Source organism: Rhizobium leguminosarum bv. viciae USDA 2370 (genome assembly GCF_002008365.1).
GTDB lineage: Bacteria > Pseudomonadota > Alphaproteobacteria > Rhizobiales > Rhizobiaceae > Rhizobium > Rhizobium leguminosarum.
This window is the reverse complement of sequence record NZ_MRDL01000009.1, coordinates 1-57,497: the sequence shown is the minus strand read 5'-3', so window position 1 is coordinate 57,497 and position 57,497 is coordinate 1. Positions and strand designations below refer to the sequence as shown.

Genomic DNA, 57,497 nt, shown 5'->3' with positions numbered 1-57,497 from the left:
CCGCTTCTCGCGGCGGCGCTGGACCGAAGAGGCGATGTTCATCTCTTGCCGGTATTTCGCAACCGTGCGGCGGGCGAGATCGACGCCGCCCTTCTTCAGCATGTCGACGATATCGTCGTCGGAAAGTATCGCCTCCGGGCTCTCCTGCAGGGTCAGTTCACGGATCTTGTGACGCACGGCCTCGGCCGAATGGCTTTCGGCGCCCGCGACGGCTTTGATCGGGACGGTGAAGAAATATTTGAGTTCGAAGTGGCCGCGCGGCGTCAGCATATATTTGTTCGACGTGACGCGGCTGACGGTGGATTCAACCATCTCGATCGCCTCGGCGACCGTCTTCTGGTTCAGCGGCCGCAGGTGATCGACGCCGTGCAACAAGAAGGCGGCCTGCTGGCGGACGATTTCGCTTGCCACCTTCATGATGGTTTTTGCCCGCTGGTCGAGGCTGCGCATCAGCCAACTGACCTTCTCCTGGTAACCGGCAAGGAAGGCCCGAGCTTCGTCGTTCTTTTTCACCAGGGAAGAATAGGACTTGTTGACCAGCGGGCGCGGCAGCGTATCCGGATTGAGCTCGACCAGCCAGCCGCCATCCGAGGAGGCTCTGACGACCACATCGGGTATGATCGCTTCGGAAACAGCTGCCTCGAAATCGCTGCCGGGCTTGGGATTGAGCTGACGGATCTCGCCGAGCATGTCGAGAAGATCTTCCTCGTCGACGCCGCAGAGCCGCTTCAGCGTGGCAAAGTCGCGCCGGGCCAGCAGTTCGAGATTTTCGACCAGAGCCTGCATGGCCGGGTCGTACCGGTCCTTCTGTCTGAGCTGGATCGCCAGACATTCGGCCAGGCTACGGGCGAAAACACCCGGCGGATCAAGGCTCTGGAGGGTGGCGAGCACGCGCTCGGCCTGTGCGAGGCTCGTGCCCAGCCTCTCGCCCGCCTCGACGATATCGGCCTGCAGATAACCGCAGTCGTTGAGCTGGTCGACGAAATTCTGCGCGATCAGCCGGTCGGCCATGTCAGGCAGGGCGAAGGGGATCTGCTGGGCGAGATGATCGCGCAGCGATACCTGGCCGGCGCCGAAATCGTCGATATCGTAGTCGGCGCCCTCGCCGCTGCCCGGCATCGACTTCCACTGGCTGACGAGCTCCGGCGCGTCGAGGCGCTGCGGGGCCGCGTCGTCAGGAAAGACATCGGTGTAGTTGGCGTCGAGCTCGTCGTTCAGCCGGCTGGTGCTGGCGCTGCCGCCATTGTCGTACCAGTCGCTGGAGGGCGCCTCGGCGCGGTTGTCATAACCATCGTCCCCACCGGCATCCGGCTGATGAGCATACTCTCCATCTTCGGTTTCGCAGCAATCGCCACCCGCCTCGTCGTCGTCCTGAAATTCGAGCAGCGGATTCTGTTCCACTTCTTGAGCGATAAACTGGCTGAGTTCGAAATGATTCATTTGCAGCAACTGGATGGATTGCATCTGTTGCGGTGACATCACTAGGGACTGGGTCTGGCGCAGGAAATGATTGGCGGAAGGTTTCATGATAAAGTTCCACTTAATTCTCGGGTCCATGCCTGATCATGACCTCAGAGCACGGAGATCGATGCCTTAACGTGAAATTGGCACGCTTGGCATCATGAACCACTTGGGGCAACTTTGGCGCCTCGGCGCGCAATAGCCTTCAACAAACGTGCCAAACCATCGACTGGATTCCCAAAAAGAATATGCTTAAGTTTCAGTGATTTATGGCGAACAGTGAACTTGGTTACGAAAGGGCATTTGTCGCGAAGCCGACAAACGACGGTGCAGATTGTCGCGACTGTCCATATTCCTTTCGTGTTGGACCCAGTGTGTGGTTAGGGTTTTCGTTGATCGGTTTCGTCCTCGGCGAGGATTCGCCAGGCGGCGCCTTGAAGGTCGTCATACTGGCCGCTCTTCAGCGACCAAAGGAATGCCAGGAGTCCCATTCCTCCCATCAGCAGCGCGATCGGTATGAGATAGATCAGCATGTTCATGCGGCTTCGACCTCCGCACTCCTGCCGATCCCTCCTCGAGTGTGCATATCCGGACGCTTGCTGAGGGCGTTCAGCCGCAGTGCGTTGGTCACGACGATGATCGAAGATGTCGACATTGCCACCGCCGCTATCAGCGGCGTCGCCAATCCGGCGATGGCGATCGGCACCGCCAGAACGTTGTAACCAATGGCGAGAGCGAAGTTCTGCCGGATGAGGCTGGCGGATCGTCGCGCAACGGCGATCGCTTCCGGAACAGCGTCAAGGCGATCGTTGAAGAAGACGAGGTCGGCCGCCTGTCTGCCGATATCGGAGGCCGTGGCGGGCGCCATCGAGACATGCGCGGCAGCAAGCGCCGGGGCGTCGTTGATCCCGTCGCCAACCATCAGTACGCGACGACCTTCGCCATTCAGCCTCTGGCATTCCTCGACCTTCTGTTTCGGCGTCAGAGAGCCCAAAGCCCTGTCGATACCCAGGGCATGCGCCGTATTGTCGACGACGGCCTGCCTGTCGCCCGACACGATCAGCGTTTCAAGACCGGCTGCACCGAGCCGATCGATGGCCTCGCACGCACCCGAACGAAGCGTGTCGTCGAAGAAGAAGCGGGCGAGATCGACGCCATTCTTCGACAAGACCACTTCCGAGTACGGACCATCGGCAGTCCGGGGTACGAAGCTGGTTCCGCCGGCAAACGCTGTGTTGCCCAATCGATAGATATCCGCTCCGTTCCTGGCCTTCAGTCCGCCACCGGGGATTTCCGTGACGCTGTCGAAGGATATGGGGGCGGTTTCGGCGTCCCGCACCAGAGCCTGAGAAAGAGGATGCCGTGAATGCTCGGCCAATCCGCAGGCGATTGCAGTGGCGCTCTCGTCCATGGTGTCCACTCCGGCAAGCCGCGGACTGCCCATCGTCAAGGTGCCTGTTTTGTCAAAGGCCACGGTGTCGGCCTCGGCCAGTCTTTCGAGTGCTGAACCGTCCTTCACCATGATGCCCTTCCGGAAAAGCTCCCCCGCAGCGACAACCTGGACCACGGGCACGGCAAGACCCAATGCACACGGGCAGGTGATGATCAGCACCGCTACGGCGACCAGCATGGCCTGTTTCCAGTCTCCGCCCAGGACGCCCCAGGCAAGGAAAGAGACCAGTGCCAGCAGATGCACGATCGGGGAATAGAGTGCGGCAGCGCGATCGGCGATCCTGCGATAGCGAGCCCTTCCGCCCTCAGCGGCTTCCATCAGGCCGATGATCTCGGAGAGAAGCGAATTCTTGGCAATTCTCGTTGCCCGCAACACCAGCGAGCCGGTCAGATTCATTGCCCCGGAACTCACTTCGCTGTTGATGGCAACGGCGACGGGGCTACTTTCGCCGGTGACGATGGAGAGATCCACGTCGCTTTCTCCGCTGACGACTATGCCATCGACGGGAACCCGTTCGCCTGCGGCTATCGAGATTTCATCCCCCGCCGCGATCTCTTCTACCGCAATGTAATGTCGCGACCCGTCCGGATTGATCAGCAATGCTCCGCGCGGGGCCAGTCTTGCGACTCCGTTGATCGCCGCCCGAGCCTTTTCCCGCATGACATGATCGAGAGTTCTGCCGATCAGCAGGAAGAAGAGCAGCGAGACCGAAGCGTCGAACCATGCATGCTCGCCGTGATGGACGGTCTCCCACAATGAAACGGCATAGGAGAGCGTCACGGCGAGCGAGATCGGAACGTCCATGTTGGTGCGCCCGTGCCGCATCGCATTCCAGGCCGATTTGAAGAAGAAGCGCCCCGCATAAACCAGCGCGGGCGCTGCAATCATCGCCGAGATCCAATGAAACATGTCGCGCGTCGCGGCATCTGCGCCCGACCAGACCGATACCGAGAGCAACATGATGTTGGCGGCCGCAAAACCGGAAACGCCGATCGCGAGGAGAAGCTGATTTCTGGTCTTGTCGTTCTCGGGAGCTGAGGGCGTGAAGAGATGCGCGCGGTATCCGGCCGAGTTGATCGCTGCGAGGATCTTGGAAGGATCGGTTGCACGCGTCTCGATCTCCTCCTGGTAAACGCAGGTCACCCTTCGAGCCGTGAGATTGACTCGCGCTGTCTTGACAAAGGGAAGCGTCAACAACGCCCTTTCGATGGTCGAAATGCAGCCGCCGCAGTGAACGTCGGGAACACTCAGGTCCAGCTGACGCAATCCCTCGCCGAGCGGCTGGCTGGAAAGGCGAACCTCTTCGGCACTGGATGATGTCGTGCTGAGGGCAAGCACGCTTTCTGCGTCCATGGTACAGCAGGTCATTGGCCTAACTCCGCAGTATCGAGGCGTTTTGCCTCATGCATGACGACCACGCCGCCGTTTCGCGAGATGGCCTCGACGATCCAGTCACCTTCGGCTAGATCATGCTCCGCTTCGAACCGCCCCGCGGCTGTCCTCCTGAGCGTAAGGTGGAAGTCCTCGTGGTCTCCGACGGGCCGTTTGAAATTCAGAACGACGTCGTCGACGATCGCAGGCGATCCGCTCTTGTCGTGAATGTCGTAGCGGATCTCGTGCCCCTTTATGGAAAGGGTGCCCTCAATGCCGGAAGTGGCCATTGCCTTCATCGCCGCCGCTTTGCGGTTGAACTCCTGACTGGCGACATAGGTGTTTTCCACGACCAGACCGCTCCAGCTGGAAGAGGCATAGAAGGCCATGGTGACGTTTACCGCGATCACCACGCAAAAGAATGCCGAGGTCGAAAGCAGCATGTGCAGGCCTGTAAAACCTTGAGCGGAGGTCTTCATTTGATGTCTCCCGGTGCATTGAACGCCGCGCGGTAGGTTGCGCGATCGGCATGATCGGTATCTTCGATAACGAACAGAAATTCATTGGTCGCGGCTCCCGTAGGCTTGCGCGTAACGAAGACCTTGAGCGTCGTGGCCGCGTCGGGTTCGGCATGGACTGTAAAGCTGCGAGCGTCTTCCTTGCCGAACTCAGGAATGCGCATCGTCGCCCCCTCCAGCCCGACCAGGCTTATGTTCACATCCCTCGGCGTCGGCACCATGTTCAGGACACGAAGCGTGTAGCCATTCCGTAGAGAGCCGTCGCTTTCCAGAACATATTGGGGGTTTCGGTCGTGAACGACGTTGAGTTCAAGGCGCTCCCGAAAGGCGAGATGGACGAGCATGGCCATGCCGACCGACGCCCAGGCGACTGCGTAAAAGACGGTTCTCGGACGAAAGATGATACGCCAGTTGAAGTACCGGATCGCCGGAACGAAAGTTCCATTATCGTTTCGAACCCTGGACGGCTGGACGGCCGTTCGTCCTTCGTCCGTGGCAAGCGACATGTTGCTCGAATATTCGCTCAGCGTGGCGTAGGCGATCAGGCCGCGAGGCTTCCCGCGCTTGTCCATGACGCCGTCGCAGGCGTCGATGCAGAGCGCGCATGTGATGCACTCCATCCGCTGCCCGTCGCGAATATCGATCCCCATCGGACACACCGCCACGCAGGCATTGCAATCGACGCAATCCCCGACAAGCAGGCCCTTGGCTCGAGCTTTCTTCGGGTAACGCGACCGCTGCTCGCCCCGCCAGTCATTGTAGGTGACGACGAGAGAATTTTCGTCGAGCATCGCACCCTGGATACGTGGCCACGGGCACATGTAGGTGCACACCTGCTCTCGCATCAGACCGCCGAGCACATAGGTCGTTGCAGTAAGGATGGCGACGGTGGTGTAGGCGGCTGCAGGCGCGCGGCCGGTGAACAGGGAAACAAGCAGGCTCGGCGCGTCGGCAAAATAAAAGATCCACGCTCCACCCGTGACGACGCCGATCAACAGCCAGGTCGAATGTTTGACCACACGCTTCCTGAGCTTGGCAACGCTCATGGGACCAGCGTCAAGCTTCATTCGCGCGTTTCGATCGCCTTCGATCGCACGTTCGACGACGAGAAAGAGATCAACCCAGACGGTCTGCGGACAAGCGTAACCGCACCATGCGCGGCCAACCGCGGAAGTGACGAGAAACAGGCCGAACCCCGCCATGACGAGGAGACCCGCCACATAATAAAATTCCTGGGGCCAGATTTCGATGAAGAAAAAGAAAAAGCGCCGTGAAGACAGGTCGATGAGGATTGCCTGGTCAGGCGCGTAAGGACCGCGATCCCAGCGAATCCATGGCGCGAGATAGTAGATGCCGAGGGTGATCAGCATCACGATCCACTTGAACCGACGGAAACGTCCCTCTGTACGCCTGGGAAAAACCTTCTTTCGAGGTGCGTAGAGAGGCTGTCGATTGCGACGGGCATTGACCGGCTTGACACTGAGCCTTTTGATGTTTTCGGGATGTGATGCAGTGTTGAGGTTCATAGGACCTATCCGATTTCACCTGCCGTTGTCCCATCTGCCGCGCATCCGTCCTTGATGCAGATCAAGAGCGAGGGCCTTCCCGCGAAGCGAAACGCCACGCCTCTGGAGAGGCGTGGCCCTGAGCTGCGGGGAACAACCACAGCTGGGACGTCCTCGACAAAATTGCGGTTAACGGCTTGTCTGCTGGTGGTTTTTGAGGCGGGTCAAACTGACGATCGAACTGCCGATCTTTGCCGGATCGTCGTGATCGTATAATGGGGGCATCGTCCCAGCGCGCTCCGATATACGCGATCGGATGTCGGCGCGCGGCGTGCCGTAGAGGCCGAGGATTGGATTGTGGTCATGATCTGACATGGCATACTCCTTAGGTTCCGCCGCCGAGCGAATGGACGAAGATCGTCAGTTCCTTGACCGTCGTGTCGCCGAGACGCCCTGCCCAAGCAGGCATGACGCCGTGTTTGGGAGCGGCTACCTGGCGGATGATCGCATCCTCGCCGTGTGCCTTCAGCCAGATCGCATCGGCGAGATCCGGCGCGCCCATGTCGGCCTTTCCTTTGGCGTCGTCGCCGTGACATGCGGCACAGTTATCGAGGAAGACCTGTTTTCCGGCCTCTGCGAGACCGGGGTCCGACGGTGTATTGGTCAGTCCCCAGACGTAAGCCGCGACCTGTCTTGTCTGGAGGGGATCCAGAACATCGGTAAAGGGCGGCATCTCGGAAGCATGAGTGTCCGTATCCCCGTCGAAGCGAATCCCATGTGCGATCGTCGCCTGGATGGCATCCAGGTCTCCGCCCCACAGCCAATCGTCGTCGTTGAGGTTCGGAAATCCCGGCCCGCCGGTTGCTCCCGAGCCATGGCATGGCGCGCAGTTCACCTTGAATGCTGATGCGCCGCCGGCGATCGCGAATTCGCGAAGGGCAGAATCGGAATCGATCTCGTCCACCGTCTTGGCGGCGATCAGATCATGAAGCGCCGTCTGCGATGCTTTGGCCTGATCCAGGTTCTGCCGCAGCTCGGCGCGGCTGGAAAAGCCCAGCATACCCTTCGTGGCGTCGGTCATCATCGGGATCGCGGGATATGCGATCGCATAGCCCAACGCCCAGACAATGGTGGCGTAGAAGGTCCACACCCACCAGCGGGGCATCGGATTGTTGAGTTCGCGGATGCCGTCCCATTCATGTCCGGTCGTTTCGACGCCGCTAAATTCATCGATGTGTTTTTCCGACATCTCAATCATCCTTCAAGGGAATATCGGCGGCCTCTTTCGCCGTCTGCTTGCTGCCTGGGCGAAGGGTGAACACAACCGCGCCGACGAAGAATGCCGTCATTGCCAGGAGGCCCCAGCTGTCGGCGAAGTGTCTCATTGCAGTGTAGGTTTCCATGGATCACCTCATCGGTAGCCGGTCGCATCGTCGTAGGTCGAGAAATCGACCAACGTTCCGAGCATCTGCAGGTAGGACACCAAGGCATCCATTTCGGTTAGCGCAGCAGGATCGCCGTCGAAATCGCCGGTCTTCGCCTTCGGATAGCGGGCAAGCAGGGCCGTGGTATCTGCGTTCGGATCGGCTTGGGCCTTCATGTCGGCCTCCGCGTTCGCCAGCATGTCGTCGTCATAAGGCACGCCCACGTCCTCGTTGGCCTTCAGGTCCATTCCTACGTCCTTGACCGTCACCCTCTGCTCTTTGAGGAAGGCGTAACTCGGCATGATCGACTCCGGCACGACTGCCCGTGGATCGGCGAGATGCTGGACATGCCATTCATTGGAGTAGCGTGCGCCGACACGGGCCAGATCCGGCCCGGTTCGCTTGGATCCCCACTGGAAAGGATGATCGTACATCGACTCGGCGGCGAGCGAGTAATGGCCGTAGCGTTCGACCTCGTCGCGGAACGGCCTGATCATCTGGCTGTGGCAGAGGTAGCAGCCTTCGCGGATGTAGATGTTTCGTCCGGCCAGCTCGAGCGGCGTATACGGCCGCATGCCTTCCACTTTTTCAATCGTGTTCTGCAGGTAGAACAGCGGTGCGATTTCGACGATGCCGCCGATGCTCACGACGAGCAGCGAGCCAACGAGAAGAAGCGTCGCGTTCTTCTCGAGGATCTGATGTTTATCTAGTATCGATGCCATGTCTCACCTCATTCGGCAGGCTGTGCTTGGGGCACGAAAGTGGTTGGGATCGCAGCTTCGTCGCGCAGATGGCCGCGGATCGTCATGAACACGTTCCAGGCCATGACGAGACCACCCGCCAGGTAAAGCGTTCCGCCCACGGCGCGAAGCACGTAGTAGGGGAACATCGCCGCGACCGTCTCTGCGAAGGAATAGACGAGGAAGCCTTGGGAATTGTACTCGCGCCACATCAGTCCCTGCTGGATGCCGGCAACCCAAAGCACGGCGGCGTAGACGACGATCCCGAGGGTTGCGAGCCAGAAGTGCCAGTTGACCATCCGCAGGCTGTAGAGACGCTCGCGTCCCCAGAGCTTCGGCGTCAGATAGTAGATCGCACCGAAGGTGATCATTCCCACCCAGCCGAGAGCGCCGGAATGCACGTGCCCGATCGTCCATTCGGTATAGTGGCTGAGCGAATTGACGGTTTTCACCGACATCATCGGGCCTTCGAAGGTCGACATCCCGTAAAAGGCGATGGCGACGATCATCATACGGATGATCGGATCCGTGCGAATTTTGTCCCAGGCGCCCGAAAGGGTCATGAGACCGTTGATCATGCCGCCCCAGGAGGGCATCCAGAGCATGATCGAGAAAACCATGCCGAGCGTCTGGGCCCAGTCGGGCAGCGCCGTGTAATGCAGATGATGCGGACCGGCCCAGATGTACATGAAGATCAGCGCCCAGAAGTGGATGATCGAAAGCCGGTATGAATAGACGGGTCGGTTGGCCTGCTTCGGCACGAAATAGTACATCATGCCCAGGAAGCCGGCGGTGAGGAAGAAGCCGACGGCGTTGTGGCCGTACCACCATTGGGTCAGCGCGTCCTGGACGCCCGAGAAGACAGAATAGCTCTTGGAGCCCAGGAACGACGCGGGAACCGCCAGGTTGTTGACCACGTGCAGCATGGCGATGGTGACGATGAAGGCAAGATAGAACCAGTTTGCCACGTAGATGTGCGGCTCTTTGCGCTTCAGGATCGTTCCAAGATACACTGCGAGATAGGCGACCCAAACGATCGTCAGCCAGAGGTCGACGTACCACTCGGGTTCGGCATATTCACGGGCCTGGGTGATTCCAAGAACGTATCCGGTCGCAGCCAGCACGATAAAAAGCTGGTAGCCCCAGAATACGAACCAAGCCAGGTTGCCGCCGAAAAGACGCGCGCGACAGGTGCGTTGCACCACGTAGAACGACGTCATGATTAGCGCGTTGCCGCCGAAGGCGAAGATGACCGCCGACGTGTGAACGGGCCGCAGCCTCCCGAAATTGAGATAAGGGGCGATGTTGAGGTCAGGAAAGGCCAGTTGCAGCGCGATGATCACGCCAACCAGAAAACCAACCACGCCCCAAAACACCGTGGCGATCAAGCCATACCGTATCACCTCGTCGAAATAGCCGGACTTATCGACTTTGCGCTGTTGGCCTGCCGGCGAAAAGTCAACCTTCCTGACCATCAGCACAGCCCCCATAACGAGGCAGAGGCAAAGTATGCCCATATGGACCGCAAAGAGATGATCACGCGCGAATGCGGCTACTAGCAGCGCTAGAAACGCCGCGACCGCGATCACCATCGTTTCCGTTGTGTAATTCATGATGTCGTCCTCAATGCGCCGACGACCGCGTCGCGGCCGTCTTTCTCGCCAGGACTGTCACGAAGCCGCAAATTGCTCCTTGATCCACATCAACGAGAGGACAGAAAGACGGCCGCGGCTATAAAGTAAGGCCGTATGTCCGTCTTCGCGCCTGAGGTGGCTCGCCCTACACTGGTTTTCCGAAGGTTGCTCGGACAGGCCGAGCCGATCCTCATCACAGGAGGACGAGCCGTGGCAGATTATAGAGAAGCTTTTGTCGGAATCGATGTCGCCAAGCTGAAGAATGCGATTGCTGTTGCCGAATCTGGCCGGGAAGGAGAGGTCCGCTATTTCGGCGAGGTTGATGCATCCTATGCCAGCATGCGCCGCATTATCCAGCGAATAGCCGCGAAGTTTGATCGTGTACATTTCTGCTACGAAGCTGGCCCAACCGGTTACGGCCTGCATCGGCTGATCCAATCCCTTGGCCATGAATGCATGGTTGTCGCTTCGTCATTGAATCCAAGGAAGCCAGGCGACAGGGTGAAGACAAACCGTCGAGATGCACTCGCGCTCGCCCGGCTATTGAGGGCCGGCGAGCTCACAGCGGTGTGGGTTCCCGATGAGGGTCATGAGGCGATGCGAGACCTCGTTCGCGCCCGGGCTGCTGCAGTCGAGACGTTGCGGGTTCACCGACAACAGATCAGCGCCTTCATGCTCAAGCATGGTCGCATCTATCCACGCATGAAGGGCTGGACGATGCGATATCTGTGCTGGCTGCAGGAGCAACAGTTCGATCACCCCGCTCATCAGATCACTTTGCAGGAAATGGTCGAGGCGGTGCGCGTCTCGAAGGAGCGCGTCGAACGACTGGAGAAGGTCATCGAGGAATTCGTACCGAACTGGTCTCTTGCGCCGGTCGTCCGAGCTCTACAGACGCTAAGAGGGGTCGATCTGATCGTGGCCGTCACCTTTGCCACGGAGGTCGGCGACGTGAGCCGATTTGAAAGCCCGCGCCAACTGATGGGCTATCTCGGCCTGGTACCTGGCGAGCGATCAACGGGTGAAACGGTTCGACGAGGTGCGATTACCAAGGCTGGCAACGGCCGGGTTCGACACATGTTGGTCGAGAGCGCCTGGACTTATCGCCATCCGCCGAAGGTCGGCGCGAGGAAGCTGGAGATAGCATGGAAGGCTCAGACCCGGTTGACGGCTCGTTATCGAATGTTGACCGGACGCGGAAAGCGAACGACGGTGGTTTGTACCGCCATTGCCCGTGAGTTGACCGGCTTCATGTGGGCTGTTGCAAGGGAGGCGCAGGCGATCAGATCATAGATCGCCACATCGAACTTGCACCTCGCGCATGGGCGGGGGCGGAACACGGCAGGGGAACACCCGTCAGACGCTTTGTGGCCGGCATTTGACCGACGCCCGCAGTAAGATCGGAGCAGCCCCGGACGCACTATCGGGAATGCGGTAGCCAATCCGCGCATCAGAGCTTGATCACCGACGTCCTTGAGTTCCGCCTCCACCCATACGCGATCATCATCATGAACAGCCGTTCGTTTGGGCGATCGGTTCCTCGCGCCTAAAGCATTGACAACGGACATCAGAGCGCTGTTCTGGGGCCAGGGCAAAGGGAGGTTGAGCTTAGTGCTACGTTGCGAGCTGGCGAGCAGTTAGAGCCTCTGCCTGTGCCATCGCCGCAGCCTTGGTTTTGAAGGGGCCGACATCGTTTTCTTCGGTGTCAGGTAACCACTTCGGAAGGAACCACCTCCAGCTGTGGCGTTCTGGTGCTGGCCGAGGTGGAAAAACGACTGCGGGTGGCCGGATCTCCTCGCCGGCGCTTCTATCGCCGTTGGCCGATCGCATCCTGCGCAGAGATTCAAGAATGGGCGCCGGCACGATTTCTTGAACTCACCGCGCCCTACCGTCTTATGCTTGCCGCTCCAAATGAGGAGCGGACATACAACGGAAAACTTCCATGCAAGTGTTCAGTACGGCAATTTCAAAGGCACGGCGCAGGCCGATGGCCACGACCGAGTTGATTTCCGAGCGCACCTTGAGCAAGAGGGACTGATTAAGCAGAACGGGCTTCTCGTCGGCGTCGAGGCTTGGTCGGGGGAAATCACCGCACAGCCCAGTGACAAGCTTCTCCAAATCACAGCGCTGCTGGCCGAAACACGCAGCCACGACGGTGTCAACATCGCCATGAAGCCCGGCTCGGCCTCGTCGCCCTGGCTGGGCGGGTACAGCGGCTCGGTCTTGAAGGCGCGCTGGGCCCAGTGCGTTGTGCGCGTAGCGCGTGGCCGGGCTGGTGCCTTCGGGCAAGGTGCTGGTGCTGGTGCTGAACCTGCTGCGCTGGCGCGACGAGGTCAAGACGCTGGAAGGCCTTGATCTGCCGGCCGCGGGCGTCAAGGGCGCCAAGGTGACTGCGACGGAAATGAAGATCGCCGAGCAGCTGGTCGGCGACATGTCCAGCACTGCGGCGACAAAGAAGCGCAGTGCCAAGACCGCTGCCAAATCCGGCGGCGCCGGCCGAAAGGCAGCCTTGGAAAAGACGGCCGCCAAGACCAGGAAGGCGGCTTAACGGCCTGCCATCCGAGATTCAGCGCGCCGGAAGCTGTCCGATTTCCTCGCGCTCCGGTGCGGCGATCACTCTGTCAGGGCGCCTCTTGACGGTCGGCAGGCAACACCTCGGCCGTTGGTGCAATTTCATCCGACTGGTAAATGCAATAGACCGCCAAAGCTGTAAGCGATACGAGAAGGACGCGCAGCAATTTCTTTTTGCCTGTTGACTTTGAGTAGTAGATCGGCATTTTTTTCCTCAGAGTGTGACGCTTGCCCACTGCTTTCAACGGGCCGGCCGAAGATTCGAACGGGCCAATTCAATTCAAGATTTCACGTCGTGACCCAGTTCCTTGACGTTGGCGGACATCGTGTTGCCGTCATCGTTGAAGGCAAGCAGTTTCTGCTCAGCCTCGGCTTGCGCATTGGCCCAGCGACGATAGAGGTCGGCGCAGAGTGTGGACTGCGTGCGGGGCGTGCAGCCGTTTCTGCGGTATTGGCTCATCAGATCCGCCGCCTTGTTCAAGGCGAGCGCGGTATCGCGGTAATTCTTCTCGATGCCCAGAAATGCGTTATTTACTTTTGTCTTGTCGTCGACAATTTCCTTGTAATTCGGCACATTGTTTCTTTGCGCGTTGTCGATCGCTCTTTGCGCAGCAGGAATTTCGGAATCGATCTTGCTAAGAATTGCCTGCGTCGCCCATCCGCAGGCGCTGGCGGCGGCGGTCACGGTCCCGGCCTTGACGATTGCCTTGATGTGCGTCGCAGCTCCGGGCCTGGTGGCCGGCTTCCACGCGGCTACAAACCCGGCGGCGGTAGAGCCGCAAAGATTGGTGAACAGAGCCCGGGTAAAGGCGCCATTGCTTTCTCCGGTTGCCACGGTAATGACCACATTGGTCAGGCCAATCGTGCCCCAGCCAGCCCAGCCGCGCCAATCGAAATATTCCTTGACCAGATTCGCGGTGGTCCAAAAGCCGCTCAAGATCTGGCCATTGTCCGGCGTGACAGCATACCCCGACCCTGCCAGCAAGCTGCCCGACAACAGGCAGGCACAGGCGATTTTTGAAAGCTTCCTCGGTGATTTTTGCTTATTCATGTTTTATGTTGCGCTTGATTTTTGAGCCGATGACTTAGTTAGCATTTCGCCGGTGGTGAGCGCCGCATCGAGATTCGATGGTGATGTTTCCCCGTTGACGCCAAGCATGGCTGCTTTCCGCTTGTCGGTCATTCCAGACATTGCGCTAACCACGGCGATAATCTTACTTCCTCCTGCAGTCCGCAGCTCAGCTAAATGCCGAGCAACTTGAGCGTAGTGACAAGGATCTCGAAAACTCGAGCTCTCAAAATTGACAATGGTCGTTTTCATGTTTCACCGATCAAGTTATTGGCGATCGCAAGCTGTGCGATGAGGAGTGCGTTGAGTGCGGCCCCAACCTGAAGGTTGTCGGCTACCACCCACATCCACAGCCCGCGCGGATTCTCGGGATTTACTCGGACCTGTCCGACGTGAACATCTGCGGGATCTCCCAGAAAGCGCGGCGTTGGATATCCGTCGCGAATTTCATCAGTATAAAGTCGAACACCTGGTTCATTTGCCAGGAGCTCACGGACCTGTTCTAGTCGAACATGATCGTCGAACTCGACGTATACCGCCTCGGAATGACCCGTCTTTACCGGCACTCTAACGCAGGTGGCGGTTAACTGCAGGTGAGGCATACCGAAGATCTTCCGTGACTCTTGAACCAGCTTGCGTTCCTCAATAGCCACGCCTTCGCGGGAAATCTCTCCGATCTGCGGTATGACATTGAACGCGAGAGGGACAGGAAACCTCTCCGCAGGGGGGCCGGCGCTCCCCTCGATCACGGCTTGGGCACCGTTTAGTAGCTCTTTACACCCGAGCAGGCCCATTCCAGACGCTGCCTGATAGGTGGTCAAAATGATCTGGTGAATGTCGAACGTCGCTATCAGCGGTTTCAGTGCCCGAACCAGCTGTATCGTGGAGCAATCTGGGTTTGCTACTATTCGAGACGGTGGGCGAACGGTAAGTGAACAGGCGTTAACTTGTGGTACGATGAGTGGTACGTCAGGGTTCATTCGAAAGGAGTTCGAGTTGTCAATCACCAAGGTGCCTTGGGATGCGAACGGAGCCCCCCATTTGGCGCTTACGTCATCGCCTGCGCAGAAGAATGCGATATCGGTTTTTGTATCGGCGATATCGCCGATGTCGCGGAGTGCCTCAACTAAATATGTTTGGTCTCGAAACTTGAATTGGCGCGCACCCGAACCGGAGGAGAACAGCTGCAGTCGATTGATCGCAATCTCGCTTTTTTCCAATAACTTGATCAGGGCCGTTCCGACCGCCCCGGTTGCTCCAACGACAGAAATATCTAATGCTCTCATGAGTATCCTCATTTAGAAGCTCATGGTTGGATCTTGCTTTCAAATTTCGAAGCTCGCGTCGGCCGCCCAAGGATGTAACCGGAAGGCTGTCGAACTCGTCGGCGGGTTTAAATGCTCCGAGGTCGACCACATCAAGTCCGGACGGGTTGGGTGACCATGGTTTCACTCGCGACAGTCGCTTCGGCGACGCAAAGAATAATCACAGAGAGGTAGGTCGCGGCTTGATGCACAGTGCAATGCCTCTTCTCTTCAGATCGTTCGACTTTCGACCTGGTGTTTCCTGTGATGATTGCCTCCGAATGGCAGATCGAACTGATGCGATTGTCTCGCACTGTGGATGGCGCCGGCGGCTTCTACCGCTCGGAACGGAATTCAAGATTCGTGCACCGCACGATGATCAACGGCGATATGAGTCTGGCAGTTCTTGGGACAGACGCGGGCGCACGCTCCGCAGCCGATACAGCGGCCGGGATAATCAATGACCATGATCACGCGACTGAGCTCACCATTAAAGTCGTCCTCGCCATCGCAGACACCCAGCATTTCGCCTGCTTCATCGATACCGTAGGGATGCATGACCTCACGTGAGCAGACCTTGAAGCAGCGGCCGCAGCCGATGCACGTGGCAGGGTTGATCGAATTCAGATATTCCGGCATCCATCGGGATCCGTCGCGAGTCACGGATGAGCTTGTCATAGATTCCTCCGATTTAGCGAGTTCTGCCTATGACAAATGTGACCGCCGAAGGCGCGCCCATTGCGAGACAAAATGCGAGCCGGCAGCTGTCTAACGCCGCTATCTTTGTCCCGGTGCAATCCTCACCTTCCCTTCGGTGTCTTCCGATCTCGTCGGAGATGTCTTCTAACCCAGCGGCTTCCACGAAGGTCCACGCGTCGCGTATCGCGTCGTAGTTGGTCAATCGTTTGGCCGATTCAAACTGCGCTTTCAGTCCTTTCATAGCTTGCGTGGCGATCGCGGTTCGCAAAGCGCCCAACTGCCGTTTCGGCCGCTGGTGATGGAATCTGCCATTGAACTGCGAGAGGCGACGAACTGATCTCATTTTTGCGATTCCCGCCTGTCGGTTGAGTCAAGTGGGCCAGGGGTTCGGGGGGTGGTTAGTCTGAAGGATGTTCGCGAAGTCGAAGATCACGTCGCGGGTCCCTCGGTACAAGATTGTAAGCTTGTGCTGGCTGCCGAGGCGGTCGAACATGGGGAACCCCACCCGCATCAGCGGGACGCCGAGACGTCTGGCAGCTTCTCGGCCGTGCGAGTGTGTGACGATAAGATCGGCCGTTGCGGCGAGACTTTCCAGATCACTGAGATCGCCGACTTTGACGGTCTTCGCCGGTACCATCTCGAGCGCCTTCGAGGTGCCGGTCGTGGTGACCGCGGCCGCAATTTCCGCACCCATGGCAGTAAAAAAGTCGGAGAGCTGGAAGAGTTGATCGGGCTCGGAGGCGATTGCGATCTTCTTGCCAGCCATATGGGAATGTCCGTCGAGCATGGCATCCTGCAACTGCATTCGGTTGCGGCGGACATTGAGCGGTGTCTGTTTGCGTGACATAGCGGCAAGCACGCGAATAAAGCGATCGACGTTTTCTAGGCCCGTCAGCGATCTAAACAGCACGTACGGCACGCCGGTCAGTCTCTGCAGCGCTTCAGCCGGTCGGCGCATATGCTCACCGATTGCGATACACTGCATCGTCGCACCGAGATCGCGGATCTCCTTCAATTTGGTGCCGCCATACGTTGTCGGCATCCATTCTTCGGGGATGGAGCCGTCGAGCGCTCCGGATACGTCGGGCAGAATAACCGGGTCGAGCCCGAAGCTTACGGCCGTCTCGCGCAGATGTTCTATGTCAGCAACTGTTAAGTTCCAGCCAGGCAAGATCGCGATCTTCCTCGGATTGCGATACTGCTTGTCAGGTCGCGCTATTGCCTCGATCACGGCGGTAACAGCTTTGGACCACCCTTCCTCTATCGCGCCGTCAAAGTCCGGCGTGTTGGCGAGTACCACTTCGGTGCCCGCAAGTTCCATCGCCCGCTTGCGTTTGATGTTTTCGACGTCACCGGCGACATCCTCGTCGCGGGCCTCTACCGATGCGGTCGTGCATATCCCGATCAGTCGTGGCCGTGTGCGGGTTTTGAGGTTGAGAATTGCCTCTTCGAGACGATCCGCGCCGCCGACGATTATCGCGGCTTCGTTCATCGCCGTCGTTTGCAGCGGGATCGCTTCATTGAAATGCCTCACGAGCAGTGCGAGCGCGAAGCTCGTACATCCCTGGCTGCCATGGAGCAGCGGTATTGCGCCGTCGACGCCCAGAAAGGCGAAGGCAGCACCAAGCGGCTGAGACGACTTCAGGGGGTTGATCGCCGCCGACTTCGTTTGAGATACGACGCGTGCCATAGTACGACCTCAACATTTTTTGCGAGTGATCTCGCGGTTTTGGTTGCGCTTACACTTCTCTTTTCGCTCGTTTTTAAACGACCAAGGCCGGCTCCCATGGCGCCGGCTCGCGCACCTGCGGCCACATCGGATTGTGGATTGCCAGGTCAATTTGTCGAGCAAGTTGCACCATTCCCTCATAGCCAGCGTAAGCGTGATGACGCTCCTGGTTAATGTCGAGCCAGGGCAGTTTTGCCTTTAGCGCTATATACTGGGTGCGTCCGCCCGACAGCATGATGTCAGCCTTTCTCTCGAGCAGAAGCGAGAAAAGCTCGCGCGGCGACATCGACTCGAACAGGAGGTTCTCCTCCTTCAGGGTCTGTTTCACTCGCTCCCTATCTTCGAGCGTCGATTTCTTGACTGATGTGCCGACGATCTCCATGCCGATCTCCATCAAGGCATGGACGACGGACCAGGATTTCACGCCGCCTGTATTTAGAAGCACGCGCTTGCCCTCAAGGCGAGGTCGGTAGGCTTCCAGCCTCTTCCACACCTTTTCCTCTTCTTCCGCTACAAGGATTTCCGTGCGATGCAAAAGCGAGGGGTCAGCACCCTTCTTTACAAGCAGATCGGCGATCCGCCGGAGGGCCTCCGAGGTGCCCGAGATGCCATAGAAGGAGCCTTCGAAAAATGGAATGTCCCAGCGTTCCTGCATCTTACGTGCCAACGCAACGAACGCTGTCGAACACACCGTCATCGCTGCGCGCGAGCGGTGGGCGGAGGCGACTTGCAGATATCGCGCGTCTCCGGGAATACAGGCGCGGACGCGGATGCCGAGCTTAATCAAGAGCGGCTTCACCTGCCAGAACTCACCCGAGAGGTTAAATTCGCCGAGTATGTTGATGTCGCAAAGGCCTGGTTCATCGGGCTCCACGGTACCTATGACATGCTTGAGCAGCGCCTCGCCCGCTAGCTTGTTGCCGAGGTTTTTAGACCCGACAAAGCCTGGCGCATTGACCGGCACCACCGGTAAGGCAAATTCGTCCGTCGCTCGCTTGCAAACAACGTCGATGTCGTCACCGATCATCGCCGTAACGCAGGTTGAATAGACGAAGATTGCTGCGGGCGCATACCCATCCTTGATTTCCCGGATCGCTTTAAAGAGCTTCCGTTCACTGTGTCCCATGACGATGTCGATTTCCGTAAGATCAGTCGTGAAGCTCGTGCGCCAAAGTGTTGGGCCTGACGAGGCAGCGCCACGGTTGTCCCAGGAATTTCCCTCGCAGGCGAGCGGCGCGTGAATAAGATGTGCGACATCCGTGATCGGCTGCAGTGCGACCTTGGCGCCGTCGAAAGCGCAACCGCCGACGGCCGTTCCCGGGGCCATTGGCCTCGCGCAATTCCTGAGGCGCGCCTTGGGACCCTTGCTGCCGCTCTTTTCACTCGCTAGCTCGTGGAAGGCATCTTTGTTTTTGGCGTTGAGCGAGGACATTCGTCTGCCTTCATATCTGGTTGAGAGATAGGCCGCCTGGCCGGCCGCCGCTTTTAGCGAGTGAGGTCGTACGAATAATCTGTCACACCCGCGTGCATTGTTTCGCGATCGAGGTTGTCGAAGATCTTGTCGAGGATCGCCGTTAAAAGACGCAGTCCGCCTTGGTAACCCATGAGGGGGAATCGATGATGATGGTGCCGGTCGAAAATTGGAAACATCAGCCGAACCAGTGGGGTACCGGTGTCCCGTTCGAGATACTTCCCATAAGAATTTCCGATCAGGAGATCCACCGGCTCGGTGAACAGTAGCGAGCGCAGTGCCCAGAGATCTTTGCCTGGCCAAACCTGTGCATTCTTCCCGAAGGGCGAGGATGCGAGGAGTTCCTTCATCTCGTCCTCCCAAGCTGAGGTGCCATTTGTGGCGAGGCAGTGGGTTGGCTCGCCGCCGGTCTCCATGATGAAGCGCGCCATCGCATAAACGAAATCTGGATCGCCGTAGATCGCGTATTTTTTTCCATACAGCCAAGCTTGGCTGTCCGCCATCGCATCGATGAGTCGGCCGCGCTCCAGACGGATCGCCTCGGGAATTTCTCTGCTGGAAATCTCCGATATCACCATCAGAAGTTCGTCGGTAGCTTCGACGCCGAGAGGGTAGTGGAAGGAGGTCGCCGCTTGTCCAACGTCTCTGCAGTAATCCAGCGTCTTGCGAGTGTTGTAATATTGCAGGGACAATGTCCACTCCGCGTTCAACGCCGCCTTCACGTCATTGATTTTGGTCCCGCCGTCATACATCCGAAATTTGCCATCGGAAGGCGTATCGAACTGATCTGATGCGTCCTGGATGAACATGTAAGTCACTTGCATCAAGTCGAGCAGGCGTTTTAATTCGCGATTGTTCCCAACGCAGAAGCCATCAAATCCAGGAATGATGTTGATAGTAGCGGTGGCTTCATTTCGCGCGGTGCCCTTCCAGAAATTCTCCAGCACACCTTTTACCATGCTGTCATAGCCATCGACATGGCTGCCGACAAAGGCAGGTGTGTGGGCGAAGGGGACATCGAAATCGCGCGGGACCGAACCTTCACTTTTGGCGTTTTCGATAAAACCATGCAGGTCATCTCCGATGACCTCGGCCATACATGTGGTCGACACCGCGATCATCTTCGGGTTATAGAGCTTGTACGTGTTGGCGAGACCGTCGACCATATTCTTCAGGCCACCAAATACAGCGGCGTCTTCTGTCATCGATGACGAGACCACCGATGACGGCTCCTTGAAATGGCGCGATAGGTGCGATCTGTAGTAGGCAACGCAACCTTGGCTGCCATGGACGAACGACATCGTTCGCTCGAATCCCGCCGCTGCGAAAACCGCGCCGAGTGGCTGGCAGGCTTTGGCTGGATTGACGACAAGGGCTTGGCGGGCCAAGTTTTGCTCGCGGTATTCCCAGGTCTTCGTGAATTCGCGTTGGTCTGACACGACCTGATCAGGGTGTGGGCATTCGAAGTTCAACTTTTTCTCGGCTAACATCTGCCTGTATTCCGGCTCGCAGAATAGGGGCGCGTGGTCGAGAGTTTTCTCAGCTGATTGCGGCATAGAGTCACCTCTTTCGATCTGGCCGCGGCTCAAGGGCGGTCCAGAAACATGCGTCGCTTAAGCCGTTGCGCGTTTTTTACGCGCGAACGCTATGTTCTCACCCAGCAACCGCCGCCAAAGCGCGGTCATTTTTCCAGGGCGCGTCGTAGAGACGCCAAACTGGATTGTTGATCGCCATGTCCATATCCCGAGCGAAAATCGCGAAGCCGTCATAACCGTGATACGGACCAGAATAGTCCCAGGAGTGCATCTGACGGAATGGAATGCCCATTTTCTGCACCGGGTATTTTTCTTTAACGCCGGACCCGACGAGATCGGGCCGAATTCCCTCGATGAATTTCTCTAGTTCGTAGCTAGTCACGTCATCGTAGATCAACGTGCCTTCTTTTACGTAGTGGCCGGTGCGCTGATAGTCGTCGCCATGACCGAATTCGTAGCCGGTTCCTACGATTTCCATTCCGAGGTCCTCATAGGCGGTGATGACGTGACGAGGGCGCAATCCGCCGATGTAGAGCATCACCCGTTTGCCAGAAAGGCGCGGCCAATATTTGTCGACCACAGCCGAAACGAAGGGTCGGTATTTGGCGATGACTGTTTCCGTTCTATCTTCGATCTCCGGCCCGAAATGCTTGGCTATGTTGCGCAGCGAGGCTTCGATCTGGAATGGGCCAAAGAAATTATACTCCATCCAAGGAATGGCATATTTTTCCTCCATGTGTCTGGAGATGTAATTCATCGACCGATAGCAGTGAATGAGGTTGAGCGTAGCTCTCGGAGCGCGCTCCACTTCGGCGAGAGTTGCATCTCCCGACCAGTTGCCGACCACGCGCAATCCGATCTCTTCGAGCAGGATGCGCGACGCCCATGCATCGCCGCCAATGTTATAGTCGCCTATGACATTGACGTCGTAAGGACCCGGCTCGAATTTTAAGTCTTTCTTGTCGAAGACCCAATCTCGAATTGCGTCGTTGGCGATGTGGTGGCCAAGCGATTGCGACACACCACGGAAGCCTTCGCAGCGCACCGGCACGACGGTCGTCGTATGTTCTTTGGCCTTTTTTCGCGCTACGGCCTCAATGTCATCGCCAATCAGACCGATCGGACATTCGGACTGCAGGCTGATGCCATTGCTTAGCGGGAAAAGCTCAGCAATCTCGTCGATGACCTTTTCCAGTTTCTTGTCACCGCCGAAAACGATGTCCTTCTCCTGGAAATCGGAGGTAAATTGCATCGTCACGAAAGTGTCGATGCCTGTCAGACCGACGTAATAGTTGCGACGTTGCGACCAGGAGTATTGACCGCAGCCGACCGGCCCGTGTGAAATGTGAACCATATCCTTGATGGGTCCCCAGACGACGCCCTTTGAACCGGCATACGCGCATCCGCGGATCGTCATCACGCCAGGAACAGACTTGATGTTCGACTTTACCTCGCATTCGCTAATCGTGTTTGGGTCCTCGCCGGCGTCCTTTTCGCTCGTTGCCACGCTAAGGTGTTTACTGCGGCGCTTCGCTGCTTTGCCCGGATATTGCGACAGCACGTCTGCTATAAGCTTCGCGTGGAAGCCACTGTCATTGTCGTATTTGAGGCTCATTGACCCTACCCCTTAGAAAATCCGGATGAAGCCTCATTGGCGAAACCTCCCTCACGGGATGGCGAGCGCTTTGCGTGTCGCTGCACGCTCGTATCAGTGTGATCACTGGGCAGCTATCACTTCGCATCCCTGGCTTGAAGTTCGGCAAGCATCTGCTCATCGGTTTTCATGATCCCGAAATCGAGAAGCATGTCCTCAAGTTCTTCCATGGTGATGGGGGTCGGGATGGTGCCTTTGCCAGAATTGTCATGTATTCTTTGGGCAAGTGTCCGGTACTCGGCCGCTTGCTGAGAGTCCGGCGCATATTGGATTACCGTCATCTTTCTAAGCTCGGCATGTTGGACAATGTTGTCGCGTGGCACGAAATGGATGAGCTTAGAATTGAGTTTGGCAGCCAGCGCTTCGGCGAGGTCGATTTCGCGGTCGGTCTGACGCTCGTTGCAAATGAGCCCACCCAGGCGGACGCTGCCGCCTGCGGCATATTTTAGAATGCCCCTGGCGATATTGTTGGCGGCATAGAGGGCCATCATTTCGCCGGACATGACGATGTAGATTTCCTGAGCTTTGTTTTCACGGATCGGCATCGCGAAGCCGCCGCACACAACGTCACCGAGCACGTCATAAGACACGTAGTCGACATCGTTGTAGGCACCGTTCTCTTCGAGAAAGTTGATCGACGTGATAACGCCGCGTCCCGCGCAGCCGACGCCCGGCTCCGGGCCGCCAGACTCCACGCATTTGATACCTTTATAGCCGACCTTGAGCACGTCTTCGAGTTCAAGATCTTCAACCGAACCTCTCGTTGCTGCGAGATCAAGAACCGTATCCTGAGCCTTCGAGTTCAAGATCAGGCGCGTAGAATCAGCCTTAGGATCACAGCCGACGATGAGGATCTTCTGCCCATGGTCCACAAGGGCGGCTAACGTGTTTTGGGACGTAGTGGACTTGCCAATTCCGCCCTTTCCATAGAATGCGATCTGACGCAGAGCTGCCATGCTTGGCGTTCCTTCATGTGTTCGAAGCAAATGCGGTTATCCCGCAACGCGGATGCGGAGGCCGTTCCGCTGCCTCGCAATAGCTCTCAAGATTCGTGCCAGGCAGGCCGATTGAGCTGACCAACAATAATTAACTGCTGTTTCAGCTACCTGGACGGAAAATACGCGATTGGGCGAGGAAGAATGCTTGTCGCAAAGCCGACAAAAGTGACGACGATCGTAAATGGATGTCGAGAATTTCGGTTAATCGGGCCATCTGGAACTGCGACTTACGACCCATGCAGGAAGAAATTAAGGAGATCGCATTGTCCTCAATTTTGGTAGAGGGGGAGTCCCGATCGCCGATGTCTGTCGGCGGCAACATGCCGGCATACTTCTTCCTCCAATTGAAGTAGGTCGCCTGACTGATGCGTTGCGGCAGATCGCAGCAACAGACACCTTCATCACTTTGCTTCAGAATGAACGCCGTCTGCGCGTCCGAAAATTGCGATGCCTTCATCGTTGTTCCTTTCCCAGCCAGAAAATGCACCGGAAAACTTTAGCTAAAACTGGTCCAGTTTGAAGGGTTCAGATCGGCTGACGAACGCCCTGCTCCGATGGAGCCGGTAAGTTTGTTGGCGCGGCAAAGTGCTTGCTGGCTGCTGAGTGTTGACCAGCTCAGGCAACTGGGGTAAACGAAGACAGAATATATACGCCAATGAGAAGATAAACCGTCACGATGATATCTATGCTGCATATAGCCACTTTCCGGACATGACCTTGCATCGGGCAGCTATCGGCGTCAGTCGTCCATTGATGGGCTGGGGCCAACACCGGAGCCAGGGGCCGCAGGAAGATGCTCCTATTCGCTTCGACAGATCAACGAACTCCGTGCTTATCTCGCTTCGGCCCATCCGAAAGAGGCTTTGAAGTTTTGCCCGCAGAGCCTCGAGGGTGAATCGAGCCCGATACGGGAAGCGCGGCTCAAGAACCGATCGTTGTATGAGCTGTCAGGGGTAGCGGTAGGCCGATAAGCGATCGAATCGCTGACTTCCACCAATGCGGAGGTAATGGACATCGTATCCAAGGTTTTGGGCCGTCCCCCGATCTATATGTCACAGGCTTCGTGCTCCAGGACTGCAGGTAAGGCGAACTCCTAATCCAGGGGACTTAGCAGATGAGCTCACGCACGCAGCGCATACGCTTCATGCTCGCGGCCGCGAAGACCGATATCTGCAGAGTAACGTTTGGAGAGAAACCTGATGCGAATGCTGCTTAGAGACCCTTGCCTTCCACTCAACTCCACTTTCAAAGGAACATCGTCTTGACTGAATCCGATCGCTTTGTGTGGCAGAAACTTGGTTGCCATTTCAAGACCAATGATTTGGCAGTTCTCGTGAGCTCACGCCGACAGTTTACCGCACATCTCCTGGCAGATCTTCAAACCATTATCGAGGACCTAGTCGCACCTTGGTCCCCTGAGCTCTTGGGCTTCAGGCCCGCTCGTCTCACGCGAGGATGTTGAGGTGGTCTTTTCTCTCGCTGAAGCAGAGCGCAGCCCTTCGAGAGGCATGAGGAAACGGTAAGAAGACACATCGTAGAGCAAGACGATGAAGACGATTGCGGTTCCTGCTGACGCTTGCAAGACGTCCAGCGCGTCATGCCGGTACTTCCCCGCTGTTCGTGCGGTGGAATATCTGGCGCCGACAATCGCCGCGTAGGACGTCTTCTACATGCCGCTTTAAGTCATTGGCTGTCGGCAGCGCTTGCCGGTCACCTTCCGCCCTTTCATCGCATAGAGAGTGAAGTGCCATCAGGTCCGGACAACCCTTGCCGACGCTGCCGATGTGGCGCGTCAATCACATCGAGCCCTCGCCCGAGATGTTGGCGTTACGCGCCAACGGTCCGATCCACCGCGTGCGCTTCCCGTCCGGGCACGAAGGTTGGTGGGTAACAGGCTAAGAGGAAGCTAAGGCGGTACTGTCCGACTCGGCGTTCCGGCCCTCGGGAATGCCCCCGGCGGCATTCACCCCGGCTACGGTGATTCTCGGTTCGCCGGGGTGGCTGGGCTCGCACGAGGGCAGCGAGCATGCCCGGTTACGCACGATCGTGGCGCCGGCCTTTAGCAACCGCAGGGTGAAGCTGCTCGCGCAGCGAATCGAGGCGATCGCCGCGCAGTTGTTCGAGACGCTGGCGGCCCAGCCCCAGCCCGCCGACCTGCGGCACTACCTCTCCTTTCCGCTTCCGGCCATGGTCATCAGCGCGCTGATGGGCGTGCCCTACGAGGATCACGCCTTTTTCGCCGAGCTGTCCGATGAGGTGATGACGCACCAGCATGAAAGCGGCCCGCGTAGCGCGGCGCTCCTGGCCTGGGAAGAATTGCGCACCTACATTCGCGGCAAGATGCGAGGCAAGCGCCAGGATCCGGGCGACAACCTGCTGACGGATCTGCTCGCGGCGGTCGACCAGGGCAAGGCGACCGAGGAAGAGGCGATCGGCTTGGCCGCGGGCATACTAGTGGCGGGGCACGAGAGCACCGTCGCACAGATCGAATTAGGCCTGCTGGCCATGTTCCGCCATCCGCAACAGCGCGAACGCCTGGTCGGCGATCCATCCCTCGTGGACAAGGCAGTGGAGGAAATCCTGCGCATGTACCCGCCGGGCGCGGGCTGGGACGGCATCATGCGCTATCCGACGACCGACGTGACCATCGCGGGCGTGCATATTCCCGCGGAGAGCAAGGTGCTGGTCGGCCTGCCGGCGACGTCGTTCGATCCACGCCATTTCGACGACCCGGAAATCTTCGACATCGGACGCGCCGAAAAACCGCACCTGGCGTTCTCCTACGGGCCGCACTACTGCATCGGCGAGGCGCTTGCCAGGCTGGAACTCAATGTGGTGTTCGGTTCGATCTTCCAGCGCTTCCCCACGCTGCGCTTGGCCGTGGCGTCTGGAGAACTGAAGTTGCGCAAGGAGATCATTACTGGCGGGTTCGAGGAGTTGCCGGTGCTCTGGTGATGCGCGGACACCACCGGGAATCGCGATCTTTCCGCAATTTGCCGGCGCACCTATATGGAGGCGTGCGGCCAAGCTGCTTTCGCGTTCTCCCGTTGCGGGGAGGGGTGGCCCGACCATCCCGACACCCGCGTCCCTTGGCCCACATGCCATGTGAAGGCGGGAACATGGTGCAAGCGTCCGTCCGGTCATCGCGCCGCCGAGCTTCATATCGAGCACGCCGCCATTGCGGCCGGCGCGGCGCAGCTATTCCCTCGATCTGCAGGACATTCAACATGGGTGATAAGAGCGTAGAGGACTCCCATCGGCGGCACGGAACCGAAAACGAGCCTGACCGCCCCGCCTTGAGCGCGGACGGTCAATGCGTGCCGACTATCGGAAGGCGCAACATCAACGACGGCTTGCCGGGATACAGCCCGGCCTATTCGGCGGTCCTGCGATCGAGCATCGCTATCGGAACGCGCCGCACCCTTTGCAAGACGGCTGGATGCCTGACTACGAGATCGAGCGGTTTCAAGACCTGACGCCTGAGCAGCAGGCGCAGCGTCCTGCCGCCGATCCGCAAACGCCGTGGACGCACCACCATCAACGGCTGCGAAACATGGCGGGAACGGGATGGCTCGATGTTCACGACCACCCGCGACCGCCTCACGCGCAAGCGCATCATGCCGCTCTTTCGAAGCGCTCATAGGAGGATCGCCCAAGCCGACATTGCGAAACGTGCGCATCGATCTTGACCCCGTGGACTAGGCCACCATTACCGCCGCGTTGGTCTTCTGGCGCGATGCGAAAACCCGCCCGGACGAGTTGGAACATCTGTCATGCGGGTTGGCGAATTCGCCGCCCTCGATGCGCAGGGTATCGACAAGCTCGCCGCCGCGATCAACCAACGGCGACCTTCCCGGTGATGACGCGTGGAATTGACGGGGATGATCGAGGATCAGGAGAGGAGGGCGAGTGCGTCATGCGTTATGACAATGAGCGCGGCAAGGGCGATCATCGCCATCTGTGATATCGAGGAACCGATGGAATTCACAACGCTGGAAGCATTGTTCGATGCATTTCAGGCGGACATGGAAAGGATACTCGCATGAGGACGCTCGTCATCAGACTAAGCTCGATTGCCGATGCCAAGGCCCGCTTCGTGAATGCGGGGCAAAAGGCATTGGAAGGCGTCGTCGTTCCTGCTACGCCGTCGGTGAATTTTCCAAGCTACGACGACATGCACAGGGTGCTTGCGCCGCCGCGGCTTGCGATCGTGAAGGCGATGGCAGGGCAGGGGCCGCTGGCGATACGGGAAGTCGCCCGACGTGTCGGCCGGGACGTGCAGGCCGTCCATAAGGATGTGACGACGCTTGTCAACGCGGGTGTCCTGGACCGGACCGACGCCGGCGTCGAATTCCCCTATGACCAGCTTCATTTCGAGTTCGATGTGAACGCGGCCGCCTGATCCGGTAGCCAATCAGGCCATCGTTTTCTGGCCGCACTGGGTTTCGGTTTGTATCCGTGCGACCGCCTCTTCCTCCCGAGGGAAATGGTAGACTTCCCTCTTGGCACCAGAGCCGATGCGCCCCCAGCGCCGCGTCAAGCAGACCTCCCCAAATAACGTCGGCTCGATTGACATAGCGTAAAATCGGGCCATGTTTTTCGAAGCGTCGAAGGTATGCATCCGGTGAAGGCCGCAGGTTAGGCTGCTTGAGCGTTCAGTCCTTGTGGCTGCCAATTCAGCAAACAAATGAAAAACTGCTGTGCAAGCTCCGGCCTGCGGGCGGAGGATGCGATGAAACAGCAGAAGCGCATCCTGGTCAACAATCCGCGCAAGCTCGACTACGACCAGGCCTGGGCGATCTATGCCAGCGCGCTTGCGGGCCGCGGCCCGGCCGCAGGCGAGTGAGCCGGCCATCCCCCGAGCTCGGACGACCAACCGGAATTCTCGCAGATGCTGCTGCGCATGTCGGAAATGTGGCGCAGCAACATGGAGCAGTCAGGGGAGGTTGGAAAATTGTGGTTCAACTCGATGATGCCCTTTTTCACCACGCGCGCGGCTGACAGCAGCTTGTTTGCCGCCGCGCAGGGCAGCGAGATCTCAAAAACCATCAAGCACATGGTGGAAAGCCCGCGCCTTGCCGACATGTGGAACCTCGACCGACAGGTCTACGCGCTGATGGCGGCCTGGATGGACGTGGGCCAACGCATGGCGACCTATCACGCCATCGCCACCGTGCCGTGGAGCAAGGCCTATGAACGCTACAGCGCGACGCTCGCCGACACGAAGGAAGGAGACGCCAAGGATTTCGGCTGGCGCAAGGCCTTCGACAAATGGAGGGACATTGCCAACGAGGAACTGATCAGCAACCTGCGCTCTAAGGATTTCCTCGCCGCGCAGCGCGAATTGCTGCTCGCCGCGCTGGACCTGCGCACCTGCCAGCAGCAAATGACCGACAGCGTCGCCAAGCTGTTGGGCGTTCCGAGCCAGCACGACTTCGACGAGCTGACGCGGCAGTTCACGGAACTCAGGCGGGAGCTGCGCGCCAGCCTCAGGGCACAGCGCGATGCGGCCGAAGGTGCACGCGGTGTCGCCACACAACCAGGAAAGGGATGAGCCATGACCGAACCCCGCGAAACCGCACATGCAAGCAACGATAGTCTTACCGCACACTCGTCTCGCAGATCGCACGAATACGACGTCCGGACCGGCCTGATCGGCCTGGAGAGAGGTGTAGTGGTAGGTGGTCCGATCGAAGTTCAACGGCCCACAGGCACGCCGGATCGAGACCATCTAATCCCGGCACATGTCCTTCACCCCTCCCGCTTCCGAGCAGGCCCTGGGCGTTTCGGCGAATGGACCTCCCGCAACATATTGAGCTCCAGCGTCTGCTCTGCGACAATCCGTTTCAACCGGGCGATTTCGTCTTCGAGCTGCTTCCGCTTCTTCACCTCCGGAATGGCATCACTCGCGTCCCGAGGCGTGCCCGCTTCTGGCGAAGACTTCCTGAGATCTTCGCGGATCCCCGCGATGGTGAGTCGTCTGTCTTTTCTAAGCGATGCGATACGCTTTAACCGCGTAACGTGGTCAGCGTCGTACCGCCGGTGGCCCTTTTCCGAGCGATCCGGTACGATGAGACCCTCCTTCTCCCAAAGCCGAAGTGTCGATGCAGAAACTCCCGCTAGACGTGCAGCTTCCGCAACGCGATAGATTTTCTTTTTGTGGTCCATCTCGGCACTTTCGTTCAGCCGCAATTTTGCCGGTTAGAAATACGCTCGATCCAAGGAAGCGTCTTGAACGCTGCATTGTTTGCAAAACGCGTTCGCACAGGGAAAGACACGGGCACATTTGGAGAAAAATACCCGTGGCAGATCGAAATCAGTGTGGGATTTCATAGCCATGTGTTCGATCACTCGCAACAGCGACGCTGGCGAATTTATCAGACAGGTCAGCGAGAAGGCGCCTTTCAAGGGCTGATCCTGCTCACCTGCGGCGTTGGGCCACATCATCCGCTTCCTCGCACCGATCACTACCGAGGAAAAATGCTTTCGGCACATCGCTCGCATTGCTTGCAGAGCGCGCAGGCCTGTCGACTGGTATCTTCATGTTCGTGCTCTCCGAGGATTCCCATTTATCGGCACGAAATTCACGGAGAACGAGAAGGTGCGCAAGCTCACCTTCACCGGCGCGAGCAATGTCGGCAAGATCCTGATGCTCCAGGGCGCCAACGAGATCATGAAACGCGGCGCCGAGCTTGGTGGCAACGCCGCTTATCGTTTTCGATGACGCCTCGCGGCGAGTAGGAGCATAGCGGACCGCCTCGGCTGTCTTGGACTTGCCGGAGGCCACTAGTTTCTGTTTATGGACTCCGAGCACGTGTGTGTGGCCAAACACCGCCAGTCCCTGCTGGCTCGCCTTAAGCAAAAGGGAGGGCCAGCCCGCTCCTATTTGGCCTCAAGGAATGCTCGAATTCGCTCTCCCGCCTGAGCAATGCTCAACACGCCATCCATGTGCCCTCGCGTGCCTTCCAGTTCGACGAATTCGACCGGCGTACCGTCGGATTTAATAATCGTTCCTGTCTCCCGCACTGCATTTCCAGGAAAAATCAGGTCTTCGTCGGTATAGATCAGCATCACGGGCACATCGATATTCAGAAGCCCTTTGTAGAGGCAGTCTTTGGGCTGTCCAGCGACGAACAGCTGATTGGCGCGCGCGAGATAAAGGAAATGGTTCGCATCTGACTGGGCTACTCGTGCTGCGCCCGCCTCGTTCAGCTTCGTGACAACCTTATAATCATTCGCCCAACTCTGCCCGGGATCCGCACCTTCGCTGGCCCAGTCACGCCCAAATGTACCGTCGGTCCATTCTGCCGAATTTGCCTGCAGTGTTAAAGTCTTCATCGCTTGAGCCAGCCCTGCATTCGGCGCCTGGCCTGTGTAATAATCTCCACCGTTCCAGTTTGGATCCAGTTTGATCGGCGACGCCCAGACGTCCAGCCACGCGATAAGGTTCGCGTCTGCCCAACCAGAGGAAATGACCGGAATCACCCGCTCCAACTTGTCGGGATAGCGTGCTGCCCATTCATAGCTTTGCAGCCCTCCCATGGAGGCGCCCATGACAGCATGCCATTTCCCGATCCCCAGTTGCTCCATCAGCCCTTTCTGCGTATCAACGAAATCGCCGATTGTCATGATCGGGAAATCCATACCCCAAGGCTTTCCTGTTTTGGGATTGATCGTCGCCGGTCCGGTGGTGATGACGTTCGGATCGTTGGCACCGAGATTGACCGGTGTGTCGACCGACACGACAAAGTATTTTTCCGTATCGATGGGCTTGCCGGACCCGATGATCGCATCCCAATAGCCGGCGCTTACATCCGCCTCCTTATATTTTCCCGCTGCGTGACTGCTTCCACTGAAATAATGCGGAATCAGGATGGCATTATCTTTGGCGTCGTTCAGCGTGCCATAGGTTTCATACCCCAGCCGCATTTCGGGAACCGTCCTGCCTCCACGTGTCACGAAGTTCTTCAGGGTAAATTCCCGCTTCTCAACTAAAGGCTCGTACGCCAATGCCGGGCCGGCCATCATGGCGACAGTGATAAGTATTTTCAGGCGCATTTACTTCTCCTTGGTCGGTTACCAACGAAACAAAGTGGTGGCCTCAGCCTTCCAAAGCCGTATCCTAGTCACTGGATTTCACATTGATCCAGGTCAAAACTTCTGAGCTTATAAGGGGCTTATTCGCCCCTGTAGGATCATGTCGCGGCCAGACCGCGGCGACTTCTCAAGAGTAATACTCTGGTGCCTTCTTGAAGGTCGACCACGCATCCGGGTCGTGACCGGTGACGACGTTTGCCCCCGTCCTCTCCGCGATTGTGCGCAGCTTCTGTACAGAGCGAACAGTATCCACCGTCGATGCGAGGAAGCCGGGCAGCGCCTTTTCTTCCCAATGGTCGAGTGTGTAGGCGGCATCGATCGTCAGAAGCAGCGGCTCGCTGCTGGGAAGGCGGACGAGAAAGGATTGATGGCCCATCGCATGGCCAGGACTGAAGATCGTCGTCAGCGTTCCGTCGCCATAAACATCATAAAAATCGTCTTGAGTGCCGTTCAAAAACTGCCATTTCAGACCCGGGCGATCGAAATCCTTGCGGATATAGCCGCCATCGGCAAACCAGTCGGGCGTGAAGGCGTATTCATATTCGGCCCTCTGCACGATATGCGTGGCATTCGGAAAGCGGCCGATCGCGCCGGTATGGTCGAGATGCAGGTGGGACTGCACGACATATTTAACATCCGCCGGATCAAAGCCGAGAGCTTTGACCTGATCGACGCATCCTTTGTCCTTGTCAAGCACCGGCCAGTACACGTCGCAAATACCGCCCCAGTGGCCGCGCGGGTCCGTCGCGACTTCAATGGCGACTCCACCGTCGATGATTGTGTGACCGTCGGGATGGGTGATCAGGTAAAAAGGAACCGGGATTTCGTAATCCGCACCATTTCCCTGATTCATTTTGATGTTGTGCACTTTGCATTTCAGGGTGCCGGACTGAAGCATGTAAAGTCGGATATCCGTCACGTTGGACCTCCCGTGTTGATATGAACGGCGAATTTCTGCGGAAATCTTCAGAAGGCTTCCCGATACAGCGCCAGCGCATCCTCTTCCCGAACCTCGACCGGATTGTTGACGAGCAGGCGCCCCTGGTTTTTTATCGCATCCGTAGCCAGCATGGCGAGGCTGTTGTCGGTTACCCCGACATCGCGGAGCCGGCGCGGCGCGCCGCTTTTATCCATCAGCACCTGCATATGGGTAACGAAGTCCTCGGAACGGGCCGCAGTGTCGCCGCTTCCCTTGACCCCAAGCACATCGGCGAGCTCGGCGTAAAGCGGGGCAGCCGCCTGTGCATTGTAACGAAGGACTGGGCCGAGCATCAGAGCGTTCGAAAGACCATGCGTAATGTGATAATGTCCACCCAGCGGATAGGCCAACGCGTGGACCGCAGCCACCGGGGAATTGGAGAAAGCCTGGCCCGCAAGCATTGCACCGAGAAGCATGCCTTCGCGAGCATCCCGGTTTGTCGGCTCCTTGCAGCCAGCGATTAGATTGGTGCCGAGAAGCCGCAACGCCTCACGCGCAAGCGCGTCCGAAAGCGGGTTTTTTTTATGCTTACTTGTATAGGCTTCGATGGCATGCACCATCGCATCGATGCCGCTTGCTGCGGTGTGAGCCTGCGGCAAACCAACGGTCAATTCCGCATCCAGGAGCACGAAATCCGCATAGAGTTGCGCCGACACGACTCCCATCTTGGTCGTCTCGCCGGTGGTGATGATGGAAATGTTGGTGACTTCGGAACCGGTGCCCGCAGTTGTCGGAACGAGAACCAGTGGAACACGCCCCCCCTGAACTTTGCCGATGCCATACATTTCGGCGAGCGGTTGTGCCGACGAGAGCAGCACCGCCGCGAGCTTTGCTATGTCCAAGGACGAGCCACCACCGAGACCAATGACAATATCGGCTGCGACTTGCCGCGCCTCCTCGACACAACCATACAAAACACTTTCCGGTGGATCTGGCACAACCCTATCGAAAATCGCCACGCTGAAGCCAGCCGCCTCCAGACTGGCGGCAATGGGCGCAATCAACCCAGCCTTCACAAGGCCCGCATCGGTGACCAAAAGCACCTTGCGCGCGGCAAAACGCGCAGCGATGATTTCACCTAATCGCTTAGCTCCGCCCCAGGCCATTTCAATGGATGGGACAGTTCGAAACTCGAACGGATTGAACGTCATTCAGTCCTCCCTTGTCGTCAGCTGCTTAAGCGATCGCCGAGCACAGATATTTGATTTCCAGGTAGTCATCGATCCCGTAACGGGAGCCTTCCCGTCCGAGGCCGGACTGCTTGACGCCGCCAAATGGCGCTACCTCGTTCGAGATCTGACCGGTGTTGTGACCCACCATGCCGTACTCCAGCGCTTCGGCCACTCGCCATGTCCGACGGACGTTTTCAGTATAGAAATAGGCAGCCAATCCGAATTCCGTATCGTTGGCCATAGCGACTGCCTCTTCCTCTGTCTCAAAGCTGAAGAGAGGCGCGACTGGCCCGAAGGTTTCCTCGCGTGCGACCTTCATCGCCTGTGTCGCTCCCGTCAGGACGGTTGGTTCGAAGAATGTCCCGCCAAGGCTGTGTCGCTTGCCACCTGCGACCACTTTCGCTCCCTGCGCGACCGCATCGCTAATATGGTCCTCGACCTTGGTAATGGCGTCAGCATCAATCAGCGGCCCGATCGTTACGCCTATCTGCGTACCTTCACCGACTTTCAGTGCAGAAACCTTCGCGGCAAGCTTTTCAGCGAAGACAGCGTAAACACCGGACTGCACGTAGATACGGTTTGTGCAGACGCAGGTCTGACCAGCATTGCGGAATTTCGAAGCGACGGCACCATCGACGGCGGCATCGAGGTCCGCGTCGTCAAAAACAATAAAAGGTGCGTTGCCGCCGAGCTCCATTGATAGTTTTTTTATCGTCGGCGCCGACTGCGCCATCAGAATTCGCCCCACCTCGGTCGATCCGGTGAAAGAGAGTTTTTTGACAATGTCGCTTTCCGTCAGCACCTTGCCGATCTCGCGTGCTTTTCCTGTCACAATCTGAAAAACGCCGGCGGGAATACCTGCCTGATCGGCCAGAACGCCGAGAGCAAGCGCCGTGAGGGGTGTCTGCTCAGCCGGCTTAACCACCATTGTGCAACCGGCAGCCAGCGCAGGCGCCGCCTTGCGTGTAATCATTGCTGCCGGGAAGTTCCAGGGCGTGATCGCAGCGCAGACACCGATCGGCTGCTTGAAAACCAGGATGCGCTTGTCGGTGGTGGGTGCGGGTATGATGTCCCCATACACTCTCTTTGCCTCCTCGGCAAACCATTGAATGAAGGAGGCAGCATAGAGTATTTCCCCCCTGGCTTCGGAGAGGGGCTTACCCTGTTCAGCCGTCAACAGCGCGGCGAGATCGTCTGCATTTTCTACTATCAGATCGAACCAGCGAAGCAGGACGGCCGCTCTTTCCTTGGCTGCAAGCGCGCGCCACGATCGGAACGCCATCTCGGCCGCTGCGACCGCCTGCTCAATATCTGCCGTCTCCAGCGCAGGGACGGTGCCGACAATCTCCCCCGTCGCGGGGTTGTTGACGGCTACGTTGTTCTGAGAGCTCGCAACCCACTTGCCATTTATCAGGCATCGATCGCGCAGCAGTTCCGTTTTTTTTAGATTGACCATGACCTCCCCCAAGCGTAGAGTTCAATTTGTTGAACCAATATCGTTATATTGAACTAGCCTGACAGGAGGTATCGAAAGTGTCAAGTGCAAGACTCGCCGCAGTGGACGACACTGCGATCGGCAAATCCGTCGACTCTGTTCCGGCGCTCAGGCGCGCGGTCTCGATCCTCGATCTTGTCACCAATTCCAGCGACGCAATGTCGGCCGCCGACATCACACGGGCGATGTCGTTGCCAAAAAGTACGGCTCACGGCCTACTTGGCGTGATGGTAGAGCTTGGCCTTCTTGTTCGCAAACAGGACGGCACGTTCCGGCTCGGCCCGCATCCTATGCGTTGGGCGCACGGTTTTTTATCCGAGATGGACATGGTGTCAGTTTTCCGGAATTATTTCGCTTCCGACACCACATTGTCTCCCTACACGGTCACACTGACGACTCTTGACCGTCACGAGGTCGTCTATATTGATTGCCGTAATTCCGACCAGCCCCTGGGGCATACTTTCCGGATAGGAATGCGCCTTCCTGCCACCTTTACCGCGACAGGCAAAATGCTGCTTTCCGAAATGCCGGAGGATAAGCTCGATGCTCTCTTCAGAGCGAACTTTCCTTTGCCCCTCACCTCTAGAAGCGTCAAAAATCTTGCCGCACTAAGGCAGGAGCTGGCTGACATACGTATGCGTGGTTTTTCGATCGATAACGGTCAGGTTCGCGAAGGGATGATCTGCATCGGCACCGCTCTGCGAGATCATACGAGATGCGCGGTTGCCGGCATTGCCATCAGCCTTCTGGAAAGCGAAACGACTCCGGCGCTTATCGAGTCACTCGGAGAGACGATGCGCAAATCAGCCGCCATTCTTTCCGAGCAATTGGGGCATAACAGCTCATCACGCATCAGTGTCGAAGGATAGCGCAGCGTTTTGAGAGAGCGGAAATTTACTGCCGACCAAAGGAGACCAGGTGGGGTTGGCTCAGCTTGAGCAACGTGGCTGCTCTTTGACCCTAAGGCAGGCCGTCGCAGCGTCGAACCGAATGGCTGCGAAAATCGTGCATTTGGGCTCACCGTCAATCCGATGCAAGTGTCAATGTCGCGGTTCGCTCGCCAGGCGAATGGCTACATAAGCAGCTGACGAAAATCCTCTCCACGTCGACTTGTTGATGGAGGTTTTGCCAAAAGCGAGCTTCTGGCGGAGTTCAGGAGAAGTCGTCCTCAGTGATTCTTCGTGAGGCTGACGGCGCCCGTTTCCCCTTTAGGAACAGTTCGCGCCGCTGATTGTACTCGCCTTCTGGCTGAACAGCCGCTCCTCCATCTTGACGTTGGTTGCAATACTCACTATACACAGTAATGAACCGAGTTCAACATAATGAACTCGGTGGCGTGGCCGCAGCGTGAGAGGACGCTTTCGGCCTACCACGCAAGCGTGTCATTGCACCGGAACAGGCAATTTGCCGTAGAGGAGGAATCTATGAAAAAGTCGTGGTCTCTGACCATTGCAGCCATCTTTCTGTCTGCCACCGCCCCCGATGGCCTCTCGGCTCAGGAGCCAAAGCCCTTCACTATTGGTGTTGTGACGTTCCTGTCCGGTGCACCGGCTGGTCCCTTCGGCATCCCCACAAAGATTGCCGCCGAAGTCTTCGCCGAGCAGGTCAATGCCGGTGGCAAGCTCCCGGCGCCGTATGACAAGGTCGGCTTCGGCGGCCGTCCGATCGAACTCGTCGTCATCGACGAGGCCGGTGGCACCACCAAGCAGGTTTCCGAACTACGCAACCTCGTCGAACAGAAGGGCGTAGACATGATCGTAGGCTACACGTCCTCGGGCGATTGTCTTGCGGTCGCGCCTGTTGCCGAAGAACTGAAGACCATGACACTTCTCTTCGATTGCGGCACGCCGCGCATCTTCGAGGAAGCTGACTACGAATATGTATTCCGCCCCGTTGCAACCGCGACGATGGACAACGCCGGTGCCGCACTCTACGTCAACGAGACAGTCAAGAAATTCAACACCTACGCCGGCATCAACCAGAACTACGCCTGGGGTCAGGACGCCTGGAACGACTTCGAGGGCACACTGAAGAGCCTTCGCCCCGAAGTGACGCTGACGACCTCGCAGATGCCGAAGCTCGGTGCCGGTCAGTACAATACTGAAATCTCCGCAATTCTCGGCAGCAAACCCGATATCATTCATTCGAGCTTCTGGGGTGGCGACCTTGAGGGTCTCGTGCTTCAGGGAGCGCCACGCGATCTATTCAAGAACGCCACTGTCGTTCTGACGGCAGGCGAAACGGCGATTCATCGCCAGGCCAAACAAATCCCAGATGGCACCATCATCGGCGCCCGCGGTCCAAACGGCATCTTTGCACCGGACAACGCCTATAACGACTGGTTCAAAACCGCTTACAACGCCAAGTCCGCCACGCCCCCCAGCTATCCGTCCTACCACATGGTGCAGACGCTTTTTGCGGCGAAGTTCGCTTATGAGAAGGCACAGGGCGGCGACACCGCCAAGACGCCGACTACGGAGGAGATCGCCGCTGCTCTCAAGGGTTCCACCTTCCAGGGTCCCTCGGGCGAAGTGAAGATGTCGATGGGCAAGGGCAACCAGGCTGTGCAGGAAATGGTCTATGGCCGCACCAAAACCGTCAATGGCAAGCTGACCTTCGTCGATGTGATCCGTTACGCTCCAGAAAGGGTGAACCCACCGGAAGGCATGACCAGCCATGAGTGGATCAAGAATAAGCTGAAGTGACTTGTCCACCGCGGCATCGCTTGCGCGGGTTCTCCCGGCGCGTTTGGCGCCGCAATCCCTTTGAAGCGGTTTTCGCCCGTCGCATGCCACGCTGGCACCGAAAGATGAATCCCGCCCGTCGTTTCGAAATGGTGTGTGGCATGAACGCGTTTCTAGGCGCTATTATTGACGGCATTCTGTATTCCGCATGGCTCTTCATCATCGCAGTCGGCCTGACGCTGATCTACGGGGTGATGAAGATCCTCAACATGGCCCATGGCACGTTCTATGCCATCGGCGCCTACATGTCGGTGACTCTGCTGGGTTGGTGGTTCGCCCAGGGCCTGCCGCCCGCTGGAAGCATTCCGGTCATGATTGTCGCGGCGCTGATCGCCGGTACGATTGTCGGCCTCGTCGTCGAACGGGGCGTCCTGCGCTTTTTCGCGGGGCGCGATCCCGTCGTGCTGCTGCTGGTAACCTATGCGCTCTTCCTCATTCTGGAAGACGTGGTGAAGCTCATCTGGGGTGTCGATCCATGGATAGCCTCCGACCCGGTGTGGGCATTCGGCAACGTCTATCTCGGCCCCCTTGTCTATCCGACCTACAACCTCATTGTCGTCGTCGTGGCGATCGTCAGTGGTGGTCTCCTGACGTGGTTTCTGCAATTCACTGCCAAGGGGAAGATGCTGCGCGCCGTCATTCATGATCCGGAAGTATCGCAGGCGATGGGCATCAATGTCAGCCGCTGGAAAGTGTCGGCCTTTGTGGTCGGCTCGATCCTCGCCGCACTCGGCGGCGCCTTCACAGCGCCGACCATCTCGGTGGCGCCGGGCATGGGCGTCGAAGTGGTCGTCATGATGTTCGCAGCGGTGGTGATCGGGGGGCTTGGATCGATTCCTGGCACCATTGTCGGCGCCCTGATCGTCGGCTTCGTCCGCTCACTTGCGGTCCACTATTGGCCCGAAGTCGAAGTGTTCAGCATCTATGCAGTGATGGCTATCGTTCTCGCCATACGTCCGCAGGGGCTGTTTTCCGGTGTGGAGCTGCGCAAGATATGATGAACAAAACCAAAACCTTTGTGCCGGTCGCCGTCGGCGCGGCACTTTTCCTAATCGTCGCGGCCTGGGCGCTACCCACCTGGAACTTCGTCATCTCGATCGGCCTTGCCAAGGGGCTCGCGGTTCTCGGCCTCGTGCTGATGATGCGCGCTGGGTTGGTCTCGTTCGGCCAGGGACTTTATTATGCTATCGGCGGCTATTCCGTCGGCTTGATGGTCAATCTCTGGAGAATCAACGAAGCGGTTCTCTTGCTCATCGCCCCGGTCGTCATCGCCGCGGCGACTGCAGCAGTCGCCGGTCTCCTTCTGTCGCGTTACCGCGACATCTTCTTCGCGATGCTGACGCTCGCCCTGTCGATGCTTCTCTACGGTCTTCTGGTGAAGTCGGTGGAACTTGGCGGCACGGACGGCTTCAACATCCGAGGCGTGACCTTGTTCGGCCTGCCGCTGAGCGGTACTGCGCGTTTCAACGGCCTCGTTATCCTCGTCCTGATCTGTTTCACAGCGGTGATAACCGTCTGGTACTTCGGCAAGACGGCGCTCGGTCGCCTGCTGCCTGGCATCAAGGATAACGAGATTCGCGTCGAGTATCTCGGCGCGTCTGCAAGCAAGACGATCTATCTCTCCTACATCCTTGCGGCAATTCTAGCCGCCGTAGGTGGCTCCATGAGCGGCATTCTCGTCGCGCATGTGGATCCGGAAATGGCCTTCTGGGCAACCTCGGGCGAATTCGTGGTGATCGCAGTCCTTGCCGGTACTGGCAACATCTTCACGCCCTTCATCGCCGCGCTTGCACTCGAATTTGTCAGGACGTTCGCCTATCAGCATGCCCCCAACACTTGGCAACTGGTACTTGGCGTCATCATCCTCTCGATGATCCTGTTCCTGCCGACAGGCCTGGGCGGCATCCGTTTCGGTAAGCGCAACACGACCACCGTCGAGGCAGGAGAAAAAGCATGAAGCCGATTATTGAAGCAAAGAGCCTCATTAAGCGGTTCGGCGCGGTAACTGCCGCAAACGACGTGAATGTCGACATCATGTCTGGAACGATTTCGGGGCTGATCGGCACAAACGGCGCCGGCAAGACGACGTTTATCAATATGATTACGGGCTACCTCGGCCCGGACTCCGGTTCGATCCTGCTCGACGGACAGGAAATCGTCGGGCTTTCACCTCGTCAGATCACTCGGCGCGGCGTTGCCCGGTCCTTTCAGATTCCGCAATTGTTCAACTCGCTGACAGCGATTGAGAACCTGATGTTTGCCTACAGCGCCACGGACAGCGTTGGCATCAAGGGCTTTTCAATTCTTTCCGACGACGAGCTCGCGACCCATGCTGACGAGAGGCTCGAGGTGTTCGGACTTGGAGCGTTCCGCAACTCGATTGCCGGCACGATGCCCGAAGGCATCCGCAAGCTTCTCGACATTGCAATTGCCATGGTTGGCAAGCCGAAGGTTCTTTTCCTGGACGAGCCGACGAGCGGTTTCGCCAGCGAAGAAAAATTCTCGGTCATGGACCGCATTATTGATGCGACCCGTGTCGCAGGCGTCAGCGTGCTCTTCGTCGAACACGACATGGAGATCGTTGGCCGCTACTCCGACCGCGTGCTCGCTTTCTTCGAAGGCCGGGTGCTGATTGATGGACCTCCGGAAACGGTCCTCAGCGACCGACAAGTGCGCGAACTCATCATTGGTGAAGAACATTGCGTTCGCAGGGAGGATAACCATGCTTGAAGTGAAGTCAATCAACGTCTCCATCGGCGGGGTACCTATTCTGCGTGACGTTTCCATGAAGGTCGAAGCCCGCTCGATGGTCGGAATCGTCGGCCGCAATGGTGCCGGCAAGACCACGTTGATGCGTGCGATAATGGGGCTCTTGCCACTCCGGGCAGGTTCGATCCATTATGAGAAGAAGGACATTTCACGTGAGGCGCCGCATCTGCGCGTGCACCACCAGATGGGCTTCGCGCCGGAAGACCGGCGCCTTATTCCCGAACTGACTGTTGAGGAAAACCTGCTTATTCCGGCATGGGCAGCTGGCGTCACAGATGCGCAGAAGCGGCTCGACGATGTCTATGCGCTCATTCCGGAGGCAGCGGACTTCCGCCATCGCCGCGCCCTGCAGCTTTCAGGCGGCCAGCAGAAACTCGTGGCCATCGGTCGCGCACGCATGACTGGCACCCAGCTGTTAATGCTAGACGAGCCATTCGAAGGCGTCGCCCCCGCGCTTTCCAAGCGCATTTCCGAGGTAGTCGCATCCCTGCAGCCGCTTGGTCTTTCCATCCTTCTTTCCGGCGCCGATCTTCGGCACGCCGGTAAGGGCCTCGATATGGTTTATCGCATGGACCGTGGCCAGATCACTTCTATTTGACCGTCATTGGCAGCGCCTGTGCATCTCTGCTGCGTCCCAACCGCCGCATACGAAATTGTGAACCACTTCGGTAACCTGTGGTTTCGACGGTTGCTCTTTCAAGGCTGCGTTGAGGCATTCGCGCGGGCTTAGGAGCGCGGGTCTAAATACTGGTCATTCTTTGTTCTTCATCATTGCCGCCTGAAGCTGTGGGCAAGTGGGATCCTATCCCGAGGAATGGTTAGCGGGATAGCACTGGCCTACCAGTGTTTCGGGTGGGGTCGGTTGTTGATGACAATCAACTTACGACATCTCGTCACCTTTGTCGGCTTCGCGACACGCATTCGTCTTCGCCCAATCGCGTATTTTTCGCCCTGAAGCCTATCGAACCGCCCCTGCGTTTGCGGTGGTGATCGGGACGGATTGCGACACGACATGTCGGCAACCCTACAAAACCCCTCCGCCCGTGGGCGCGGGACTGCCGTCGGCGATTATTGTCGCGATGCTCAATCCCGGGCGCCGCGTCATGGCGGTCTGCGGCGACAACGGCTTCCACATGACCAGCCAGGAACTGGAGACGGCCCGCCGCCTCAAGCTCAACCTGGTCGTGCTCATCGTGGAGGACGGCGGCTACGGCATGATCCGCCATAAGCAGGCCGCCCGCGGTTTCCCGGATTTCGGCAACACCGTCGACAATCCGGATTTCGGGAAATTGGCCGAAGCCTATGGGGTCAAGGGCACGCGCGTCGAAGCGCTGGACGATCTGGTGCCAGCGCTGGAAGCCGCTTTCGAAGGCGGCGGCGTCCATGTCGTCGTAGTGCCGATCGATTATGCGGAGAACAAGTGAGTGCTCACCGACGAGCTGCAACTCGCGCAAAGCGTAACCGGGATAAACCGCCCTCAGGAGCCCAGGAGGTCAACAGCAATGATCATCTTTTCAGAGCGGACGGCAGGCCCTGCTGTCCGAGAAAGCAACAGGAGGACCACAACATGAAACAGTTTATCTTCCAGACCCCGCCAAACATTCGAGGCAGGCGCATCCAGCAAGATCGCCGACGTCCTCAAGGGCTACAAGGCCGCCCGGCGCCGAGATCTGGATCGATGGCGGGCATAATCCCGGTGCCGGCGAAGTGATTGCCGAAGCCATGGCCAATTTCGAGGAACGCCAGTCTTGGCCGCTTTTTCTGATCATCGGCATGATCAATACCAGGGATCCGGTCGGCTATTTCAAGGCCTTTACCGGCCTGGTCGAGAAGGTTTTCTGCGTGCCGATCCGCGGCAGCGAAGCGATGATCGATCCCGTGATATTGTCAAATGCCGCTTATGATGCCGGTTTGGTTGCCGAACCGATGTTGACGGTCGGCGATGCGCTGGAAGCGATAAAAGCTGTTCTCGATCCGGAGGCATTGCCGCCGCGCATCCTGGTCGGCGGCTCTCTCTATCTCGTCGGTGACGTGCTTGCCGACAACGGCACGCCGCCGAAATGAAGGCTGCGAAATGAAAAAGCCCGGTCGAGCCGGGCTTTTTCGTCAATGTGAAATAAATTCGTCGATATCAATCAGGCAGCGCTCGAAATCCAGTTCGAAAGGGCCGTCTTCGGCTTTGCGCCGACAGAGATATCGGCAACTTCGCCGCCCTTGAAGATTGCAAGGGTCGGAATGGAGCGCACACCGAACTGTGCAGCGAGTTCCGGGTTCTCATCGATATTCAGCTTGGCGACCTTGACCTTGCCTTCCATCTCGACAGCGATTTCTTCGAGGCTCGGAGCAATCATCTTGCACGGACCGCACCATTCGGCCCAGAAATCGACGACGACGGGTTCTGCGGATTCCAGAACTTCCGACTGGAAGTTATTGATATCGACTTTCACGGTAGCCATGGGCTGCTCCTTTACCGGAATTGGGTGTTGAACGGGCGTGTCGCAAAGCGGACGGCCGAACGCATTGGGCTGAAATACGTTCCGCAGCCGCTCGACAAATACACGCTGGTGATCTCTTCTTCTGAAATGGCTTCTGCGGGTGCGGGCCATTGCGACAGTCCTTCTTTTGTGAGAGTGCCGATCTCCCCGTCGTGACAGGAGACGCCGAAGATGTACCGGACCCCCTCGTTCTCAATCGCCGAGACAAGGAGGTTGGCCTCTTGACCATGCGCATTCTCAAAGTGTGCATAAAGTGCCTCCTGACGGTTTTGCATATGTATAAAGTCATTATTCCGTCATGGCGATATAGAACCGTTATTTATTAGTCAACTGTCAATAAGCTGCCACGCCAACAAACTTCCCGACTCGATCGGAAGGCCTTTCGTCCCTCATTGAATTTTCTCTTATTGAGGACGCAGCGAGACAACCTCAGCGATCCGCTCCGCGGTCCGGCGTGGGGCGTCTTCGCCCGGAAGGAACGATCCCCCGGCGGGCAATTAGACGTCCTTGCCACCATGTTCCATGCTCTTGGCAAGCCACTCGGCCAGCTTCGCGTCATCGGGCGCGAAGAGGGCAGACTGATGCACGAAGCGCTCTTCCTTGAAGTGCTCGACAAGGGCAGCGCGGGTGTCCCGGACGCGCGGGCAGGGAACGACACTCGTGCCGCCGCAGGACGCTTCCAATGCCGGGCGAGAGAGGCACGCGAGGAACTCCTCCGTGCCCATGTTCGGAAGATAAGCGTCGGCACCGATGGCATCGCCGGCGACCCGGACAACGACGCCGCTGTCCGAACGATTGGTGCGGGCCGACAGCGCGTCGATCAAGGTCAATCTAGCCACGACGCGTAGCGTATCCATGTCGAACACCAGCTTGCCGCTTTCACCGATCAGCCGGACGACGTGCCGGACGAACCGCCTGGACCCATAGAGATGCCCGGAGACTTCGGAGCCGGAGTCGACCGAGACGTTCTGCCCGGCAAACGCAAGCACCAGCATTGCCATGAGCGTATCGTCCTCGATCGGAGCCCGTGCCAGCGCCTCGTGCAGCGCGTCGGTGCGGAAATCGCCGATCATGCCGATGCCGTTTCGGGTCACGTCCGGCCGGGTCTTGGCTGAAACGTCGATGGCCTCGTTTCCGTCCTCGCCGCCGGGCGCGGTCGGATCGCCCTTGCCTTTCGCTTGTCTGGCTTCCGGCATCCGAAAATGGGCAGACTGCACCTTGCCCTCACGATCGAGAAACATGGCGGTGCAATCGCCTTTGCCGGACTTGCCGTACAGGTAACGCCACTTACCGCGGATCTTGACGTAGGTCTCGTCGATCCTGACCGAACCACAATGCGAGCGCCGAAACTGGCGCAGCCGCTTCTCGATCATCGGAGCATAGGCAAGTACCCAGCGGTTAATCGTGCTGTGGTCCACTTCGAAGCCGCGCTCTTGGAACATCTCCTCAAGGTCTCGGTAGCTGAGCGGATACCGCAGATACCAGGCCGCCGCCTGCACGATGAGCCATGCTCGAAATGCCGCCCTTTGAAATCATCTTTCGACCAGCGCTTCAGCTTCTCGGCAATGGTATTCAGAATCACAGGCTCGCTCCACAAACTCGAAGCGAGAATTTCTCCGGCGAGCGTCAACAGACGGTTAACTAAGAAAATTTGCGACAGGCCCGGTCATCGCCCTGGCCCCGAGGACGCTGGAACGGGACGAGCGACTTGGTTTTTCGCAGTGAGTTGCTGCTATGGAGCGCCGACCTTTGCTTCAACTCCAGTCACACCATAGCCGTCCTGCTCAAGGGCGGCGGCGTACGCGACGGCATATGCCGCGATCTTATCCGCACAATCCATTCCATTGATAACTTGGCGAGCGTCGATGAAGTTGGTTGCCCGAAGATTAATGTAATCCGAGAGCTTCTTGCCGGTAAACCAGCCTTCCTTCAAGCCCATGACAAGCACCTTCGCCGCAATTTCCGGTACCAGTGCTCTTGCTGGAACGGAAACGAGATCAATGCCGAGCTTGATGCTGGCCACGCGGTAGTTTTTCTTGTGCGTGAGTTGGGCGTATCCTCTCCCAAACCAGCCTTGACGCCAATATGGGGAGGAGACCCAAGGCAGCCCGCCCTTTGCCCATGCGCTGTCAAGACGGGCAATCGCCTGAAAGTCAGATATCGCGAGAGTCTCGCGCACCGGCTTCATAAGGCATCTAGTTTCATGAAATGCTGTAGCCAACACGTAGGCGCATTGGTTGCGCTGTAATGTGTGCACCTTGCATTCCGAGATTAGAAGTCGGGCGTCCCCGCGGTCGAGGTCGCCGACGCCGCTTTTGGCGGCAAACGCCACGGCGACGCAAATTAAAATAATCAGGCATGCTGCAGCGAGTGTTCGGAGTATCGGCTCCGCTTCCCGTTCAGGGTGCCGCATGAGTGCGCCACCTACGTAGTCGAAGGCGTCTCGTGCGTGTTCTACGTCTGATGACGGGCGGTACTTGCCATAGTAGTAGGCTATCTGCATCGCTTAACTCCGCAATATGCTGAGATGAAATCGACAGACGCCCCGCATAGGTGCGCAACTCAATTTTAGTTTGTAAACAATAGGGTAGCGTACGTAACGGACCAAGGAGAGCAAAGTGACTCTTGCCGGGCGCCGCTCTGTCAATCGTTGTACTTATGGGCTGTGGCCAAAGAAAAAGAGAACCCAGTCGACACTCCCAATGGAGAAAGAGAACGTTGGGAGCTATGAGCGCGCGAGAATGGCGAGCGCGAAGTTCGGATCACCTCCTTTCCATGCTCCTTGAGCGCCTCTGGACCTCGCGTATCGTCTCCTCCCGACTCGACAGCACGTTGATGAACTCGGGCATGTGGGAGATGTCCTCGCGGGCGATCACTCTGTTTTTGCCTGTTTGATCATCATGGAGCGCGAATTCGGATCACCTTTCCTGACTCATTCGAATTCGGCCCGCGACAGACTGGTTTGTTCGCTTTCGGGCTTGCGATGGAGCCGCAATTCCGCAACAAGGCTGGACGTAACCTCATCGACGGGCCTCAGCCCATTAACGGTGCGTAGGAGCCCGGCGGTGCGGTAGTAGTCCGCGAGCGGCTGCGTCTGCGTCCGGTAGGCCTCGAGCCTGACTTTCAGCGCTTCCGGATTGTCGTCGGCGCGCACCGGCCGGCCTGCGGCCTTGGCCTCGCGCGCCCGATAGATGATGCGGTCTAGCAGCACGGATTCGTCGACGTTCAGTTCGAGCACCGCATCCAGACCGAGGTGTGCCTTTTCGAGCGCTTCATCGAGGGCCCGCGCCTGTCCCAGCGTGCGGGGAAAGCCGTCGAGGATGAAGCCGGACGCAGCGCCCGGCTCGGCGATGCATTCGAGGACGCAATTGACGACGATGCCGTCGCCAACCAGTTCGCCCCGCGCCATAAGGTCGCGCGCCGCAAGGCCAACCGGCAAGCCCTTGGCGGCAGCGGCGCGCAGCATATCTCCCGATGACAGCTGCGGCACGCCCAGCCGCTCGGCGAGGCGCGCTGCCTGCGTTCCCTTGCCCGCCCCCGGCGGTCCAAGCATGATCAATCTCATCATTCCCTCCTTCGTAGGTCTGCCTGCGGATTGTCTTTTCCCTGATCGTCTCGTCGGCGCCGATGCGACGACGCGCTGGAACCCACGTCTTCATCTTATGCTGCCATCAGCCATCCTTCCGGTTCTGTCGGTTGACTATCAGATCGTCGACGACCGCGGGATCGACGAGCGTCGAGGTGTCACCGAGGTCGGCAAAATCGTCCTCAGCGATCTTGCCCAAGATGCGGCGCAGAATTTTTCCCGAGTGGGTTTTCGGCAGGCCGGGGGCAAATTGGATCTTGTCGAGCGAAGCGAGGGGGCCGATCTTCCCGCGCACCCAGGAAACGAGTTCCTTCCGCAGGTCGTCGTCGTCGTTTTCGCCATCTATGAGGGTGACGTAGGCGTAGATGCCCTGACCCTTAATCTTGTGAGGATAGCCGACTACCGCGGCTTCCGAGACCTTGGCGTGGGCGACAAGGGCGGATTCGATCTCCGCCGTGCCCATGCGGTGGCCGGAGACGTTGATGACGTCGTCGACGCGGCCGGTGATCCAGAGATAACCGTCCGCATCGCGCCGGCAGCCGTCGCCGGTGTAAAATTTGCCGGGATAGGTGGAAAAATATGCCTCGAAGCGCTCATGATCACGGTACAGCGTGCGCATCTGGCCCGGCCAGCTGTCGGCGATCACCAGGTAGCCGTCTGCAACGCCGTCGAGCACGTCTCCCGCCTTATCCACGAGCTCGGGCTTGACGCCGAAGAAGGGCTTGCTGGCGGAGCCTGGCTTCAGGTCGGTGGCGCCAGGCAGCGGCGTAATCAGGATGCCGCCGGTCTCGGTCTGCCACCACGTATCGATAACAGGGCAGCGCTTGTCGCCGACCACATTGTAGTACCATTCCCAAGACTTGGGATCGATCGGCTCGCCGACCGTGCCGAGCAGGCGCAGTGAAGAGCGCGAGGAGCGCGTCACGAAGTCGTCGCCGGCACCCATCAGCAAGCGAATCACCGTCGGCGCCGTATAGAAGATGTTGACCTTGTACTTGTCGATGACTTCCCAGAAACGACCCTGATCCGGGAAGTTCGGCACGCCCTCGAACATCAGCGTAGTCGCGCAGTTCGCCAGAGGCCCGTAGACCATATAGGAGTGGCCGGTCACCCAGCCGACATCGGCCGTACACCAGTAGACGTCGCCGTGGCGATAATCGAAGACATATTCATGTGTCATCGCCGCATAGACGAGATAACCGCCCGTCGTGTGCACCACGCCTTTCGGCTTGCCGGTGGAACCCGACGTATAGAGGATGAACAGCGGGTCCTCAGCGTTCATTTCCTCGGGCGGGCATTCGTCGGGAACGGTCACGGCCAGTTCGTCGTAATAGTGATCGCGGCCTTTCAGCATGCTGACGGCCGCGCCGGTCCGCTTGACAACGATGACGCTTGTCACCACCTCGGGGAGCTTATCCAGCGCCGCGTCGACATTGACCTTCATCGGCTTATTGCGCCCGCCGCGTGGGCTTTGGTCTGCGGTCACCACGACGGTGCTCGCGGCATCGGCGATGCAGCTTGCCAGTCTATCGGACGCGTAACCGCCGACGACGAAGGAATGGACCGCGCCGATGCGCGCGCAGGCGAGCTTCGCATAGGCGGCTTCGGGGATTATCGGCAGGTAGAGGGTGACGCGATCGCCCTTCTTGACGCCTTGCTTCTTCAGGACGTTCGCCCATTTCATAACATGGGCGTGTAGTTCGCGATAGGTGATCCGGACGGCGTCATCTTTCGGGTCGTCCCGCACCCCGATGATGGCGATCTGATCGCCCCGCTCGGGCAGATGCCGGTCGACGCAATTATAGGAGACATTGGTGGTGCCGTCTTCGAACCATTTAATCGAAACCTTGCCCGGCTCGAACGAGGTGTTCTTGACGGTGCCGTAAGGCTTGAACCAGTGGATGCGCTTGCCGTGCTCGCCCCAGAACCCCTCGGGGTCGGCGATCGAAGCCGCATACATTGCCGCGTAGCGCTCCGAGTCGATGAAAGCGCGCTCGGCCCATTCCTTCGGAACCGGATAGGCGCCTGTCACCTGATTGTTGCCGTTATCTGTCATGGTTTTCTCCTCAAAAAGGGTTTGCCAGTCGCACCGCCGCCGTCAACCGGGCGGCGGGCTGGTCAGAAAATTGTGCCCGACGTCGATCTCGTGCAGCTCGAAGAGTGGGGGCACAACTGGGAAGAGATCCTCTGGTCCCAAGACTAATCCTGCACGGCGGCGTCGATCGGCCCCCAATCGATACATACGGAACGCGATAAAACGGTGTTGCCGACTGGCCGATCACAGCCCTCCACCGTTCCGCCTGGAGCCGGTTCTTTCTGGCGTGCGTTGCTGCGTCTCTTCCTGATGATCTTATCCACGCACATTCCCAATGCCTTTCACGCACGAATTATGCTTTCCGTTCGACAGGTCCGGCCTCACGTATCCTTTCCGATTGTCGCGGCCTTGCGGAACTGCTCGAAAATCTCGGTCATCCGCTTGCGGGTGATGGCGAAAGCGTTCTCGCTGGCCTTGACCGCCATGCTGGTGATCTCGCGCGAGCCGATCAGCGCCACCTCGTAAGCCTGTTTCGCCAGTTCGCCGCGCTCCTTGGGGGCAAGGGCCGCATCCTCAAACATCATCAGGAGCTGTGAGGAAGCCGCGCGGAACAATTCCAGCTGCTTTTCGACGACGCCGTAGGCGCCTTTGTTGGCAACCTGCGTGGCCTGCGCGAAGGCCTCGATATTCCTGGCCTGCTCCCTAACAAGTGCTGCCGGATCGGCGCCCGGCATGTTGAACTTGGCGAGCATCTCGTTGATCTGGTTGGTCAACGTTTGGATATCCGGGGTCTGCGATGTAGGCATGGTGGGCTTCTCCTCAAACGATGGGGTTACAAGGTTGCCGGCGTCTAGCCCATAGCGGGCGGGCCTCGTGCTGCGCTCTGCATCGAAATCTATGCCCTCTGAAAGCAGGCGTTCGAGCAGCAGCTGGTCGAGATTCATCGGACCGTCGGCGAAGATCACAGCCGCCATTTCGCGCGGCTGGCGGATGATCGGCCGGAACTCCATATGGGCGAGGATGTCGCGCTCGATATCGATCCCCGGCGCGACTTCGATTAGTTCCAGCCCCTCAGGGATCAGCGAGAAGACGCAGCGCTCGGTGACGATGAGCACGGTCTGGTGGGTCTCGCGGGCATATTCGCCCGAGAAGGTGATCTGCTCGACCTTTTCGATAAACTTCGCCTGCCCTTCCTGCAGGATGACGAGCTTGCCGTCCCGGATCTCCGTGCGCAGGTCCTTGGTAAACGTGCCGCAGAAGAAGAGAAGGCGGGTGTTCTGAGAAATGTTGATGAAGCCGCCGGCCCCGGCGAGGACATCACCGAACCGACTGACATTGACATTGGCTTGCGCATCGACCTGCGCGAAGCCGAGACAGGCGAGGTCCAGCCCGCCGCCGTCGATGAAATCGAACATCTGGTTCTGGTCGATGATCGATTCGGGGTTAATGGCCGCGCCGAAATCCAGCCCCCTCTGTGGGGTGCCGCCGATGGTGCCGGATTCGGTGGTGAGCGTGAGCTGGTTGATGATATTCTCTTCCGACGCGACCGCCGCAAGCCCTTCCGGCATGCCGATGCCGAGATTGACGACATCTCCCTTCCGCAGTTCTAAGGCGCAGCGCCGCACGATGATCTTGCGTTCGTTCAGTTCCATGGAGGCGGCGCGGTCCGGCGGCGCGCGGAGTTCGCCGGAGAAGGCGCCGTTGTATTGGGTCGCATAGGTCTGCATGTGATGTTCCGGCTCGGCGACGACGACGTAGTCGACCAGGTGGCCGGGGATTTTGACGTCGCGAGGGTTCAGCGAACCGGCGGCGCCGATCCGCTCGACCTGCGCGATGACAATACCCCCGCTGTTCTTGGCGGCGGTGGCGATCGTCAGGTTGTCGAGCGTCAGCGCCTCCTTCTCCATCGTGACATTGCCGGATGGATCGGCCGTCGTGCCGCGCAGGATGGCGACGTGGATGGGGAAGGTCTTGTAGAGGAGCCCCGGCTCACCGTCGATTGCCGTGAGCTCGACGAGGTCTTCCGTCGTGTTGGAATTGAGCTTGCCGCCGTCGATGCGTGGGTCGACGAAGGTCCGAAGTCCGACTTTCGAGATCAGCCTGGGCTTTCCCACAGCGATCTCGCGGAAGAGATGGGAAATGATCCCGAGCGGCAGATTGTAGGCCTCGCACTTGCCGCTGACCGCCAGTTCCGCCAGCTTCGGCACCAGCTTGAAATGCCCGCCGATGAGGCGTTTCACCAGCCCGTCATGCGCAAGTCGGTTGAGGCCCTTGTCTTTGCCGTCGCCCGGGGCGGCGGCAAAGAAGAGGGTGAGATTGCTCGGCTCGCCCGTTTCGAGGAAACGCTTCTCAAGGGCGCAGATCACCGCCTCCGGCGTACCGATTCCGACGAAGCCGGAAAAGGCGACTGTATCGCCCGAGCGGATCATCGCGACGGCTTCGGCGCCGGAGACAATCTTGGTAGTGGATTTGTCAATTCCGCCCTTTCCATAGAATGCAATCTGATGCCGTTCTGGCATATTTTGTTTCCTTCACGTGTTCGAACCAATGCGGTTAAACCGCAATGTGGATGGCGCCGGTCCCTCCCGCTGCCTCGCAATAGCTCTCAAGATTCGTGCCAAGCCGCCCGATTGAGCTGACGAACAATTATTTGCTGCTGTTTCAGCTACGTGGGCGGAAAATACGGGATCGGGCGAAGTGGAATGGGTGTTGCAAAGCCGACAAAGGTCACGACGATGTCGTAAGTTGAATGTGGAGATTCCGGTTTGTCGTCCGAGCTCGGTCATAGCCTGCTCGCTCCCGCAAGTGCTTTGGCATAGATCGCCCGAACTTGGTCGTAGTCGAGCTCGCGCGGATTGTTGACCAGTAGGCGATCCTTCTGTTTCATCGCATCCTCCGCCAGCTTGGAAAGATCGCCTTCGCCGATTCCAACCGCCGAAAGCGAGCCGGGCAACCCGCAGTCTCGGCAGATCGCCTCGATCTCGGCGATGAAGGCCACAGCGTCCGCCGCATCGGACTGGCGGCGATAGCCGGGCTGGATAACGTCGGAGAGCTCGGCATAGAGCGCTTCGGCCGCCGGCCGGTTGAATTCCAACACGTAAGGCAGGACCAGCGCAACGGAGAGGCCGTGCGCCTCATGGAAGATCTCGCCGATCGGATAGGCGAGCGCATGCACCGCTGCAACCGGCGAATTGGGCAAACGCCATGCCGGCCAGCATGGAGCCGAGCAGCATTTCCGAGCGCGCTTCGAGGTCAGAGCCGTCCGCGCACACTTTCCTCAGATTGGCCGACAGCAGCGCCAGCGCCTTCAGCGCGAGCCAGTCGGAGGTCGGGTTCTTCTTGATCTTGCCGGTATAGGCCTCGATCGCGTGCACTATGGCGTCGATTCCCGTCTGGGCGGTGAGGTGCGGCGGCAGGCCGAGCGTCAGTTCGGGATCGAGGATCGCCCAGTCCGGGATGAGGAGCGGCGAGATCACCGCCTTCTTCTCATTGTTCAGCGTTTTAACGATGGAGACCGGCGTCACTTCCGATCCGGTGCCCGCCGTGGTCGGCACCAGCAGCAGTGGCAGCCGGTCGCCGGTGGCAAGGTCGATACCGTAGATATCATCAAGCCTGTCCGGGGTTTTGGCGAGATAGGCGACGAGCTTTGCCGTATCCAGCGCGCTGCCGCCGCCGATCGCCACGACAGCGTCGAAGCCGCGCTCGCGGCAGATTTCTGCCGCCGCTTCGATGACATGCGACGGCGCGTCGGCGAGCACGCCGTCGAACACGGTGAGCGCGATGCCGGCTTCGGCAATCGCCGCTTCCGCATTGCGCGTCAGCCCGGCCGCCCACACCTTCTCGTCGGTGACGAGCAGCACATGGGCGGCCTTGTAGCCCTTGAGGAGCTCGCCGATCTTGCTGGACGCGCCTGCGCCGAAACGGATGTTGGGCGTGGTCTGGAAAGTGAAGGCCATGTGTTTGGTCCTTTTGTTTGGCTCTCTCGGGCGGCAGGGCGGCCTGCCGCCCCCTCTGAAAAGCCGATCCTTGCTGTCGACCGCCCCGGGGCTCCCCGAGGCGGTTTATTTCGGGTCAATCAGGCGCTCGGCGGTTTCGCCTTGCCCGAGCGCAACTCGTCGATGCGATAATCGATCGGCAATGCGACCAAATGCACGCCGCCGCCTTCGAAAGCGGCTTCAAGCGCCGGCACCAGATCGTCCAGCGTTTCGACGCGCGTGCCCTTGGCGCCATAGGCTTCGGCCAATTTCACGAAATCCGGATTGCCGAAGGAGATGCCGAAATCCGTGAAACCGCGGGCGGCCTGCTTCGAGCCGATCATGCCGTAGCTGCCGTCAACCAGGATGAGCACAACCAGATTGACCTTGAGGCGGCGAGCCGTCTCAATCTCCTGGCTGGTCATCATGAAGCCGCCGTCGCCGCAGACCGCCATGACGCGGCGCTCGGGATTGATCATCGCTGCCATCATCGCCGAGGGCAGGCCCGCGCCCATAGTCGCCAGCTCGTTGTCGAGCAGCAGCGTATAGGGGTGATAGGTCCGGTAGCTGCGGGCGAACGCGAGCTTGTATTGACCATTGTCGAGCGCCACGATGTCGCTTTCCCGCATGAACTTGCGCACCTCGTGCACCAGTCGATCCGGGGTGACCGGCCAGCTTGCGTCATCGGCGCCGTTGCAAATCCGGGAGAGGATCTCCTCGCGCAGCGGCAGCAATCCGCCGGCATTGGGCAACTTACCCTCGAGGCGGTCCGCCAACGCCTCGAGAGCAGGGCCGATGTCGCCGATGACCTCGAGTTGCGGGAAGTAGACCTGCTCGACTGGCGCCGGAGTATCGTCGACATGGATGACTTTCGGTCCCTTTGGCTTCATGATGAAGGGCGGTTTTTCGGTCGTGTCATGGCCGATCGTAATGATCAGGTCGGCCTCGTCGACGGCGGTGTGCACATAGTCGCCTCCGGAAAGCGCCGCCGTGCCAATATAGAGGCTGGAGTTCTCGGGCACTGCGCCCTTGCCCATCTGGGTGGTGAAGAACGGGATGCCGGTGCGGTTCACAAACTGCGCCATTTCCGCTGTAGAGCCGGGACGCGACACGGCGGCCCGCGAGGCGCCGGCCCCAAACATGAGAAGCGGACGCTTGGCTGTCGTGATGCGGGCGGCGGCGCGATCGAGGGCCGTATCGCTTGCTATCGGCAGGTCGCGCTGGTGCGGCGCAATCAGCGCTACCACTTCCTCGTATTTATCGGCCGCGATATCTTCCGGAAGCTCAAGATACACTGGCCCCGGCTTTCCCTCCTTGGTGACACGGAATGCCTCTCTGACGGTCGAAGGGATCATTTCCTTCGACGCGATCTGCATTGCGAACTTGGTCAGGGGCTTCATAGTCGCGACGGCGTCGACCCTCTGAAAACCCGCCTGGGGGCGGCTCTTGATCCCCTTCTGGCCGGCGATCAGCACCAGCGGCATCCCGTTGAGCTGGGCATAGCCAGCGCCGTTGCAGAAGTTGAGCATGCCGGGGCCGAGCGTCGCCAGGCAGACGGCGGGCTTGCCAGTCAGGCGGGCATAGTTCGCGGCCATGTAGATGGCTCCCTGTTCGTGTCGGGTCGGCACGAACTTGATCTTCTTCGACTTGCGCAGCGACTCGAGGAGGTCGAGGGTTTCCTCGCCGGGGATGCCGAATATGTAAACTACGCCCTCGTTCTCAAGCGCCGACACAAAAATGTCAGACCCCTTGATCACGGTGCGGCCGCCCTGAGAGCTGGGTGGGTTCTTCCTGCTTTTTTTTGTCATGTCAGTCACCTTTCAATTGCTGCTGTGAATTCCTGGTCGCCGCGCTGCCGCCGACCGCCGTTCCTGACATTGTCGATGTTCAGCACCTTGTCGCCCGCGTTGCGGATGGCGTTCGCCTTCTCGCCTTCGCCGGGGGAGCGTGAGGCACGTCGCGAGGCACTGCGGTCGGATTGGAGAGACCAACCGCTCGATGTTCGGAGTATACCTATCAGATTGCGCATAAAATAGCACCGCGACGGTTTTCCTTTAATATGGTGGCTGTAGATCGTCACGACATAGAGATACCGCCTAGACAAGTCAACAGAAAAAATGCCGACAACAAACTTGGCCCCCGCTCCATCGACGAAGCGGCCTTCGTCAGCCTCATTGAGTTTTCGTGGATTTTAATCGGGACGCATCGAGGCAAACTTCCTCGGCTCCGCGGTCGGGCGCGGACTAGCCTCCGATCAGGATGAACACTGACGACGCCTTTCGGACTGCAAAAGGTTAGCAAAGCATGAAGCGCAGGCCGTTCAACGTATAACTGCAGCTGCCGGAATCTGTGACAAGTCCCATCAACTTGCCTCCCGCAAGTTAACCTGCTCCCGGCCTTGACCGGAGAGATCGACGACATAGCCGTCGCCTACACCATGAATAGTGACGCCCGCAGCCGATCACCGTTGCGCAGGAGTGTGCCGAATACCCGCAAAGAGTTACGCCGCAGCCGGCCGGCCTCCTGCGCCAACGCAAGCTCATCGTCCCGTAAAGCGAAATGATCGAGGCCGATCGGGAGTTAGCCTTTCCGCAATGCGCGTTGGCCACGGCCGCGAGCTGACAGGTCCGGCAGCGAAGCGCCTCCTCCTCGATCAGACGTTGGTTTATTCTAAGGCTGGAACATGTGCGTAGCCGAACACGGCAAATCGACTGGGGTGCCTGGCGGCGGCAGCTCCCGCGGCGTTGACGCAGGACTGCACCGTCTGATTTGGAAGGCCGTTGATCAAGTCAAAATTGATGCGGTTTACCTCGTGGCGGCGCAGTTGATTGGCCACACTCGCCGTCAACTCCTCGCCTTGGATTCGATTGGTTGCTTCTTGAACATCCGGTTCGAAGCTCTGTACGCCGATGCTCGGTTCACCCCGGCCGCTAGTAGCGAGTTGAATTGTTGCCGCGGCATTATACGCAGACTGTTGACTGACCCAGGCGACCGGTTTATGTTTCCGCGACGGGTTGAAAGCGTCATTTTGCCCAAACTACGTCATGGAGATTTTATGCCGAAAATAAAAAAGCGAGCCCTGAAACGAAGTCGGCGTCGGAGTGCATTCGTCGCCATGTTGCCGATCCAGGGAACGGCTTGTACGGCGGATCGGATTGGGCTGCCCGCCCAGTTGGAAGTGGCGCATCCCGACGATCCGTTTCGGACCCGCCCACACGCCGCAGCCGAAACGGCTGCGGGACGACCAATCACAGTTACGCATCGCTTGAGGGATCGCAGATCCCGTGGAGCCACGTTGATCAGTCACATTTCTTTTGACGTCTGGAATACTCTCGTAACAGCGAACCCAAGTCATGCGACGAGGAGGACCAAGTTTCTCGCCACCTGTTTTGATAAGGAAGAAGCAGCTGTGAGGAATGCATACGCGGAGGTCAAGAAGTGGGTTAACCAACAGGCGATCGAAACGGGGTACGCCCCATCCCTGTCCGAAAATATTCGTCTGCTTATGATGCGTTGTAATGTTCAAAAAGATCCAGGTTTGATCGCAAAGGCGTTTGAGCACGTTTTTGAGAATTGCAAACCAGTTGTTTTGGACACCACGGTGAGGTTAATCCGTTCGTTGGCAGACGACGGGTTTACGCTATCAATTGGTAGCAACTCGAGTTTTATTAGCGGCACTACGATGCACAACTTTCTTGAGAGCACCTTTGGATGCGTATTTCGGTTCGGAATCTATTCCGACCTGCTTGGATATGCAAAGCCAAACGAGGCATTTTTCAACAAAATCATCAAGTCGTGCGGCGTTGCGGCCGACAACATCCTGCATGTGGGCGATGACGCCATCTGCGATCTGCAAGGTGCACGCAGCGCTGGAATGCGCGGTGCCCTGGTGGGAAGATCTGAGGACATTCAAGAGGCTGTTTATGACGCAGTTTGAGGAGTTTGCGCTTTATGAATTTCAGTCAATCGAAGATGCACCCTTTCGACCGGAACAATATTCGCGTCTGAAGTTCGGTTGCGACGAGGCCGCTCGCGAGATGGGCCACCAGATGGCAGACGCGTTCTTCGAAAAAAACGCATCCACAATACTGAACGGTCGCTGCCTGATGATTCCGTCGCCATTCAATTTCGTTCCGAATGCAGCAAATGTAATGACTATGCATTTGCTAGATCGCCTCAACAACCACATCGTTGATGCGAAAGGCAACCATGTGGAATATGCGACTGTCCCGCGAAAGATCAGTTACATGGACGATTATGGATTTCTTTCAGGGGAGGATCGCAAATCATTGATTGCTGGTGATAGGTTCTACTTCAACTCGCAACATTTCGAAGGTCGTTGTCTTCTGTTTATCGACGACGTGAAGATCACTGGCACTCACCAAAACAAGTTGGTCGAGCTCATGCGCGAGCAGCAGTTAGAGAATAAAACATTTTTCCTGTATTTTGCTCGATACACGGGCGATCGTCCTAACATAGAATCCGAGCTAAATTTTGCCGCCGTTAAGTCAATCAAGGATCTAAACCGGATCGTGGTGGAGCCTAGTCATCACATGACCGCTCGGACAATAAAATACATCCTCTCGGCAGATCCAGATGACCTCTATAACCATTTTCTAAGGTTCAGAAGCCACCGGTACCTTAAGGCTCTTTATTTCAATTGCTTAAATGAAGGGTATTACAAAATACAAAAATATCAGGCAAATATAGATCTCATTCGCAATGTTGTTAAATTAGCGGAACAGCAAATCCCTAAGTGCTAAGAGTTAGGCGGCCTGGCTTTATTCCATCGCGTTCGCTAGCTGCCCACAATACGTGCTTGGGCGGCGGCGACTGCTCGATGCGTTTTTGGACGGTATCTGCATGATAGATTATTTTGGAGAGGCTTCCTGCAATTGAAGTGCAGAACCAGTAGCGTGGCGTGCCCCGCGAATTTCGTAAGCATACGGTGAAGGCCGCTGGTCACGCCGCTTGAGCGTCGATGGTCGGCGGTGTCCAGTTCCATGGAAGCAGTT

At 58.3% G+C, this 57,497-nt stretch carries 48 protein-coding genes and 11 pseudogenes (1 of these 59 running past the window's edge); 18 read left to right on the top strand and 41 right to left on the bottom strand.

What is annotated here, in order from left to right:
- The 10 genes from rpoN to ccoN all read right to left on the bottom strand — a co-directional run.
- On the bottom strand, positions 1 to 1,527 hold the 5' portion of the coding sequence (rpoN, locus tag BS629_RS04790; protein WP_077987972.1) for an RNA polymerase factor sigma-54. The gene continues 27 nt to the left of window position 1, outside the view; only the first 1,527 of its 1,554 coding nucleotides appear in the window; its start codon is at positions 1,525 to 1,527; its stop codon lies beyond the left edge, outside the window.
- 314 nt (positions 1,528 to 1,841) lie between these two features.
- On the bottom strand, positions 1,842 to 2,000 hold the full coding sequence (gene ccoS / locus BS629_RS04785; protein WP_027681636.1) for a cbb3-type cytochrome oxidase assembly protein CcoS: 159 nt from the start codon (positions 1,998 to 2,000) through the stop codon (positions 1,842 to 1,844).
- Positions 1,997 to 4,282, bottom strand: a complete 2,286-nt coding sequence (locus tag BS629_RS04780; protein ID WP_077987971.1) for a cation-translocating P-type ATPase — start codon at positions 4,280 to 4,282, stop codon at positions 1,997 to 1,999. Before BS629_RS04780 ends, ccoS begins: the two co-directional genes overlap by 4 nt.
- Positions 4,279 to 4,764, bottom strand: a complete 486-nt coding sequence (locus BS629_RS04775; RefSeq protein ID WP_077987970.1) for a FixH family protein — start codon at positions 4,762 to 4,764, stop codon at positions 4,279 to 4,281. Before BS629_RS04775 ends, BS629_RS04780 begins: the two co-directional genes overlap by 4 nt.
- Positions 4,761 to 6,329, bottom strand: coding sequence for a cytochrome c oxidase accessory protein CcoG (gene ccoG / locus BS629_RS04770; protein ID WP_077987969.1), 1,569 nt, complete (start codon positions 6,327 to 6,329; stop codon positions 4,761 to 4,763). Before ccoG ends, BS629_RS04775 begins: the two co-directional genes overlap by 4 nt.
- A 168-nt stretch (positions 6,330 to 6,497) precedes the next feature.
- Complete coding sequence (locus BS629_RS04765) at positions 6,498 to 6,683, bottom strand: hypothetical protein (protein ID WP_028734518.1); 186 nt, start codon at positions 6,681 to 6,683, stop codon at positions 6,498 to 6,500.
- A 10-nt stretch (positions 6,684 to 6,693) separates the two neighbouring features.
- Positions 6,694 to 7,557 carry a cytochrome-c oxidase, cbb3-type subunit III gene (gene ccoP / locus BS629_RS04760; RefSeq protein ID WP_077987968.1) on the bottom strand — a complete coding sequence of 288 codons (864 nt, stop codon included), beginning with the start codon at positions 7,555 to 7,557 and terminating at the stop codon, positions 6,694 to 6,696.
- Between the two features lies 1 nt (position 7,558).
- Positions 7,559 to 7,711 (bottom strand): cbb3-type cytochrome c oxidase subunit 3, encoded by a 153-nt coding sequence (locus BS629_RS04755; RefSeq protein ID WP_010067378.1) that lies wholly within the window; start codon positions 7,709 to 7,711, stop codon positions 7,559 to 7,561.
- A gap of 8 nt (positions 7,712 to 7,719) precedes the next feature.
- Positions 7,720 to 8,454: a cytochrome-c oxidase, cbb3-type subunit II gene (ccoO, locus tag BS629_RS04750; RefSeq protein WP_027681630.1), complete on the bottom strand. Its 735-nt coding sequence runs from the start codon at positions 8,452 to 8,454 to the stop codon at positions 7,720 to 7,722.
- Positions 8,455 to 8,462: 8 nt separating this feature from the next.
- A complete protein-coding gene (ccoN, locus tag BS629_RS04745) occupies positions 8,463 to 10,085 on the bottom strand; it encodes a cytochrome-c oxidase, cbb3-type subunit I (protein WP_077987967.1) in 1,623 nt (540 codons plus the stop codon).
- 231 nt (positions 10,086 to 10,316) lie between these two features.
- On the opposite strand from ccoN, the gene BS629_RS04740 reads away from it, so the two are divergent.
- Positions 10,317 to 11,399 (top strand): IS110 family RNA-guided transposase, encoded by a 1,083-nt coding sequence (locus BS629_RS04740; protein WP_077987966.1) that lies wholly within the window; start codon positions 10,317 to 10,319, stop codon positions 11,397 to 11,399.
- A 600-nt stretch (positions 11,400 to 11,999) separates the two neighbouring features.
- On the opposite strand, the gene BS629_RS04730 is transcribed toward BS629_RS04740, so the two are convergent.
- On the bottom strand, positions 12,000 to 12,224 hold the full coding sequence (locus BS629_RS04730; protein WP_131624547.1) for a hypothetical protein: 225 nt from the start codon (positions 12,222 to 12,224) through the stop codon (positions 12,000 to 12,002).
- Between the two features lie 145 nt (positions 12,225 to 12,369).
- Here BS629_RS04730 and BS629_RS38035 point away from each other — a divergent pair, with 145 nt between their 5' ends.
- On the top strand, positions 12,370 to 12,654 hold the full coding sequence (locus BS629_RS38035) for a hypothetical protein (RefSeq protein WP_198943668.1): 285 nt from the start codon (positions 12,370 to 12,372) through the stop codon (positions 12,652 to 12,654).
- A gap of 73 nt (positions 12,655 to 12,727) precedes the next feature.
- Here the strand turns inward: BS629_RS38035 and BS629_RS38840 are convergent, their stop codons facing one another.
- From BS629_RS38840 to BS629_RS38030, 11 genes and pseudogenes are all read right to left on the bottom strand, one after another.
- Positions 12,728 to 12,883 (bottom strand): hypothetical protein, encoded by a 156-nt coding sequence (locus BS629_RS38840; RefSeq protein ID WP_158081446.1) that lies wholly within the window; start codon positions 12,881 to 12,883, stop codon positions 12,728 to 12,730.
- A 74-nt stretch (positions 12,884 to 12,957) separates the two neighbouring features.
- On the bottom strand, positions 12,958 to 13,728 hold the full coding sequence (locus BS629_RS04720; RefSeq protein WP_077987963.1) for a hypothetical protein: 771 nt from the start codon (positions 13,726 to 13,728) through the stop codon (positions 12,958 to 12,960).
- A gap of 3 nt (positions 13,729 to 13,731) precedes the next feature.
- Entirely contained in the window at positions 13,732 to 13,998 is a 267-nt protein-coding gene (locus BS629_RS04715; protein ID WP_184328257.1) for a hypothetical protein, read from the bottom strand.
- Complete coding sequence (locus BS629_RS04710; RefSeq protein WP_077987962.1) at positions 13,995 to 15,032, bottom strand: aspartate-semialdehyde dehydrogenase; 1,038 nt, start codon at positions 15,030 to 15,032, stop codon at positions 13,995 to 13,997. The genes BS629_RS04715 and BS629_RS04710 overlap by 4 nt, the downstream gene beginning before the upstream one ends.
- Before the next feature lie 372 nt (positions 15,033 to 15,404).
- A complete protein-coding gene (fdxB, locus tag BS629_RS04705) occupies positions 15,405 to 15,728 on the bottom strand; it encodes a ferredoxin III, nif-specific (RefSeq protein ID WP_018517733.1) in 324 nt (107 codons plus the stop codon).
- Between the two features lie 391 nt (positions 15,729 to 16,119).
- Positions 16,120 to 17,439, bottom strand: coding sequence for a nitrogenase iron-molybdenum cofactor biosynthesis protein NifN (gene nifN / locus BS629_RS04695; RefSeq protein ID WP_077987960.1), 1,320 nt, complete (start codon positions 17,437 to 17,439; stop codon positions 16,120 to 16,122).
- Positions 17,440 to 17,512: 73 nt separating this feature from the next.
- Positions 17,513 to 18,910, bottom strand: a complete 1,398-nt coding sequence (gene nifE / locus BS629_RS04690) for a nitrogenase iron-molybdenum cofactor biosynthesis protein NifE (protein WP_077987959.1) — start codon at positions 18,908 to 18,910, stop codon at positions 17,513 to 17,515.
- Positions 18,911 to 18,963: 53 nt separating this feature from the next.
- Entirely contained in the window at positions 18,964 to 20,505 is a 1,542-nt protein-coding gene (gene nifK, locus BS629_RS04685) for a nitrogenase molybdenum-iron protein subunit beta (protein ID WP_077987958.1), read from the bottom strand.
- Between the two features lie 97 nt (positions 20,506 to 20,602).
- Positions 20,603 to 22,099, bottom strand: a complete 1,497-nt coding sequence (gene nifD, locus BS629_RS04680) for a nitrogenase molybdenum-iron protein alpha chain (RefSeq protein ID WP_077987957.1) — start codon at positions 22,097 to 22,099, stop codon at positions 20,603 to 20,605.
- 116 nt (positions 22,100 to 22,215) lie between these two features.
- The gene (gene nifH / locus BS629_RS04675) at positions 22,216 to 23,094 is read right to left on the bottom strand and encodes a nitrogenase iron protein (protein WP_028756151.1); all 879 of its coding nucleotides are present in this window, start codon (positions 23,092 to 23,094) and stop codon (positions 22,216 to 22,218) included.
- Positions 23,095 to 23,446: 352 nt separating this feature from the next.
- Positions 23,447 to 23,593 (bottom strand): annotated as a pseudogene (locus BS629_RS38030) (transposase); the annotation flags it as partial.
- 1,325 nt (positions 23,594 to 24,918) lie between these two features.
- On the opposite strand from BS629_RS38030, the pseudogene BS629_RS04660 reads away from it, so the two are divergent.
- Positions 24,919 to 26,091: pseudogene (locus BS629_RS04660) on the top strand (cytochrome P450).
- A gap of 484 nt (positions 26,092 to 26,575) precedes the next feature.
- Positions 26,576 to 26,779: a hypothetical protein gene (locus tag BS629_RS38025; protein WP_131706179.1), complete on the top strand. Its 204-nt coding sequence runs from the start codon at positions 26,576 to 26,578 to the stop codon at positions 26,777 to 26,779.
- Positions 26,780 to 26,834: 55 nt separating this feature from the next.
- Here BS629_RS38025 and BS629_RS38835 read toward each other — a convergent pair whose 3' ends face one another.
- Positions 26,835 to 26,978, bottom strand: a complete 144-nt coding sequence (locus BS629_RS38835) for a hypothetical protein (protein WP_158081445.1) — start codon at positions 26,976 to 26,978, stop codon at positions 26,835 to 26,837.
- 59 nt (positions 26,979 to 27,037) lie between these two features.
- Between BS629_RS38835 and BS629_RS39120 the strand changes: the two are divergent.
- Positions 27,038 to 27,182: pseudogene (locus BS629_RS39120) on the top strand (toxin-antitoxin system TumE family protein); the annotation flags it as partial.
- A complete protein-coding gene (locus BS629_RS04650; RefSeq protein WP_028756149.1) occupies positions 27,179 to 27,538 on the top strand; it encodes an HVO_A0114 family putative DNA-binding protein in 360 nt (119 codons plus the stop codon). The pseudogene BS629_RS39120 and the gene BS629_RS04650, both read left to right, overlap by 4 nt.
- A 12-nt stretch (positions 27,539 to 27,550) precedes the next feature.
- On the opposite strand, the gene BS629_RS04645 is transcribed toward BS629_RS04650, so the two are convergent.
- Positions 27,551 to 27,757 carry a WGR domain-containing protein gene (locus BS629_RS04645; protein ID WP_049810885.1) on the bottom strand — a complete coding sequence of 69 codons (207 nt, stop codon included), beginning with the start codon at positions 27,755 to 27,757 and terminating at the stop codon, positions 27,551 to 27,553.
- Between the two features lie 270 nt (positions 27,758 to 28,027).
- Between BS629_RS04645 and BS629_RS04640 the strand changes: the two genes are divergently transcribed.
- Positions 28,028 to 28,690: a poly(R)-hydroxyalkanoic acid synthase subunit PhaE gene (locus tag BS629_RS04640; protein ID WP_077987955.1), complete on the top strand. Its 663-nt coding sequence runs from the start codon at positions 28,028 to 28,030 to the stop codon at positions 28,688 to 28,690.
- 49 nt (positions 28,691 to 28,739) lie between these two features.
- Here the strand turns inward: BS629_RS04640 and BS629_RS39590 are convergent.
- Both BS629_RS39590 and BS629_RS04635 read right to left on the bottom strand, forming a co-directional pair.
- Positions 28,740 to 29,031, bottom strand: a pseudogene (locus BS629_RS39590) (IS3 family transposase); the annotation flags it as partial.
- Between the two features lie 3 nt (positions 29,032 to 29,034).
- A pseudogene (locus BS629_RS04635) lies at positions 29,035 to 29,304 on the bottom strand (helix-turn-helix domain-containing protein); the annotation flags it as partial.
- 326 nt (positions 29,305 to 29,630) lie between these two features.
- On the opposite strand from BS629_RS04635, the pseudogene BS629_RS04625 reads away from it, so the two are divergent.
- Positions 29,631 to 29,864, top strand: a pseudogene (locus BS629_RS04625) (aldehyde dehydrogenase family protein); the annotation flags it as partial.
- A gap of 154 nt (positions 29,865 to 30,018) precedes the next feature.
- Here the strand turns inward: BS629_RS04625 and BS629_RS04620 are convergent.
- The 4 genes from BS629_RS04620 to BS629_RS04605 form a co-directional block, all read right to left on the bottom strand.
- A complete protein-coding gene (locus BS629_RS04620; RefSeq protein ID WP_077987953.1) occupies positions 30,019 to 31,194 on the bottom strand; it encodes an E22 family MetX-like putative esterase in 1,176 nt (391 codons plus the stop codon).
- Between the two features lie 166 nt (positions 31,195 to 31,360).
- Complete coding sequence (gene attM, locus BS629_RS04615) at positions 31,361 to 32,152, bottom strand: AttM family quorum-quenching N-acyl homoserine lactonase (RefSeq protein WP_028756146.1); 792 nt, start codon at positions 32,150 to 32,152, stop codon at positions 31,361 to 31,363.
- Between the two features lie 47 nt (positions 32,153 to 32,199).
- Entirely contained in the window at positions 32,200 to 33,363 is a 1,164-nt protein-coding gene (locus tag BS629_RS04610; protein WP_077987952.1) for an iron-containing alcohol dehydrogenase, read from the bottom strand.
- Between the two features lie 25 nt (positions 33,364 to 33,388).
- Entirely contained in the window at positions 33,389 to 34,840 is a 1,452-nt protein-coding gene (locus BS629_RS04605) for an NAD-dependent succinate-semialdehyde dehydrogenase (RefSeq protein ID WP_077987951.1), read from the bottom strand.
- 77 nt (positions 34,841 to 34,917) lie between these two features.
- Here BS629_RS04605 and BS629_RS04600 point away from each other — a divergent pair, with 77 nt between their 5' ends.
- From BS629_RS04600 to BS629_RS04565, 8 genes and pseudogenes are all read left to right on the top strand, one after another.
- Entirely contained in the window at positions 34,918 to 35,748 is an 831-nt protein-coding gene (locus tag BS629_RS04600) for an IclR family transcriptional regulator (protein ID WP_077987950.1), read from the top strand.
- Positions 35,749 to 36,303: 555 nt separating this feature from the next.
- Complete coding sequence (locus BS629_RS04595; RefSeq protein ID WP_077987949.1) at positions 36,304 to 37,584, top strand: ABC transporter substrate-binding protein; 1,281 nt, start codon at positions 36,304 to 36,306, stop codon at positions 37,582 to 37,584.
- 140 nt (positions 37,585 to 37,724) lie between these two features.
- Positions 37,725 to 38,621 (top strand): branched-chain amino acid ABC transporter permease, encoded by an 897-nt coding sequence (locus tag BS629_RS04590; protein ID WP_028756302.1) that lies wholly within the window; start codon positions 37,725 to 37,727, stop codon positions 38,619 to 38,621.
- The gene (locus BS629_RS04585) at positions 38,621 to 39,580 is read left to right on the top strand and encodes a branched-chain amino acid ABC transporter permease (protein ID WP_245315054.1); all 960 of its coding nucleotides are present in this window, start codon (positions 38,621 to 38,623) and stop codon (positions 39,578 to 39,580) included. Before BS629_RS04590 ends, BS629_RS04585 begins: the two co-directional genes overlap by 1 nt.
- Positions 39,577 to 40,353 (top strand): ABC transporter ATP-binding protein, encoded by a 777-nt coding sequence (locus BS629_RS04580; RefSeq protein ID WP_077987948.1) that lies wholly within the window; start codon positions 39,577 to 39,579, stop codon positions 40,351 to 40,353. The genes BS629_RS04585 and BS629_RS04580 overlap by 4 nt, the downstream gene beginning before the upstream one ends.
- Positions 40,346 to 40,990 (top strand): ATP-binding cassette domain-containing protein, encoded by a 645-nt coding sequence (locus tag BS629_RS04575; protein WP_049810903.1) that lies wholly within the window; start codon positions 40,346 to 40,348, stop codon positions 40,988 to 40,990. Before BS629_RS04580 ends, BS629_RS04575 begins: the two co-directional genes overlap by 8 nt.
- Positions 40,991 to 41,435: 445 nt before the next feature.
- Positions 41,436 to 41,816 (top strand): annotated as a pseudogene (locus BS629_RS04570) (thiamine pyrophosphate-dependent enzyme); the annotation flags it as partial.
- 229 nt (positions 41,817 to 42,045) lie between these two features.
- A pseudogene (locus BS629_RS04565) lies at positions 42,046 to 42,456 on the top strand (bifunctional folylpolyglutamate synthase/dihydrofolate synthase); the annotation flags it as partial.
- 71 nt (positions 42,457 to 42,527) lie between these two features.
- On the opposite strand, the gene trxA reads toward BS629_RS04565, so the two are convergent.
- From trxA to BS629_RS04515, 11 genes and pseudogenes are all read right to left on the bottom strand, one after another.
- Positions 42,528 to 42,848, bottom strand: coding sequence for a thioredoxin (gene trxA / locus BS629_RS04560; protein WP_003544118.1), 321 nt, complete (start codon positions 42,846 to 42,848; stop codon positions 42,528 to 42,530).
- 11 nt (positions 42,849 to 42,859) lie between these two features.
- On the bottom strand, positions 42,860 to 43,162 hold the full coding sequence (locus tag BS629_RS04555) for a hypothetical protein (RefSeq protein WP_077987947.1): 303 nt from the start codon (positions 43,160 to 43,162) through the stop codon (positions 42,860 to 42,862).
- A 228-nt stretch (positions 43,163 to 43,390) separates the two neighbouring features.
- Positions 43,391 to 44,164: pseudogene (locus tag BS629_RS04550) on the bottom strand (plasmid partitioning protein); the annotation flags it as partial.
- A pseudogene (locus BS629_RS39115) lies at positions 44,159 to 44,469 on the bottom strand (transposase domain-containing protein); the annotation flags it as partial. The pseudogenes BS629_RS04550 and BS629_RS39115, both read right to left, overlap by 6 nt.
- Before the next feature lie 150 nt (positions 44,470 to 44,619).
- Positions 44,620 to 45,390: a hypothetical protein gene (locus BS629_RS39110; protein WP_183628102.1), complete on the bottom strand. Its 771-nt coding sequence runs from the start codon at positions 45,388 to 45,390 to the stop codon at positions 44,620 to 44,622.
- Positions 45,391 to 45,819: 429 nt separating this feature from the next.
- Entirely contained in the window at positions 45,820 to 46,452 is a 633-nt protein-coding gene (locus BS629_RS04540; RefSeq protein ID WP_028756144.1) for an adenylate kinase, read from the bottom strand.
- A 106-nt stretch (positions 46,453 to 46,558) separates the two neighbouring features.
- Complete coding sequence (gene acs, locus BS629_RS04535; RefSeq protein ID WP_049810880.1) at positions 46,559 to 48,529, bottom strand: acetate--CoA ligase; 1,971 nt, start codon at positions 48,527 to 48,529, stop codon at positions 46,559 to 46,561.
- A gap of 359 nt (positions 48,530 to 48,888) precedes the next feature.
- The gene (locus BS629_RS04530) at positions 48,889 to 51,027 is read right to left on the bottom strand and encodes a CoA-transferase (RefSeq protein ID WP_245315053.1); all 2,139 of its coding nucleotides are present in this window, start codon (positions 51,025 to 51,027) and stop codon (positions 48,889 to 48,891) included.
- A gap of 263 nt (positions 51,028 to 51,290) precedes the next feature.
- A pseudogene (locus BS629_RS04525) lies at positions 51,291 to 52,464 on the bottom strand (iron-containing alcohol dehydrogenase).
- 119 nt (positions 52,465 to 52,583) lie between these two features.
- Positions 52,584 to 54,239: an acetolactate synthase large subunit gene (locus BS629_RS04520; RefSeq protein ID WP_049810881.1), complete on the bottom strand. Its 1,656-nt coding sequence runs from the start codon at positions 54,237 to 54,239 to the stop codon at positions 52,584 to 52,586.
- Positions 54,240 to 54,295: 56 nt separating this feature from the next.
- Positions 54,296 to 54,511 carry a hypothetical protein gene (locus BS629_RS04515; RefSeq protein WP_077987946.1) on the bottom strand — a complete coding sequence of 72 codons (216 nt, stop codon included), beginning with the start codon at positions 54,509 to 54,511 and terminating at the stop codon, positions 54,296 to 54,298.
- A gap of 654 nt (positions 54,512 to 55,165) precedes the next feature.
- On the opposite strand from BS629_RS04515, the gene BS629_RS04510 reads away from it, so the two are divergent.
- Both BS629_RS04510 and BS629_RS04505 read left to right on the top strand, forming a co-directional pair.
- Positions 55,166 to 56,419: an HAD family hydrolase gene (locus BS629_RS04510; RefSeq protein WP_028756141.1), complete on the top strand. Its 1,254-nt coding sequence runs from the start codon at positions 55,166 to 55,168 to the stop codon at positions 56,417 to 56,419.
- Complete coding sequence (locus BS629_RS04505; protein WP_028756140.1) at positions 56,406 to 57,245, top strand: phosphoribosyltransferase family protein; 840 nt, start codon at positions 56,406 to 56,408, stop codon at positions 57,243 to 57,245. The genes BS629_RS04510 and BS629_RS04505 overlap by 14 nt, the downstream gene beginning before the upstream one ends.
- The last annotated feature ends 252 nt before the right edge of the window (positions 57,246 to 57,497 follow it).

Bases quoted from the DNA above. Each gene is read 5' to 3' on its own strand.
- ccoS (WP_027681636.1), bottom strand. From the start codon at position 2,000: ATGAACATGCTGATCTATCTCATACCGATCGCGCTGCTGATGGGAGGA.
- BS629_RS04780 (WP_077987971.1), bottom strand. From the start codon at position 4,282: ATGACCTGCTGTACCATGGACGCAGAAAGCGTGCTTGCCCTCAGCACG.
- BS629_RS04775 (WP_077987970.1), bottom strand. From the start codon at position 4,764: ATGAAGACCTCCGCTCAAGGTTTTACAGGCCTGCACATGCTGCTTTCG.
- ccoG (WP_077987969.1), bottom strand. From the start codon at position 6,329: ATGAACCTCAACACTGCATCACATCCCGAAAACATCAAAAGGCTCAGT.
- BS629_RS04765 (WP_028734518.1), bottom strand. From the start codon at position 6,683: ATGTCAGATCATGACCACAATCCAATCCTCGGCCTCTACGGCACGCCG.
- ccoP (WP_077987968.1), bottom strand. From the start codon at position 7,557: ATGTCGGAAAAACACATCGATGAATTTAGCGGCGTCGAAACGACCGGA.
- BS629_RS04755 (WP_010067378.1), bottom strand. From the start codon at position 7,711: ATGGAAACCTACACTGCAATGAGACACTTCGCCGACAGCTGGGGCCTC.
- ccoO (WP_027681630.1), bottom strand. From the start codon at position 8,454: ATGGCATCGATACTAGATAAACATCAGATCCTCGAGAAGAACGCGACG.
- ccoN (WP_077987967.1), bottom strand. From the start codon at position 10,085: ATGAATTACACAACGGAAACGATGGTGATCGCGGTCGCGGCGTTTCTA.
- BS629_RS38840 (WP_158081446.1), bottom strand. From the start codon at position 12,883: ATGCCGATCTACTACTCAAAGTCAACAGGCAAAAAGAAATTGCTGCGC.
- BS629_RS04720 (WP_077987963.1), bottom strand. From the start codon at position 13,728: ATGAATAAGCAAAAATCACCGAGGAAGCTTTCAAAAATCGCCTGTGCC.
- BS629_RS04715 (WP_184328257.1), bottom strand. From the start codon at position 13,998: ATGAAAACGACCATTGTCAATTTTGAGAGCTCGAGTTTTCGAGATCCT.
- BS629_RS04710 (WP_077987962.1), bottom strand. From the start codon at position 15,032: ATGAGAGCATTAGATATTTCTGTCGTTGGAGCAACCGGGGCGGTCGGA.
- fdxB (WP_018517733.1), bottom strand. From the start codon at position 15,728: ATGACAAGCTCATCCGTGACTCGCGACGGATCCCGATGGATGCCGGAA.
- nifN (WP_077987960.1), bottom strand. From the start codon at position 17,439: ATGGCACGCGTCGTATCTCAAACGAAGTCGGCGGCGATCAACCCCCTG.
- nifE (WP_077987959.1), bottom strand. From the start codon at position 18,910: ATGTCCTCGCTCAACGCCAAAAACAAAGATGCCTTCCACGAGCTAGCG.
- nifK (WP_077987958.1), bottom strand. From the start codon at position 20,505: ATGCCGCAATCAGCTGAGAAAACTCTCGACCACGCGCCCCTATTCTGC.
- nifD (WP_077987957.1), bottom strand. From the start codon at position 22,099: ATGAGCCTCAAATACGACAATGACAGTGGCTTCCACGCGAAGCTTATA.
- nifH (WP_028756151.1), bottom strand. From the start codon at position 23,094: ATGGCAGCTCTGCGTCAGATCGCATTCTATGGAAAGGGCGGAATTGGC.
- BS629_RS38025 (WP_131706179.1), top strand. From the start codon at position 26,576: ATGCCTGACTACGAGATCGAGCGGTTTCAAGACCTGACGCCTGAGCAG.
- BS629_RS04650 (WP_028756149.1), top strand. From the start codon at position 27,179: ATGAGGACGCTCGTCATCAGACTAAGCTCGATTGCCGATGCCAAGGCC.
- BS629_RS04645 (WP_049810885.1), bottom strand. From the start codon at position 27,757: ATGCATACCTTCGACGCTTCGAAAAACATGGCCCGATTTTACGCTATG.
- BS629_RS04640 (WP_077987955.1), top strand. From the start codon at position 28,028: ATGCTGCTGCGCATGTCGGAAATGTGGCGCAGCAACATGGAGCAGTCA.
- BS629_RS04620 (WP_077987953.1), bottom strand. From the start codon at position 31,194: ATGCGCCTGAAAATACTTATCACTGTCGCCATGATGGCCGGCCCGGCA.
- BS629_RS04610 (WP_077987952.1), bottom strand. From the start codon at position 33,363: ATGACGTTCAATCCGTTCGAGTTTCGAACTGTCCCATCCATTGAAATG.
- BS629_RS04605 (WP_077987951.1), bottom strand. From the start codon at position 34,840: ATGGTCAATCTAAAAAAAACGGAACTGCTGCGCGATCGATGCCTGATA.
- BS629_RS04595 (WP_077987949.1), top strand. From the start codon at position 36,304: ATGAAAAAGTCGTGGTCTCTGACCATTGCAGCCATCTTTCTGTCTGCC.
- BS629_RS04590 (WP_028756302.1), top strand. From the start codon at position 37,725: ATGAACGCGTTTCTAGGCGCTATTATTGACGGCATTCTGTATTCCGCA.
- BS629_RS04585 (WP_245315054.1), top strand. From the start codon at position 38,621: ATGAACAAAACCAAAACCTTTGTGCCGGTCGCCGTCGGCGCGGCACTT.
- BS629_RS04580 (WP_077987948.1), top strand. From the start codon at position 39,577: ATGAAGCCGATTATTGAAGCAAAGAGCCTCATTAAGCGGTTCGGCGCG.
- BS629_RS04575 (WP_049810903.1), top strand. From the start codon at position 40,346: ATGCTTGAAGTGAAGTCAATCAACGTCTCCATCGGCGGGGTACCTATT.
- trxA (WP_003544118.1), bottom strand. From the start codon at position 42,848: ATGGCTACCGTGAAAGTCGATATCAATAACTTCCAGTCGGAAGTTCTG.
- BS629_RS04555 (WP_077987947.1), bottom strand. From the start codon at position 43,162: ATGCAAAACCGTCAGGAGGCACTTTATGCACACTTTGAGAATGCGCAT.
- BS629_RS39110 (WP_183628102.1), bottom strand. From the start codon at position 45,390: ATGCAGATAGCCTACTACTATGGCAAGTACCGCCCGTCATCAGACGTA.
- BS629_RS04540 (WP_028756144.1), bottom strand. From the start codon at position 46,452: ATGAGATTGATCATGCTTGGACCGCCGGGGGCGGGCAAGGGAACGCAG.
- acs (WP_049810880.1), bottom strand. From the start codon at position 48,529: ATGACAGATAACGGCAACAATCAGGTGACAGGCGCCTATCCGGTTCCG.
- BS629_RS04530 (WP_245315053.1), bottom strand. From the start codon at position 51,027: ATGCCAGAACGGCATCAGATTGCATTCTATGGAAAGGGCGGAATTGAC.
- BS629_RS04515 (WP_077987946.1), bottom strand. From the start codon at position 54,511: ATGCGCAATCTGATAGGTATACTCCGAACATCGAGCGGTTGGTCTCTC.
- BS629_RS04510 (WP_028756141.1), top strand. From the start codon at position 55,166: ATGTGCGTAGCCGAACACGGCAAATCGACTGGGGTGCCTGGCGGCGGC.
- BS629_RS04505 (WP_028756140.1), top strand. From the start codon at position 56,406: ATGACGCAGTTTGAGGAGTTTGCGCTTTATGAATTTCAGTCAATCGAA.